Origin of the sequence: Mesorhizobium sp. ES1-1 (assembly GCF_020164785.1) — a bacterium.
GTDB lineage: Bacteria > Pseudomonadota > Alphaproteobacteria > Rhizobiales > Rhizobiaceae > Mesorhizobium.
Map to the genome: position 1 here is coordinate 286,777 of NZ_JAIUGX010000006.1, position 43,820 is coordinate 330,596.

Annotated in this window: 45 protein-coding genes and 1 pseudogene (1 of these 46 running past the window's edge); 29 read left to right on the forward strand and 17 right to left on the reverse strand. The window is 62.9% G+C overall.

What is annotated here, in order from left to right:
• On the forward strand, positions 1-1,177 hold the 3' portion of the coding sequence (locus tag LB513_RS13055; protein WP_224663913.1) for a phosphatase PAP2 family protein. 164 nt of this gene lie to the left of the window's left edge; 1,177 of the gene's 1,341 nt are visible here — the last part of the coding sequence; its start codon lies off the left edge, out of view; its stop codon occupies positions 1,175-1,177.
• Between the two features lies 1 nt (position 1,178).
• A complete protein-coding gene (locus tag LB513_RS25245) occupies positions 1,179-2,405 on the forward strand; it encodes a phosphatase PAP2 family protein (RefSeq protein WP_224663914.1) in 1,227 nt (408 codons plus the stop codon).
• Here LB513_RS25245 and coaA read toward each other — a convergent pair.
• From coaA to hisB, 9 genes are read right to left on the reverse strand one after another with little or no spacing between them, the layout of a single operon-like run.
• Positions 2,369-3,328 carry a type I pantothenate kinase gene (gene coaA / locus LB513_RS13065; protein ID WP_224663915.1) on the reverse strand — a complete coding sequence of 320 codons (960 nt, stop codon included), beginning with the start codon at positions 3,326-3,328 and terminating at the stop codon, positions 2,369-2,371. The genes LB513_RS25245 and coaA overlap by 37 nt on opposite strands.
• Before the next feature lie 23 nt (positions 3,329-3,351).
• Positions 3,352-3,675: a phosphoribosyl-ATP diphosphatase gene (locus LB513_RS13070; RefSeq protein WP_224663916.1), complete on the reverse strand. Its 324-nt coding sequence runs from the start codon at positions 3,673-3,675 to the stop codon at positions 3,352-3,354.
• Positions 3,676-3,725: 50 nt separating this feature from the next.
• Positions 3,726-4,520 (reverse strand): imidazole glycerol phosphate synthase subunit HisF, encoded by a 795-nt coding sequence (gene hisF, locus LB513_RS13075; RefSeq protein ID WP_224663969.1) that lies wholly within the window; start codon positions 4,518-4,520, stop codon positions 3,726-3,728.
• Positions 4,517-5,353 (reverse strand): arginase family protein, encoded by an 837-nt coding sequence (locus tag LB513_RS13080; RefSeq protein WP_224663917.1) that lies wholly within the window; start codon positions 5,351-5,353, stop codon positions 4,517-4,519. Before LB513_RS13080 ends, hisF begins: the two co-directional genes overlap by 4 nt.
• A complete protein-coding gene (hisA, locus tag LB513_RS13085) occupies positions 5,350-6,099 on the reverse strand; it encodes a 1-(5-phosphoribosyl)-5-[(5-phosphoribosylamino)methylideneamino]imidazole-4-carboxamide isomerase (RefSeq protein ID WP_224663918.1) in 750 nt (249 codons plus the stop codon). The genes LB513_RS13080 and hisA overlap by 4 nt, the downstream gene beginning before the upstream one ends.
• Before the next feature lie 4 nt (positions 6,100-6,103).
• Entirely contained in the window at positions 6,104-6,394 is a 291-nt protein-coding gene (locus LB513_RS13090) for a DUF1330 domain-containing protein (protein ID WP_224663919.1), read from the reverse strand.
• A gap of 2 nt (positions 6,395-6,396) precedes the next feature.
• Positions 6,397-7,047, reverse strand: coding sequence for an imidazole glycerol phosphate synthase subunit HisH (hisH, locus tag LB513_RS13095; RefSeq protein ID WP_224663920.1), 651 nt, complete (start codon positions 7,045-7,047; stop codon positions 6,397-6,399).
• Position 7,048: 1 nt separating this feature from the next.
• Positions 7,049-7,525: a DUF2628 domain-containing protein gene (locus tag LB513_RS13100; RefSeq protein ID WP_224663921.1), complete on the reverse strand. Its 477-nt coding sequence runs from the start codon at positions 7,523-7,525 to the stop codon at positions 7,049-7,051.
• Between the two features lie 4 nt (positions 7,526-7,529).
• A complete protein-coding gene (gene hisB, locus LB513_RS13105) occupies positions 7,530-8,129 on the reverse strand; it encodes an imidazoleglycerol-phosphate dehydratase HisB (protein WP_224663922.1) in 600 nt (199 codons plus the stop codon).
• Positions 8,130-8,348: 219 nt separating this feature from the next.
• Between hisB and hslV the strand changes: the two genes are divergently transcribed.
• The 5 genes from hslV (at position 8,349) to LB513_RS13130 (ending at position 12,466) form a co-directional block, all read left to right on the forward strand.
• Positions 8,349-8,900, forward strand: coding sequence for an ATP-dependent protease subunit HslV (gene hslV, locus LB513_RS13110; RefSeq protein ID WP_224663923.1), 552 nt, complete (start codon positions 8,349-8,351; stop codon positions 8,898-8,900).
• Positions 8,890-9,414, forward strand: coding sequence for a GNAT family N-acetyltransferase (locus tag LB513_RS13115; protein ID WP_224663924.1), 525 nt, complete (start codon positions 8,890-8,892; stop codon positions 9,412-9,414). The genes hslV and LB513_RS13115 overlap by 11 nt, the downstream gene beginning before the upstream one ends.
• 6 nt (positions 9,415-9,420) lie before the next feature.
• Positions 9,421-10,020 (forward strand): DUF2585 domain-containing protein, encoded by a 600-nt coding sequence (locus LB513_RS13120; RefSeq protein WP_224663925.1) that lies wholly within the window; start codon positions 9,421-9,423, stop codon positions 10,018-10,020.
• Positions 10,021-10,024: 4 nt separating this feature from the next.
• A complete protein-coding gene (hslU, locus tag LB513_RS13125) occupies positions 10,025-11,335 on the forward strand; it encodes an ATP-dependent protease ATPase subunit HslU (RefSeq protein ID WP_224663926.1) in 1,311 nt (436 codons plus the stop codon).
• Positions 11,336-11,506: 171 nt separating this feature from the next.
• Positions 11,507-12,466, forward strand: a complete 960-nt coding sequence (locus tag LB513_RS13130; protein WP_224663927.1) for a DUF1402 family protein — start codon at positions 11,507-11,509, stop codon at positions 12,464-12,466.
• Between the two features lie 350 nt (positions 12,467-12,816).
• Here the strand turns inward: LB513_RS13130 and LB513_RS13135 are convergent, their stop codons facing one another.
• The 3 genes from LB513_RS13135 to LB513_RS13145 all read right to left on the reverse strand — a co-directional run bounded on the left by LB513_RS13135 (position 12,817) and on the right by LB513_RS13145 (position 15,570).
• Positions 12,817-14,052, reverse strand: a complete 1,236-nt coding sequence (locus LB513_RS13135; protein WP_224663928.1) for an NAD(P)/FAD-dependent oxidoreductase — start codon at positions 14,050-14,052, stop codon at positions 12,817-12,819.
• Positions 14,052-14,366: a MocE family 2Fe-2S type ferredoxin gene (locus LB513_RS13140; RefSeq protein WP_224663929.1), complete on the reverse strand. Its 315-nt coding sequence runs from the start codon at positions 14,364-14,366 to the stop codon at positions 14,052-14,054. Before LB513_RS13140 ends, LB513_RS13135 begins: the two co-directional genes overlap by 1 nt.
• 112 nt (positions 14,367-14,478) lie before the next feature.
• Positions 14,479-15,570 carry a fatty acid desaturase family protein gene (locus LB513_RS13145; RefSeq protein WP_224663930.1) on the reverse strand — a complete coding sequence of 364 codons (1,092 nt, stop codon included), beginning with the start codon at positions 15,568-15,570 and terminating at the stop codon, positions 14,479-14,481.
• Between the two features lie 165 nt (positions 15,571-15,735).
• Between LB513_RS13145 and LB513_RS13150 the strand changes: the two genes are divergently transcribed.
• From LB513_RS13150 to LB513_RS13190, 9 genes and pseudogenes are all read left to right on the forward strand, one after another.
• Positions 15,736-16,767 carry a LacI family DNA-binding transcriptional regulator gene (locus LB513_RS13150; RefSeq protein ID WP_224663931.1) on the forward strand — a complete coding sequence of 344 codons (1,032 nt, stop codon included), beginning with the start codon at positions 15,736-15,738 and terminating at the stop codon, positions 16,765-16,767.
• Between the two features lie 265 nt (positions 16,768-17,032).
• Entirely contained in the window at positions 17,033-17,974 is a 942-nt protein-coding gene (locus LB513_RS13155) for a sugar ABC transporter substrate-binding protein (protein ID WP_224663932.1), read from the forward strand.
• 101 nt (positions 17,975-18,075) lie between these two features.
• Positions 18,076-19,152 (forward strand): ABC transporter permease, encoded by a 1,077-nt coding sequence (locus tag LB513_RS13160; protein WP_224663933.1) that lies wholly within the window; start codon positions 18,076-18,078, stop codon positions 19,150-19,152.
• A gap of 2 nt (positions 19,153-19,154) precedes the next feature.
• Positions 19,155-19,922 (forward strand): ATP-binding cassette domain-containing protein, encoded by a 768-nt coding sequence (locus LB513_RS13165; protein WP_224663934.1) that lies wholly within the window; start codon positions 19,155-19,157, stop codon positions 19,920-19,922.
• Positions 19,923-20,023: 101 nt separating this feature from the next.
• The gene (iolG, locus tag LB513_RS13170; RefSeq protein WP_224663935.1) at positions 20,024-21,019 is read left to right on the forward strand and encodes an inositol 2-dehydrogenase; all 996 of its coding nucleotides are present in this window, start codon (positions 20,024-20,026) and stop codon (positions 21,017-21,019) included.
• 31 nt (positions 21,020-21,050) lie between these two features.
• Complete coding sequence (locus tag LB513_RS13175; RefSeq protein ID WP_224663936.1) at positions 21,051-21,845, forward strand: SDR family oxidoreductase; 795 nt, start codon at positions 21,051-21,053, stop codon at positions 21,843-21,845.
• A 65-nt stretch (positions 21,846-21,910) separates the two neighbouring features.
• A pseudogene (locus tag LB513_RS13180) lies at positions 21,911-22,208 on the forward strand (type II toxin-antitoxin system prevent-host-death family antitoxin).
• On the forward strand, positions 22,175-22,594 hold the full coding sequence (locus tag LB513_RS13185) for a type II toxin-antitoxin system VapC family toxin (RefSeq protein WP_224663970.1): 420 nt from the start codon (positions 22,175-22,177) through the stop codon (positions 22,592-22,594). Before LB513_RS13180 ends, LB513_RS13185 begins: the two are co-directional and overlap by 34 nt.
• Before the next feature lie 480 nt (positions 22,595-23,074).
• Entirely contained in the window at positions 23,075-24,166 is a 1,092-nt protein-coding gene (locus LB513_RS13190) for a 3-deoxy-7-phosphoheptulonate synthase (protein ID WP_224663937.1), read from the forward strand.
• Positions 24,167-24,201: 35 nt separating this feature from the next.
• Here the strand turns inward: LB513_RS13190 and LB513_RS13195 are convergent, their stop codons facing one another.
• A complete protein-coding gene (locus LB513_RS13195; protein ID WP_224663938.1) occupies positions 24,202-24,837 on the reverse strand; it encodes a LysE family translocator in 636 nt (211 codons plus the stop codon).
• A 127-nt stretch (positions 24,838-24,964) separates the two neighbouring features.
• On the opposite strand from LB513_RS13195, the gene LB513_RS13200 reads away from it, so the two are divergent.
• Complete coding sequence (locus tag LB513_RS13200) at positions 24,965-25,666, forward strand: helix-turn-helix transcriptional regulator (RefSeq protein ID WP_224663939.1); 702 nt, start codon at positions 24,965-24,967, stop codon at positions 25,664-25,666.
• Positions 25,667-25,702: 36 nt separating this feature from the next.
• Here the strand turns inward: LB513_RS13200 and LB513_RS13205 are convergent, their stop codons facing one another.
• A complete protein-coding gene (locus LB513_RS13205) occupies positions 25,703-26,812 on the reverse strand; it encodes a Gfo/Idh/MocA family protein (protein WP_224663940.1) in 1,110 nt (369 codons plus the stop codon).
• Positions 26,813-26,963: 151 nt separating this feature from the next.
• Between LB513_RS13205 and LB513_RS13210 the strand changes: the two genes are divergently transcribed.
• From LB513_RS13210 to phnN, 10 genes are all read left to right on the forward strand, one after another.
• Positions 26,964-27,809, forward strand: a complete 846-nt coding sequence (locus LB513_RS13210; RefSeq protein WP_224663971.1) for a MurR/RpiR family transcriptional regulator — start codon at positions 26,964-26,966, stop codon at positions 27,807-27,809.
• 176 nt (positions 27,810-27,985) lie between these two features.
• Complete coding sequence (locus tag LB513_RS13215) at positions 27,986-28,213, forward strand: DUF378 domain-containing protein (RefSeq protein ID WP_224663941.1); 228 nt, start codon at positions 27,986-27,988, stop codon at positions 28,211-28,213.
• A 557-nt stretch (positions 28,214-28,770) separates the two neighbouring features.
• Positions 28,771-30,705, forward strand: coding sequence for a bifunctional 5-dehydro-2-deoxygluconokinase/5-dehydro-2-deoxyphosphogluconate aldolase (locus tag LB513_RS13220; RefSeq protein ID WP_224663942.1), 1,935 nt, complete (start codon positions 28,771-28,773; stop codon positions 30,703-30,705).
• A 32-nt stretch (positions 30,706-30,737) separates the two neighbouring features.
• Positions 30,738-32,588, forward strand: coding sequence for a 3D-(3,5/4)-trihydroxycyclohexane-1,2-dione acylhydrolase (decyclizing) (gene iolD / locus LB513_RS13225; RefSeq protein WP_224663943.1), 1,851 nt, complete (start codon positions 30,738-30,740; stop codon positions 32,586-32,588).
• 48 nt (positions 32,589-32,636) lie between these two features.
• Entirely contained in the window at positions 32,637-33,554 is a 918-nt protein-coding gene (gene iolE / locus LB513_RS13230) for a myo-inosose-2 dehydratase (protein ID WP_224663944.1), read from the forward strand.
• Positions 33,555-33,597: 43 nt separating this feature from the next.
• Positions 33,598-33,810, forward strand: a complete 213-nt coding sequence (locus tag LB513_RS13235; protein WP_224663945.1) for a DUF3329 domain-containing protein — start codon at positions 33,598-33,600, stop codon at positions 33,808-33,810.
• Positions 33,811-34,042: 232 nt separating this feature from the next.
• Positions 34,043-34,855 (forward strand): 5-deoxy-glucuronate isomerase, encoded by an 813-nt coding sequence (iolB, locus tag LB513_RS13240; protein WP_224663946.1) that lies wholly within the window; start codon positions 34,043-34,045, stop codon positions 34,853-34,855.
• A 153-nt stretch (positions 34,856-35,008) separates the two neighbouring features.
• Positions 35,009-35,716, forward strand: a complete 708-nt coding sequence (locus LB513_RS13245; RefSeq protein WP_224663947.1) for a DUF1045 domain-containing protein — start codon at positions 35,009-35,011, stop codon at positions 35,714-35,716.
• A 42-nt stretch (positions 35,717-35,758) separates the two neighbouring features.
• A complete protein-coding gene (locus LB513_RS13250; protein WP_224663948.1) occupies positions 35,759-36,898 on the forward strand; it encodes an alpha-D-ribose 1-methylphosphonate 5-triphosphate diphosphatase in 1,140 nt (379 codons plus the stop codon).
• Positions 36,895-37,524 (forward strand): phosphonate metabolism protein/1,5-bisphosphokinase (PRPP-forming) PhnN, encoded by a 630-nt coding sequence (gene phnN / locus LB513_RS13255; RefSeq protein WP_224663949.1) that lies wholly within the window; start codon positions 36,895-36,897, stop codon positions 37,522-37,524. Before LB513_RS13250 ends, phnN begins: the two co-directional genes overlap by 4 nt.
• Before the next feature lie 96 nt (positions 37,525-37,620).
• Here phnN and LB513_RS13260 read toward each other — a convergent pair whose 3' ends face one another.
• The 3 genes from LB513_RS13260 to LB513_RS13270 all read right to left on the reverse strand — a co-directional run bounded on the left by LB513_RS13260 (position 37,621) and on the right by LB513_RS13270 (position 41,302).
• Entirely contained in the window at positions 37,621-38,616 is a 996-nt protein-coding gene (locus LB513_RS13260; RefSeq protein ID WP_224663950.1) for an ABC transporter permease, read from the reverse strand.
• Between the two features lie 69 nt (positions 38,617-38,685).
• Positions 38,686-40,224, reverse strand: coding sequence for a sugar ABC transporter ATP-binding protein (locus tag LB513_RS13265; protein ID WP_224663951.1), 1,539 nt, complete (start codon positions 40,222-40,224; stop codon positions 38,686-38,688).
• Positions 40,225-40,339: 115 nt separating this feature from the next.
• Positions 40,340-41,302, reverse strand: a complete 963-nt coding sequence (locus LB513_RS13270; RefSeq protein ID WP_224663952.1) for a sugar-binding protein — start codon at positions 41,300-41,302, stop codon at positions 40,340-40,342.
• A gap of 511 nt (positions 41,303-41,813) precedes the next feature.
• On the opposite strand from LB513_RS13270, the gene LB513_RS13275 reads away from it, so the two are divergent.
• Together LB513_RS13275 and LB513_RS13280 are read left to right on the forward strand one after the other, a co-directional pair.
• Positions 41,814-42,917 carry a LacI family DNA-binding transcriptional regulator gene (locus tag LB513_RS13275; RefSeq protein ID WP_224663953.1) on the forward strand — a complete coding sequence of 368 codons (1,104 nt, stop codon included), beginning with the start codon at positions 41,814-41,816 and terminating at the stop codon, positions 42,915-42,917.
• 128 nt (positions 42,918-43,045) lie between these two features.
• A complete protein-coding gene (locus LB513_RS13280) occupies positions 43,046-43,747 on the forward strand; it encodes a haloacid dehalogenase type II (RefSeq protein WP_224663954.1) in 702 nt (233 codons plus the stop codon).
• The last annotated feature ends 73 nt before the right edge of the window (positions 43,748-43,820 follow it).

Sequence of the window (43,820 nt, forward strand, 5' to 3'; positions counted from 1 at the left end):
TCTTCCCTCTGGGCCTATCTCCATGTCTTTCTCTGAAACCGCGCAGATCCTGTCGCATGCAGATCGGTTGTCGATATGGTTTGCAAACGAGCGGCGTTGCAATGGAAAGACCTATGCAGCGATCATCACATTTGTGCTGCTCACGTGGTTCGTTGCGACGATCAGAGGCGACACACTCCTGCCCTACCTCGCTGAATACGCCCAACGCATCCTTCGCAGTCTCCAGGTGTTCGGCTCCGCCCTTGTCATCGGGGCCTGCTCACTCGCCCTTGTCAAGGGACGTCGTGGATCCCCCGTCGGCATCGCGATGGCGTCGCTGGGACGCCTGGCTATGTCGACCCTGATTTGGCGCTATCTCTTCGCCTGCGCCGTCCTAGCCCTGTTTCTGGCGTGCTTCCTCTATAACAAGACGATGATACCGATCATCGCGCCTTTCCAGTGGGACGAAACCTTTTCGCGCTGGGATTCAATTCTCCTGGGCGGACATCAGCCCTGGCAGGTCATCCAGCCCATCGTGGGGACGCCTTGGATGACCGTGCTGTTTGACATCATGTATTCGGCCTGGGTGCCGATAGTCTTCCTGTTCTGGGCGGGGCTGCTCGTCAGTCCGCGCGTCCCGGAGCCGATCCGTGTTCGCTACTGGCGAGCCACGGTCATGTCCTGGATCCTGATCGGCCTGGTGATGGCCACACTCTTCTCGTCGGCGGGCCCCTGCTACTTCGCCGATGTGGTGCCGGGTGCGCCCTCGCCGTACAAGGACCTCGTAGAGTATCTCGATGAGGTCGCTGCGACCTACCCGCTGTCCTCGTCATTGGCAAAGGACATGCTTTGGCAAATCTATGCCGGCCAGGTCGACCTGCCCGGCGGCATTTCGGCCATGCCCAGCATGCACAACGCCCAGGCCACGTTGTTTGCAGCAGTCGCATATCTCATCGATCGCCGGTTTGGTCACATCATGCTGGCCTATGCCGTGCTGATCTTCCTGGGCTCGATCCACCTCGGATGGCACTACGCCCTCGACGGCATCGTCGGTGTGGGCGCGGCGCTCGTCATCTGGTGGATTTGCGGACTGCCTGGCCCAAGACGCCATCCCGATCAACCGCATCTTGCCGATCATTTCGCGACAGATGCAGGCCGCGAAAGTGGAACTGCGTCGAATTTGATGCCGAAGGCGTGACGTGGCCGAACCCCTGACCAATACAACGGATTTCCCCGTCAAAGGCGCTCATGACTTCGAACCGTCCGGGATGATGACAGGGCGCTGCGTGGTCTTCGCTCAAGCCTGGGCGATCATCAATCGTGCACTCCCGCTAGTCCGGCGGGACTCAGGCCTCTACCTCCTGATTGCCGTCTACACATTCCTCGGACTGGGCTTTCTGCACGTGGTCGGCGCGGCCGACCGAAGCGCATACGCCGTATATTTTGGGCGCTGGACATTGCTGAACGGCGTGACCCTGCCGGCCGTTGCCGGCCTCGTGGAGTTCGGGCTGCTTATCCATCGCTTCGATCGCAGGCGCGGTCTGGCGGCAAGATACGTGTTTTCGACCTCGCGGCTGGCCTACTCGCTCTCGGGTCTGTGCCTTGTCATGGCGCTGATGATTTTTCAGGGCACATTCACGTCCGTCAAGAACGGCATGGCTGTCTGGCAGGGCGGTTTTCCGTTCGACGTGGCACATGCCGATATAGATGCCTTCCTGCATTTCGGCGTCGACCCGTGGCGGTGGCTCTACATGGTGGCCAAAAACGATTTCGTGCGAACTGTTGTCGAATGGAATTACAACGTTTTGTGGTTCGTCTTCAATTTCGGCGCCCTGTTCTTCGTCATGACATCGCCGCGGGCGGCGTCGGTCAGAACGCGCTACGCGGTCTGCTTCATGCTGGTCTGGATCGTCATTGGCAATATACTTGCCGGGCTGTTCCTGTCGGCCGGCCCGGCCTTCTACGGTGCCGTCACAGGCGACACGGCACGGTTTGGCGAACAGCTGGCGTTTCTGGCGCATGGCGCCGAGTCCGCGAACTCGGCTGTTTCCTATCAACACTATCTATGGACGCTGCATGAGGCCGGGCAGACAGGCTTCGGGTCGGGCATTTCCGCCTTTCCCAGCGTGCATGTCGGATTGGCGACGCTCAACGCCCTTTTCGTCAGGGAGTACAATCGCCGTCTCGGCGCGGTCGCGTTCGTCTACGTCGCCTTTGTCGCCGCCAGTTCGGTGTATCTGGCCTGGCACTATGCGATCGACGGCTATGCCGCCGCCGCGGTCGCTGTCCTCGTTTATGTTCTGGCGCGTAAGCTCGTCCCCGCCGATCAGCCTGTTTCCCGGCTGGCGACTCCGTCGACCGGAACTATGGAGCGTGCCCGCCGGCAGGCTCACAGCTTGCGCAGCGCCACTTCCTCGATGCGATGATCGGCGCCCTTGCGCAGGATGAGGTCGGCGCGGGCGCGGGTCGGCAGGATGTTCTCGCGCAGGTTCTTCAGGTTGATGTTGGTCCACAGGCTTTCGGCGATAGCCAGGGCCGAATCTTCCGACAGCCGCGAATAGCGATGGAAGAAGGAGTCCGGATCGCGGAAGGCTGTTTCGCGCAGGCGCATGAAGCGAGAGATGTACCAGTTGTGGATCAGCTTCTCGTCGGCGTCGATGTAGATCGCGAAGTCGAAGAAGTCTGACAGGAAGGGGACGATCTTGCCGTCCTGCGGCAGCTTGCCGGGCTGCAGCACGTTGATGCCTTCGAAGATCAGGATGTCGGGCCGGTCGACCGTGACGAACTCGCCGGGAATGACGTCATAGGTCAGATGCGAATAGACCGGCGCGCGGACATTGGGAAGCGCCGACTTGATGCCCGACAGGAAGCGCAGTAGCGCGCCGACATCGTAGCTGTCGGGGAAGCCCTTGCGCTCCATCAGGTTCTCGCGGCGCAGGACTTCATTGGGCAGCAGGAAGCCGTCGGTGGTGATGAGATCCACCTTGGGGCTGGATGGCCAGCGCGCCAAAAGCTCCTTCAGCACGCGCGCCGTGGTCGACTTGCCGACCGCAACGGAGCCCGCGATGCCGATGATGAACGGCGTCTTGACTACGTCCACGGCGTTGAAGAAAGCCTGCCGCTGCCTGAACAGCAACTGGCTGGCCTCGACATGCGCGGACAAAAGCCGCGATAGCGACAGATAGATGCGCTTGACCTCTTCGAGGTCGATCGGGTCGTTGAGCGAACGCAGGCGCCGGAACTCATCCTCGGTCAGCGTCAGCGGCGTGTCGGCGCGGAAGTGCGACCACTCCTCGGCGGAGAAGAAGCGGAAAGGGGAATATTTCTCGGTCGGCGCGAGCTGATCCATAGCGAAACCTGCCCTCCCCGCGATCAGCCCTTGGGCCGCGACGCCTTCTCGGCGATGCCTGAACGCCTGGTGCGGCTTTCAAGCTCCTTGAGCACATCGTCCAGCGCAACCCCGGAAACGCCGAGAACGACGAGCCAATGATATATAAGATCGGCGCTTTCCGAAACGAGACCCTGCCGGTCGCCCTTGATGGCGGCGATCACGGTCTCGACCGCCTCTTCGCCAAGCTTCTGCGCCGCCTTGTCTATGCCGCGCGCGAGGAGTTTCGCCGTCCACGAGTCCGGGTCGCCGGAACGCGCGCGTTCCGCGATCAGTGCCTCCAGGTCGGAGAGCGAAAATTCAGCCATGGCGACAAAAGCCTTTTTCTTGGCCGGAAGCCTGTTCCAAGCCGAAGCCTCTAGGGCTGATCCGCCGATGAGTCCAGCCGCATCGGCAGACCGGCCCGGGCCATATGCGCCTTGGCCTGCGCTATGGTGTAGGTGCCGAAATGGAAGATGGAGGCGGCCAGCACCGCCCCGGCATGGCCGTCGCGTACACCCTCGACCAGGTGGTCGAGCGTCCCGACACCGCCGGACGCGATGACCGGCGCGCGCACGGCATCCGATATGGCGCGGGTGAGCGCTATGTCGTAGCCGGCCTTGGTGCCGTCGCGGTCCATCGAGGTCAGCAGGATCTCGCCGGCACCGCGATCGACCATCGCGCGTGCGAATTCGACTGCGTCGATGCCGGTCTTCTCACGCCCGCCATGGGTGAAAATCTCCCAGCGGTCGGCTTCACCGGTGCCAGACACCTTCTTGGCATCGATGGCGACGACGATGCACTGGTTGCCGAACTTGTCGGCCGCCTCGGCGACGAAATCCGGGTTCTTCACCGCCGCCGTGTTGATCGACACCTTGTCGGCGCCGGCCAGTAGCAGCTTCCTGATGTCGGCGACCTGGCGCACGCCGCCGCCGACGGTCAACGGCATGAAGCACTGTTCGGCGGTGCGCGAAACGACGTCGAAGATCGTCTCGCGATTGTCGGACGACGCGGTGATGTCGAGAAAGCAGAGTTCGTCCGCACCCGCCGCGTCATAGGCCTTGGCCGCCTCGACCGGGTCGCCGGCGTCGATGAGGTCGACGAAGTTGACGCCCTTGACGACGCGGCCGTTCTTGACGTCGAGGCATGGGATGACGCGGACTTTCAGCATCAGCGCCCCTCTATCGTGGCGATCAGGTCGTTGAGCAGTTGACCGACCAGCGGCGGCACATCGGCTTTAGCATCGAAGGCCGGATCGTAGGCAGAAACGGTGATGCCCACGACCGGCACCGCAAGCGCCATCGCACAGGCCGCGTCGCGCAATTGTTCCGGGCTCGGCCCGCCGGAACTGGCGTAGCGGTTGGCCTGCAGCTCCTCCGGATCGTGCACATCCAGATCGATATGCATGTGCACGCGCCCCGCCCCGGCGGCTTTCAGCATCTCGGTTGCTTGTCCCACTCCGGGGCATTCCGTGCGGATGACCGGCAATGTCTGCAACAACTGCCTTTCAGCCGGGTCGAGATCGCGCGCGTTGACGAGCAGGCAGCGCGACGGATCGATCGGCCTGAAGCCGGGAACAGCCGATGCCATCGGACGCCAGCACAAGCCCAGGACCGTCGCCAGGGCCATGCCGTCTAGGAAGCCATGGGTCGATGTCTCGGGCGTGTTGAGGTCGCCGTGCTGGTCGGCCCAGATGATCGCGTCGGCGCTTTCGCCGGCTACCGCGCCGACGCTGGTCAGGCAATTGCCGGCGAGCACGATGGGAAACCGATTTTCATCGCCGGCAAGGCGAACTTGGGAGGAAACCGCCTCGCAGACGGCAAAGCCGGTGGCGATCTCTCGCTCCTGGTTGTCGCCGACCCTGCCGATGTCCTCGACCGTAACGTCGTGACCGGCCATGGTCAGGGCATCGACGAGACCGCCCGCTATCAGCGCATCGGGACCCTGGCCCATACCGCCATGAAAGTGTCCGCTGTCGTACGAGGCCAGGATGACGGTGATTTTCACGATCTGGTCTCCGCCACTGGTCCGTCCTTGAGGATTGCCAGGGCCTTGGCCGGATCGATGCGGCCATCATACAGCGCGCGGCCGGAGATCGCGCCTTCGAGCTTGCGCGCATCCGGCATGGTCATGCGCACGATGTCGGCCAGCGAGGCGAGGCCGCCGGAGGCTATGACTGGGATCGAGACCGCTTCGGCGAGGCCGATCGTGGCGTCCCAGTTGATGCCGGTCAGCACGCCGTCGCGGTCGATGTCGGTGTAGATGATGGCGGCAACGCCGGCGCCCTCGAATTTCTTCGCCAGTTCGATAACACCCAGGCTGGACGCCTCGGCCCAACCTTCGACAGCGACCTTGCCGCCCTTGGCGTCGATGCCGACCGCCACCTTGCCGGGGAAAGCTTTGCAGGCCTGCTTGACCAGGTCGGGATCGCGCACCGCCACAGTGCCAAGGATGACACGGGCAAGCCCACGATCGAGCCAGTCCTCCACCTGCGCCAGCGTGCGGATGCCGCCGCCAAGCTGCACCGGGTTCTTCGTCGCTTTGAGAATGGCGCCGACCGCGGCGCTGTTGACGCTCTGGCCTTCGAAGGCACCGTTGAGGTCGACGACATGCAGCCACTCGAAGCCCTGGTCCTCGAAGGATCGTGCCTGGGCGGCTGGATCATCATTGTAGATGGTGGCGGTCGACATATCGCCGTGCTTCAGGCGCACGCATTGGCCGTCCTTGAGGTCGATGGCCGGGAAAAGGATCATCCGTTCAAGCGCCTTCAACGATGACAAAATGGCCGGTCGACGCCGCAAGCCGAAACTTCAAAGCCTGCCGATACTCGGGCGAATTATAACATTGGAGCGCCTTCTCATAGGATTCGAACTCGACCAGCACATGGCGATTGCCGGTCGGTCCCTCTGGACTCTCGTGGCGGCCGGCCCGCACTGCGAAGCGTGCGCCGTACTTGGCGAAAGCCACGGCGTTGGCCTCGATATACTGCTTGTAAATCTCGGGGTCGCGGACATCGACCATCGCCATCCAGTAGCCCTTCTTGGCCATGGCTAGGGCCTCCAGCGCAGGAAGTTGGTGATCAGGGCGAGGCCAAGCGCCTGGCTCTTTTCGGGGTGGAATTGCGTGCCGGCCAGATTGTCGCGGGCCACGGCCGCCGTCACCGGGCCACCGTAGTCTGTAACCGCCAGGACCTCGTCGGGCTTCCCTGCATCAAGGTGGTAGGAATGGACGAAATAGGCATGCAGCCCCGCAGGCCCCGTCGGGATTCCGGCAAACAGCGGATGCTCGCGCTTCAGCTCGATCGTGTTCCAGCCGATCTGCGGGATCTTCAGCGCCGGATCGCTGGGCATGATCTCCTTGACGTCGCCTGCTATCCAGCCAAGGCCGAAGGTGGTCGTCTTTTCTAGGCCGCGCTGCGACATCAGCTGCATGCCAACGCAGATTCCCAGGAAGGGCCGGCCCTTGCGAATGGCAACCTCGTCGACAGCTTCCCACATGCCGTCAACGGCGCGCAAGCCGGCTGCGCAGTCGGCATAGGCGCCGACCCCTGGCAGCACGATGCGGTCGGCCGTGCGCACGCGCTGCGCATCGGCGGTCAGGTCGATCTCGGCCGATATGCCTGCTTCGCGCGCGGCCCGCTCGAAAGCCTTGGTGGCCGAGCGCAGATTGCCCGAGCCGTAGTCGATGATCGCAACCCGCATGTCAGGACCTTCCCGGAACATGGGTTAGCCCCAGTGCAATGCCCGGCTGCGAGGCTCGGGCCAGTGCTGCATCGGGAATCATGCGCGGAGCGGGCACGATTTCATCGGCAGGCTGCTCGGACTCCAGCGCCTGGCGCATGTCGGCATCATCGAGCGTGGCGGCTTCGACAACGCCCCACTCATGCCACCCGCGGCGGCGAAGGGCCGCGATGCGCAAGCCCTGTCCTTCCAGGCCGACATAGAGCGAAACCAACAGCGACAGCAGCGAACCAGGCAATCCAAGGCCGAAATATTGGCCAAGCATCGACAGCGCGCCCATGACGACGAAGGCGATACCCGCTTCAATCCACAAACGGTGCCAGGCGAACCACAGCGGCGGAACCAGCAGGGCGACCCAGTTGAACCCATCGCGGACCAGTGTCGTTGCGTCGGCCTTAACGCCGCGGCCGGGCGGCTCCATCACGACATAGGCAGCCATGGCGTTACCCCTTCAACGAACCCTTGGTGGAGGGAACCGCGTCAGGCTGGCGCGGATCGTGCTCGAGTGCGCTGCGCAGCGCGCGCGCCACCGCCTTGAAGCAGGTCTCGGCAATGTGGTGGTTGTTGGCGCCGTAGTGGTTGGTGACATGCAATGTGATGCCGGCATTCTGCGCCAGTGCCTGGAAGAATTCGCGCACCAGTTCGGTATCGAACGTGCCGATCTTCGGCGACGAGAACGAGACGTTCCAGACCAGGAACGGACGGCCGGAGACGTCGATCGCGGCGCGCGTCAGCGTCTCGTCCATGGCAAGGTCGATCGAGGCGTAGCGCATGATGCCACGCCGCTCGCCAAGCGCCCGGCTCAGCGCCTGGCCGAGCGCGATGCCGGTATCCTCGACCGTGTGGTGGTCGTCTATATGCAGGTCGCCCTTCGCCCTGACCGTCATGTCGATCAGAGAATGGCGCGATAGCTGGTCAAGCATATGGTCGAAGAAACCGACGCCCGTGGCGATATCCGACTTGCCCGAGCCGTCGACATGGACCGACACGGAGATGTCGGTTTCCCTGGTCTTGCGGCTTGCTTCGGCGGAACGGGGCGCCATCACTCTATCCTTGTGCAGGAGGTCACAGGTCACGGAGTCCAGGCGCTCGCGGCCTGAAAACGAAAGCCTTCTAGCAGCATGATCCGGTGATTGCCAGTTGCCCTCGCCGACAGGTACCGAACCGTTTGCAATCATCGGTCCTGTGCATACATATGGCCGATCAAAGTTACTCGTACCGCGCCAATCGCCTTTTGGGGATCGCGCGAATCGGAGCCACGGATGTCGAATGAACTCTCCATGCACGCCACGACCATCGTGACGGTACGCAAGGGCAATAAGGTGGTGATCGCCGGCGACGGCCAGGTCAGCCTTGGCCAGACCATCATGAAAGGCAATGCGCGAAAAGTGCGTCGCATCGGCAAGGCCGGCAACGTGATCGCCGGTTTCGCCGGCGCCACAGCGGACGCCTTTACGCTGCTGGAACGGCTGGAGGCCAAGCTCGAACAATATCCCGACCAGCTGACGCGCGCCTGCGTCGAATTGGCCAAGGACTGGCGCACCGACCGCTATCTGCGCCGCCTGGAGGCGATGATGCTGGTGGCGGACAAGTCGGTTTCGCTGGCGCTGACCGGCAATGGCGACGTGCTCGAACCCGAATTCGGCGTCATGGCCATCGGTTCGGGCGGCAATTACGCGCTGGCCGCGGCGCGCGCCTTGATGGACAGCGACAAGGATGCCGAGGAAATCGCGCGCAAGGCGATGCAGATCGCGTCCGACATCTGCGTCTACACCAACAACAATTTTGTTGTCGAAACTCTCGATGCCGCCTGAAGAGGTGGCGCTCTACGATTTTCGACCGGTGACCGCGAGAGACCTGCCGATGATCGCGGGCTGGCTCGCCGAGCCGCATGTCGCGCAATGGTGGGGTGCTGCCGAAACGGAGCTCGCCGAAATACGCGATCATATCGAGTCGATTTCCGTCGAGCCGCTGATCGTCGAACTCGACGGAAAGCCGATCGCCTACCTGCAGAGCTATGATCCGCATTTGGAAGACGACCATCCCTATGCCGACCAGCCATTTGGCACGCTTGGCATGGATATCACGATCGGCCGGCCGGAGCTGATCGGCATCGGCCATGGCACGGCAATCGTGCGCCAATTTGTCGAAGAGCTGTTCGCGGAAGGCGTGCCCAGAATCGTCATCGATCCGGACCCCGCCAACATCAGAGCCATTCGCGCCTATGAAAAAGCCGGATTCAGGCCTATCGACCGCAGGCAATCGCAATATGGCGACGTCCTGTTGATGGCAATTGATGCCGAAGACAGCGATGCGGAAGAGGGGTAACAGGGCATGAACGCATCCGTCGACGAGAAGGATCTCTCGGCCTACGAAAACAGCTGGCGGCTGGGTCTGCTGATCGTATTGGGCCTGATCATCGTCCAGGCCGTCACGCTCTATCTGATGGGCCACCCGCCGATCTGCACCTGCGGCTACGTCAAATTCTGGCATGGCGTGGCGAAAAGTTCGGAAAATTCCCAGCATATTTCAGACTGGTACACGTTCTCGCACATCATCCACGGCTTCCTGTTCTACGCGCTGGCAAGGTTCCTGTTCCCGCGTTCGCCGATCGGCCTCAGGCTGGCATTCGCCGTCCTCGTCGAAGGCGGTTGGGAAATCCTGGAAAACAGCCCGTTCATCATCGAGCGCTACCGCGCCGGCACCATCTCGCTCGATTATTTCGGCGACAGCATCCTCAATTCGGTGTCCGACACACTGGCCATGATGTTGGGATTTGTGATGGCGAGAAGGCTACCTATATGGGTGATCGTCAGCCTCGCCATCCTCTTCGAATTGGGCACCGGCTATCTCATCCGGGACAATCTGACGCTCAACGTGATCATGCTGCTGCATCCGTTCGAGGCCATCAAGCAGTGGCAAAGTGGAATTTAGTGACATGAGCTTCTCTCCTCGCGAAATCGTTTCGGAACTCGACCGCTTCATCATCGGCCAGAAGGACGCCAAGCGCGCCGTGGCCATCGCCTTGCGCAACCGGTGGCGTCGCCAGCAGCTGGAAGGCCAGATGCGCGAAGAGGTGATGCCGAAGAACATCCTGATGATCGGGCCGACCGGCGTCGGCAAGACCGAGATCTCGCGGCGCCTGGCGCGACTGGCCGGCGCGCCCTTCGTCAAGGTCGAGGCGACCAAGTTCACCGAAGTGGGCTATGTCGGCCGTGACGTCGAACAGATCATCCGCGACCTGGTCGAGATCGCCATCGGCCTGGTGCGCGAGAAAATGCGCGAGGACGTCAAGGCGCGCGCGCATATCAATGCCGAGGAACGCGTGCTGGAAGCGCTGGTCGGGAAGACCGCAAGTCCTGCCACACGCGACAGTTTCCGCAAGAAACTGCGCGACGGCGATCTGGACGACAAGGAGATCGAGATCGAGGTGGCGGACACCGGCAATGGCGGAATGCCCGGCTTCGAGGTTCCCGGCATGCCGGGCGCCAATATCGGCGTGCTCAACATCAACGACATGCTGTCGAAGGCGATGGGCGGTAAAAAAACCAAGGCGCGCAAGACGACGGTGAAGGCCTCCTACGCGCTGCTGGTCAATGACGAGTCCGACAAGCTTCTCGACCAGGACGAGGTCGTGCGCCGGGCCATCGACGCGACCGAAAATGACGGCATCGTCTTCCTCGACGAAATCGACAAGATCGCGTCACGCGAAGGCGGCATGGGGGCCGGCGTGTCTCGCGAAGGCGTGCAGCGCGACCTGCTGCCGCTGATCGAGGGCACCACGGTGGCGACAAAATATGGGCCGTTGAAGACGGACCATATTTTGTTCATCGCGTCCGGCGCTTTCCATGTCTCGAAGCCGTCCGACCTGCTGCCGGAATTGCAAGGTCGCTTGCCGATCCGGGTCGAGCTGCGGGCGCTGGAGAAGGACGATTTCGTGCGCATCCTGACCGAGACCGAAGCGAGCCTGATCAAGCAGTATATCGCCCTGATGAAGACCGAGGGCGTCGACCTGACCTTTACAGACGACGCCATCGACTCGCTGGCCGGCATTGCGGTCGACCTCAATTCCAGCGTCGAGAACATCGGCGCAAGGCGGCTGCAGACAGTGATGGAGCGGGTGCTGGACGATATCTCCTACGACGCGCCCGACCGCAACGGAACGACGGTCACCATTGATGCCGCCTATGTGGAAAAACATGTCGGCGATCTGTCGCGAAACACGGATTTATCGCGGTTCATCCTTTGAACGAGGCGCGGGGATCAAACCCGCGCCGGATCAAGGCGGATTTCCGGCAAACAGCCCATGTGTGGCCAGACGGTACCATCCGCCAGCTTTCGTAGCGTGGGCAGGAGGGTTGTTCTCGACTCGACCGGGAGCACTGCCTAGGTTGCGCGGCATTATCGCGGGCGGCGGCACATGAAGAAACTGATCCTGGTCATTCTCGGCTTGACGCTGGCGGCGACGCTGTTTGCCGCCGAGGCAGCCACATTGGTGCCGGCGGGCAATCGCAATGTCGAGCAACCTGACATTCCAGGGGCCTCGAGCCGGCGCACGCAGGCCACCAACACGACTTTCCAGGCGAAATACCGCAAGGTCTATGCCTTGCTGCGCAAGGACTCGGATCTACGCGCCAAGATCAAGAAGGCGGCGGCCGCCTATGGCATAGATCCTCTGCACATAGTCGGCGCCATCGTCGGCGAGCACACCTACAATGTAGACGCCTACGACCGGCTGCAGACCTATTACGTCAAGGCGATCTCCTATCTCTCCAGCAAGCTCTCCTTCGCCTATGAGGGCGAGGACATCAGCGACTTCGTGCAGCGGCCGGAGTTCAAGAAATGCGCGGGCATGTCCGACAGCTACGATCTGTGGGCATGCCGGGAACAGGTGTGGAACCATGCATTCCGCGGCCAGACCGTTGGCGGAGAGAACTTTCCCGACGACCGTTTCGGCGCCACCTTCTTCCAGCCTTACTATGCCGGCCAGACCTTTGGCCTCGGTCAGCTCAATCCTCTGACGGCGCTGCAGATGAGCGATCTCGTGCACAGGGTTTCAGGCCTGCCGAAGCTCGATGTCGGCGATCCTAACTCGGTCTACAAAACCATCATGGATCCCGACCTGACATTGCCCTATGTCGCGGCAACGATCAGGACATCTATCGATGCCTACAAGAGCATCGCCGGCTTCGACATTTCGAGCAATCCGGGCCTGACCGCGACGCTCTACAATGTCGGCAATCCGGAGCAGCGCGCCTATGCTCTGAAGGCGGAGAACGACAAGCGCCGCGCCGCGGGGCAGCCGGAAAAGCTGCCGGAGGAGAACTATTACGGCTGGCTGGTCAACGACAAGCTGGATGAGTTGAAGGCGCTGTTTTAGGCGCTCGACGCGTTGACATTAATTTGCCGACGCCTGCGCCGCCCCTCATTGTCCTGCTGGGCACTGGCGTGACTGATCGGCGCGAGGCCTGATTGCCACGTGGTTCCCCCAATCCGTCGCTGCTCCGCAGCGCCACCTTTCCCCCCTCCGGAGGGAAAGGAAGGGAGCTTTGCTTGACTAGCGTTGAAGGCTAAGAGCATGGCGGCTTTCCTCTACCCCGTCGATCGGGGGGTCCGAAGGACGGGCGAGACCCGTGGCTCGCCCCGGCAAGGTGGCTCGGCGAAGCCGAGACGGAGTGGGGGTCGACCAGCGCGGCATAAGACTATGCATGCCGTAGCGACGCGAAGGCCTCAAGCCGCCAGCAGCGACTTCAGCTTGACGGCCGGCGATCCAAGCGCTTCCGGCGCCGGCCTCGCTTGCTTGGCGATCAGCATTTCGGCCAGCCTGATGTCGCGGGCGACCGCGTTGCCGGGGCCGATGCCGCTGGCGGCCACCAGCCTGCCGTCCTCGGCGAGGTGAAAAAGGATGAAGGCGCCGTCGCCGAGGTCGCGGCGCACCGTGCTGCGGCCCTCATCGGAAAGGCCGGCAATCTGCAGGGACAGACCATACTGATCCGACCAGAACCACGGCACCGCCACATGTGCCGCGCCGGCGCCCAGCATATTCTTCGCCGCCAGAGCGCCCTGCTCCTGCGCGTTGCGCCAGGCTTCCAGCCGCACCCGGCGGTCGCCATAGATAGCAAGTGGGAACGAGCAGCAATCGCCGGCGGCGAAGATGTCGGGGTCGCTGCTTTGAAGCCGTTCATCGACGGCAATGCCATTGTCGATCTCCAGACCCGCCTCGGCGGCAAGCCCGGTCTCCGGCACGGCGCCGATGCCGATGACGACGAGGTCGGCCGTGATTTTTCCTCCGCCGGCAAGCGTCACGCGGACCGCCTTGCCGTCGTCTGCGATGGAAGCGATGCCTTCGCCGCACAGGATCTCCACGCCCCGGCCAATGTGCGTGTCTTGGATGATCTCGGCGATCTCGGCCGGCACGCCGCGCATCAGGATGCGAGGCTGGGCCTCGATGACAGTGACGGCCGCGCTGAGCTTGCGCGCTGCGGCAGCGAGTTCGAGGCCGATGAAGCCGCCGCCGACGATGGCGATATGGCTGCCGGCGCGGAGATGGGGGCGGATGGCAAGCGCGTCGGCGAAACTGCGCAGGGTGACGCAGCGAGGACCCAATCCCGGAATCGGCAATCGGCGCGGCGTCGACCCTGTGGCGAGCAACAGCTTGTCGTAGGCAAGCACCGAACCATCCGACAGGCGAACCTCATGCGCCATCCGATCGACCGCCACGGCCTGGACCGAATGGATATGCCGGATCGATTTTTCCGCCAGCGTCGCCTCACTGACAATCGTCTTGATCAGGGGCGCATCGCCGGTCATGGCGTCCTTGGAGAGCGGCGGGCGTTCGTAGGGCAGATGCGGCTCGTTGCCGACCAACGTCACCGGCCCATCATAGCCGAGATCGCGCAGCGTGAGAGCTGCCCGCCCACCGCATTCGCCGGCCCCGATGATGACCATGCCCCGACCCATCGTCATTATCCGATTTGGACCAGCACTTTGCCGGCCTCGACCCTCACCGGATAGGTCTTGAGGTCGACGCAGACCGGCGCGCCCTTGGCGGCCCCTGTCTTGTAGTTGAAGCGGCCATTGTGCTTGGGGCATTCGATGATGTCGTCCATCACCAGCCCGTCGGCCAGATGGACCTTCTCATGCGTGCACAGACCGTCGGTTGCGAAGAACTCGTCATCGGGGCTGCGATAGATGGCGAAGGTGCGGCCGCCATGGTCGAAGCGCAGCACATCCTCTTCGTCGATGTCGCCGGCCGCGCATGCCTCGACCCAGTCCGTCATTCATTCCTCCCAACAGGCACTCAGAATAAGTCCATACGGTCTTGCCGAAACAGCGAGTGGCGCCTCCCGGCGGCTTTGCCTCGAAACGAGGGCGCCGGGCGGGGTCCCAGGATTACTCCGCCGCCGCGGCGACGGCATCGATGTGAAATTCCTCGCGATAGGGCCGCGCTGTCGGCGGCAGTTCGCGCTTGAGGAAATAATCCTCGTTGCGCAGCTGCCGCAGGAAGGCCGGAATCATCTCGCGGTAACCGGCCAGGATCGACGGCGTCGGCGCCGGCAGATCATGTTTGATCAATTCGTGCAGCCTCGGCAATGCATGATAAGGCACCATCGGGAACATGTGGTGCTCCACATGATAATTCATGTTCCAGTAGATGAAGCGGCTGATCGGGTTCATGTAGACGGTGCGGCTGTTGAGCCGATGGTCGGTGACGTTGTCGGCCAGGCCACCATGCTGCAGCAGCCCGACCATGACGTGATGCCAGGCGCCGTAAAGCCTGGGCAAGCCTACCAGCATCAGAGGCAGCCAGGAGCCGAAATACAGCGCCAGGGTGATGGTCGCGGCATAGATCGCGGTCCAGATGCGGGCGATGCGGATCGCCTTCTTCTGTTCCTGTTCCGGAATGAACGTCTTTTCCGCCGCGCTAATGTTGCCGGTGGCGTTGCGCAGCATGTCGCTCATCGCGTGCCAGGCATCAAGCACGCCGATGAAGCCGAGCGCGGCGCGCAACAAGTCCGGCGGCCGCATCACGGAAATTTCCGGGTCGCGGCCGACGATGATGGTGTCGGTGTGGTGGCGCGTGTGGCTCCAGCGCCAGGTGACCGGGTTGCGCATGATCATGAAGCAGGCGATCTGATAGACCGCGTCATTCATCCACTGCGTGCGGAAGGCTGTGCCATGGCCGCATTCGTGCCAGCGCGAATCCGTCGATGAGCCATAGAGTACGCCATAAACGAAGAAGAACGGCACGCACCACCATGTTCCCCACAATAAGGCCCCGCCGCCACCGCTGACGATCAAGGCGGCGAGCCAGATCGCGGTGTCGCGTATCGCTGGCCCGTCGGAGCGCTGCATCAGTTCCTTCATCTGCTTGCGCGGGATGTCGGTGTGATACCACTCGGCTGCCGACAAGCCATTTTCGACGGCGAGCTTGGCGTCGCGGCCGATCAGGCTGTAGTCACGCCGGGACGGCGCTGCGGACATGATTGCCTCCATAGCCGGGCAAACGCCCAGCGAACACGGCTTGGTTGCTCGGCTTCGGCCTGAAAATAACGCTCACCCATGATAGACTCAATATCACAAAGATAGTTTCTATCATTTCCTATCAGTTTGCTCTAGGAAAGGAGCACACGGCAAGTGGAGGGCGGCATGGCGAAGCGACCGACAATCACCGACCTGGCTCGCATCTCCGGCGTCAGCGTCGCCACGGTGGACCGGGTGCTCAACAGCCGCCTGCCGGTGCGCGAGGAAACGGCCCGCCGTGTCTACGAAGCGGCGACCGAGATCGGCTATCACGCGGCAGGCCTGATCAAGCAGCGGATGCGGCATGAATTGCCGGAGTATCGGCTGGGCTTCCTGCTGCTCAGGGGCAATGATGTCTTCTACAGCGAATTCGCCCGCGAGCTTGAACTGGCGGTCTCGCGTTCGCCGCGCTTTCGTGGCGTCGCCGTCATCGATTTCACGGATTCGCTGGCGCCCGACGAGATCGTCGAGCGTGCGCGCAGGCTCGCGGCAAAGTGCCGGTCGATCGCGCTGGTCGGGCCGGACCACCCGGCTTTGACGGTCGCCGTGGAGGAGATGAAGGCGAAAGGTCTGCCGGTGTTTTCGCTTCTATCGGAGTTCGCCGCGGGGATACGCGAAGGCTATGTCGGCCTCGACAACCGCAAGGTTGGCCGCACTGCCGCCTGGATGATCTCGAAGGCAGCCAAGCGGCCCGGCAAGGTCGCGCTTTTCGTCGGCAGCCACCGCTTCCACGGCCACGAACTGCGCGAGATCGGTTTCCGCTCCTTCTTCCGCGGACAGGCGCCGGAGTTCACCTTGCTCGAGACGCTGGTCAATCTGGAGGCCAACAGGATCACGCAGGACACGCTGCTGGAGCTTTTGGGCAACCATTCAGATCTCGTCGGCTGCTATGTCGCCGGCGGCGGCATGGAAGGGGCGGTCGCGGCGCTGCGGCAGGCGAAACCGGACCCAATGCCGGCGGTCGTCTGCAACGAGATCACGGCGGTATCCCGATCGGCTTTGGCCGACAATATCCTGACCATGGTAATCTCGACGCCGCTGGCGGCGCTCTGTCGCGAGTTGGTGGCTCTGATGGCGCACGCCATCGAAAGCGGCGCGGCAAACGCGCCGGGCCAGACGTTTCTGCCCTTCGACATCTATCTGCCCGAGAATATCTAGCTCGCGTCGCAAAGAGGGGAGCTCCGGAAATCGCCGGTCCGCTTTTGGAATCGGGCCTTGACGCCCTACAGAGGAAATGGAATAAATATTTCACTGATGTGGTATTTTGGTTCTTTCGTTCCGGAACATCTGTTTCAGCAGGAGTGATGCGCGCTCCAGCAAAACGGCATCCGGACGGGCCTGGCAATTGGGAGTGTTTCCCCGGGGAGATCGGGGATTCCGGATAGATCGGTGCAACCGGACACCAATGTGGAGGAGAGACACAATGAAGAAACTGCTTCTGGGCGTCGCTTTCGCGGCGCTGATGAGTTCGTCGGCTCTTGCCGCCAAGGTCGGCGTGTCGATGGCCAAGTTCGACGACAACTTCCTCACCGTGCTGCGCAACGGCATGATCGAGCAGGCGAAGGGTATGGACGGCGTCGAACTGCAGGTGGAGGACGCGCAGAACGACGTTGCCAAACAACTCGACCAGATCAAGAATTTCGCCGCCTCCGGTGTCGACGCCATCATCGTCAACCCGGTCGACACGTCGGCGACGCAGGCGATGTCGGACGCCGCGGCTGCAGCCAAGATCCCGCTGGTCTACGTGAACCGGCAACCGGTCAATGTCGACACGCTGCCGGAAAACCAGGCGTTCGTCGCTTCGAACGAAGCCGATTCCGGTACGCTTGAGACCAAGGAAGTCTGCCGCCTGTTTACCGAAGCCGGCAAGAAGGAAGCCAATGTCTATGTCATCATGGGCGAGCTTTCCAATCAGGCCGCGGTGCAGCGCACCAAGGACATCGAGGACGTCATCGCCACGCCCGAATGCAACTTCATCAAGATCATCGACAAGCAGACGTCGAACTGGAACCGTGACGAAGCCCAGAACCTGATGACCAACTGGCTGTCGACCGGAAAGCCGTTCGACGGCGTCATCGCCAACAATGACGAAAGCGCCATCGGCGCTATTCAGGCGATGAAGGCCGCCAACATCGACATGAAGACCGTTGTCGTCGGCGGCGTCGATGCCACGCAGGACGCACTGGCCGCAATGCAGGCCGGCGACCTCGACGCCACCGTGTTCCAGGACGCCGCCGGCCAGGGCAAGGGCGCGCTTGATGCCGCGCTCAAGCTGGCCAAGGGCGAGAAGGTCGAACACAAGGTCTACGTCCCCTTCCAGCTGGTCACGCCGGCCAACATCGACAAGTTCCTGAAGAAGAACTGAACCAGGGCAAAGGAGCGGCGCTGTCGCAGCGATGGCGCCGCTCCTCCATCCTCCGGCGCCTCCGGGCGTCAGGATCGACCGCGGCTGAGGGAGGTAGACGATTGGCACAGACATCCCATGGCGTCGGCGGGGTCGGCTATGACGCCAGGAAGCGGACATGGCCGGCTGAGTTCAACGTCTTCCTGGCGCTGGTCATCCTCGTCGTCATTTTCGAATTGATCGGCCGGATCTTTCTCGGCGACAGCTTTCTGTTCAACACCCGCGCCGACGTCCCGGCGATCTTCAACGAGGCGCGCCTGCAGATCATCATCCTGCAGGTGTCGATCGTCGGCATCATCGCCATCGGCGTGACGCAGGTGATCATCACCGGCGGCATCGACCTGTCCTCCGGTTCGATCGTCGGCGCCACCGCGATGATCGCCATGAGTTTCGCCCAGGTGGCGACGGTCAATGGTAACCCCAACCCCAAGGCGATGTTCTTGGCGCAGGGCTGGACCGACCTGCCCGTCATCGTGCCCGTGGTGGTGGCGATCGGCTGCGGCCTGCTGGCCGGCCTCGTCAACGGCGCCCTGATCGCCTACACGCGCATTCCGCCCTTCATTGCAACGTTGGGCATGATGGTGACCGCACGCGGCATCGCCAAATGGTGGTCTAAGGGGCAGCCGATCTCGTTTCCGACCGAAGGTTTCGCGGCGATCGGCAAGGGCCTGATGCCCGTCATCATCTTCCTGTCGCTGGCCGTGCTATTCCAGTTGATCATGACCTACACAAAGTATGGGAAGCACAGTTACGCTATCGGGTCCAATGAAGACGCCGCGCGCATGTCGGGCATCAACATCGCCAACCACAAGATCCTGGTCTACGCCATCGCAGGCATACTCGCCGCGCTCGCCGCCGTGGTTCTGAGCTCCAAGAATCTAACCGCCCAGTCCGGCATGGGCGTGATGTACGAGCTCGATGCCATCGCGATGGCGGTCATCGGCGGCGTCTCGTTGTCGGGGGGCCGCGGTTCGATCATCGGCACGGTTATCGGCTCGCTGATCTTCGGCGTCATCATCTCCGGCTTCACCTTCCTGCGCCTCGACGCCTATTACCAGGAGATGGTCAAGGGCGTGATCATCGTCGGCGCGGTGGTTCTCGATCAGTGGCGGCAACGCCTGCGGGCAATGAGGGCTTGATCATGTCTGACATCGTCCTGAAGACCGAGAACATGACCAAGCGCTATGGCGGGGTGCATGCGCTCGAAGGCGCGAATTTCGAGCTGCGCAAGGGCGAGCATGTCGCCATCATGGGTGACAACGGCGCCGGCAAATCGACCTTCGTGCGGCAGATCACCGGCGTCGAGCAGCGCACCAGCGGCAAGATGTGGTTCGACGGCAAGGAGGTGAATTTCACCGGGCCGATCGAGGCGCGCGAGGCGGGCATCGAGACCGTGTTCCAGAACCTGGCGCTGGCCGACGATCTCGACGTGCCATCCAACCTGTTCCTCGGCCGCGAGAAGGTGCTGTTCAACCTCGGGCCGTTCTCGATCCTGGACCGCAAATACATGCGCAAGGCGACCGAGGCGGCGCTGATCCGCACGGCGGTGAAGATCCCCAATCTGTCGAACACGATCCGCCACATGTCGGGCGGCCAGCGCCAATGCGTGGCGATCGCCCGGACCGCCACCTTCGCCTCCAAGCTGATCATCATGGATGAACCGACGGCGGCGCTGGGCGTGCAGGAAACGGCTCAGGTCCAGAACATCATCCGCACGCTGAAGGACAATGGCGAGCCGCTGATCCTGATCAGCCACAATATGCGCCAGGTGTTCGACCTGTGCGACCGCATCGTCGTTTTCCGGCGCGGCCGCATCGTTGCCAATCTGCACAAGCAGGACACAGACGGAAACGATATCGTCTCCTACATCATAGGCGCCAAGACCGGGGAGGCCGAACTCGTCGCTTGACGGGAGATGCGATAAACGCCCCTGTCCTGTCTCGACCGAATTTCACCCACGCCGATCGTCGGCGCGATCACCTGCTTTGAACCACCCCCAGAGGAAATCCCATGACACTCCGTTTTGCTCTCCTGGGCGCCGGCCGCATCGGCAAGGTCCACGCCCGCGCCGTCGGCTCCAATCCGCAGGCCAGACTAGTGGCCGTCGCCGATGCCTTCGAAAAGGCGGCAACCGAACTGGCGGGGGCCTATGGCGCAGAGGTGCGCAGCATCGACGCCATCGAGACATCCAATGACATCGACGCCGTCGTCATCTGCACGCCGACCGATACCCATGCCGATCTGATCGAGCGCTTCGCCAAGGCTGGCAAGGCGATCTTCTGCGAAAAGCCCATCGACCTGAACGTCAAGCGCGTCGAGAAGTGCCTGGCCGTGGTCGAGAAGACCAAGGCGACGCTGATGGTCGGCTTCAACAGGCGCTTCGACCCGCATTTCGCCGCCGTGCGCAAGGCAATCGACGATGGCGCCATCGGCACGGTCGAAATGGTCACCATCACCTCGCGCGATCCGGGAGCGCCGCCGATCGACTACATCAAGCGCTCGGGTGGCATCTTTCGCGACATGACCATCCATGATTTCGACATGGCGCGCTTCCTGCTCGGCGAAGAGCCGGTGGCGGTCAGCGCCCATGCCTCGGTACTGGTCGACAAGGATATCGGCGCTGCCAGCGATTTCGATTCAGTCAGCGTCATCCTCGAGACGGCGTCCGGCAAGCAGGCCGTCATCTCCAACTCGCGCCGCGCCACCTACGGTTACGACCAGCGCATCGAAGTGCATGGCTCGAAAGGCATGGTCGCCGCCGAGAACCAGCGGCCGGTGTCGATCGAACTCGCCAACGAGAAGGGCTACACGCGCCCGCCGCTGCACGACTTCTTCATGACCCGCTATCTCGACGCTTATGCGCTGGAGATCGCCGCGTTCATCACGGCGGCGACCTCGGGCAAGAAGGCGTCACCGAGCGGGGCCGATGGCCTCGTCGCGTTGAAGCTGGCGGATGCGGCGCTGAAATCGGCAACGACCGGCAAGACCGTACGTCTCGACAAGTGAGAAACCGGACCTAACACACAGGAGCAAAGCGATGAGCGCATCCGCCGATCGCAATTCACAGACACGCGCCATCGTCACCGGCGGTGCGCAAGGCATCGGCTTCGCCGCCGCCGAGGCGCTGGCCGACGAGGGCTGCCGGGCGCTTGCGCTGATCGGCCGCTCGCAGGAGAAGGGCGACAAGGCCGTCGCCCATTTCAAAAAGACCGGCGTCGACGCCATCTTCATTAGCGCCGACGTCTCGAAAGTCGCCGAGTGCAAGCGCGCCGTCGCGACTGCGATTTCGCATTTCGGTACCATCAACGCGCTGGTCAATGCCGCCGCGACCTCGGCTCGCGGCTCGCTGGTCGAGACATCCGAGGAGGTCTTCGACCAGATTTTCGCCACCAATGTGCGTGGCCCGTTCTTCCTGATGCAGGGCGTGGTGGCGCATCTCCTGGAGACGAAGGCGCCGGGCTCCATCGTCAACGTCCTCTCGATGTCGGCGCATTGCGGCCAGTCCTTCCTGGCGCCCTATTCGTCGAGCAAGGGCGCCTTGGCGACCCTGACCAAGAATGTCGCCAATGCCTATCGCTTCAACCGCATCCGCTGCAACGCCGTGCTGCCGGGCTGGATGGATACGGAGGGCGAGGACATCGTGCAGAAGAAATGGCACGCGGCGGCGGAGGACTGGCTGGCAAAGGCGGAAGCCGGTCAGCCGATGGGGCAATTGGTCAAGCCGGACCAACTGGCGCGCCTGATCAGCTACATGGTCAGCCCGCAATCCGGCGTCATGACCGGATCGCTGGTCGACTACGACCAGAATGTCGCGGGCACGTCGCCGGAATAACCTCTGTTACTGCGACGTCGCCCTTCTTTAATGGTCATGACAGTCAGACTAGTCATGAGGTTGAGATGCTGCATGCAACCGAGGATACGAACTGGACGGTCGCAGGGCAAAGGCGCGGCTCTCTGAAGTCATCGAGCGCGCGCAGTCATCTCCGCAGACGATAACCAAGAACGGCAGGCCACAGTCGTCGCAGTCTCGGCCGAGGAATGGCAGCGCAAGACCGCTCGCAAAGGTACACTTGCGGAATTCTTGCTGGACTCGCCGCTTCGGGGAGCCGATCTCGATCTCGAGCGTCAACGCGATGAACCGCATGATCTGCCACTGCGAGGCTGCTGCTCGACACGAACGTCCTATCGGAGGTGACAAGGCCGGCGCCGGACAAACGCGTTCTCGACTGGCTGGACGAGCTTGATGAGGACCGCTCCTTCATCAGCGTCGTGTCGATCGCCGAGATCAGGCCCGGCGTTGCCCTCATGGATGAAGACCGGAAACGAGTGGCACTGGGCGAATGGCTCACCCGAGACCTCCCACACCGCTTCGAGCAGAGGGGGCTGCCCGTGGATGAAAAGGTTGCGTTGGCCTGGGGGGACCTTATAGGCCTTGCCAAGCGCCACGGCCGCGGCTTGTCGTCGATGGACGGCCTGATCGCTGCCACCGCGATTGCGCGTGAGCTCACTTTGGCGACACGGAATACGAGGGATTTCGAAGGTCTTGGTATTGAACTATTCGACCCGTGGACTGCACCTTGAGCTCCGTCATGGGGGTAGTCTAGACCAAGGGAGTTTAACGAAGACGCCTACGATGTCGTCATCCACCGGCGCAGCAAGGAGCGAAGCGACGTGGCGCAGACCCGAGGATCCATGCCGGGACTCGGAAGCGCCGCTGCGGTCCAGAATTCTGCTCCGCTGCGTTCCCTGGCGGATGTCACGGAATGGATCCTATGGTCTGCGCCGCGTCGCTTCGCTCCTTGCTACGCCATAGGATGACGAAATCGCGAAGGTTCCGCCCATCCCGAATTGACGTTAGGTCCCACGTGACAAGCGCCTTCTCATCGACTATATGAGCCTCATGATCAACCTGACCGCCACCTATTGGTACTTTAGGAGCTCGCTGGCGGCGGGAGGATTGCGCTCGATCTGAAGATTGCAGCAAAAGTATCCGAACAGCCGCCAGACCTGGCGGCTTTTTTGTTTCAGCCGGCAGGTCTCCCCAATCAGGAGCAGAAAGCCGTGTTGACCACTACAGACGATCTTCGCGTCAAGGAAATCCGAGAACTGAGCACGCCGGACCAGGTGATGCGGGAGATTCCGCGCACTCTGACGGCGACGCGCACCGTTGCCGCGTCACGCAACGCCATCCATTCCATCCTAACCGGGGCCGACGATCGGCTTATCGTGATCGTCGGCCCTTGCTCCATCCACGATCCGGTCGCCGCGGTGGATTACGCCAGCCGTCTGGCGGCGCTACGCGAAGCCCTGTCCGACCGGCTCGAGATCGTGATGCGGGTCTATTTCGAGAAGCCGCGCACGACCGTCGGCTGGAAGGGCCTTATCAACGATCCCGACCTCGACGGCTCCTTCAACATCGAGAGAGGGCTCAGGATGGCGCGCAACGTGCTGTCGGCCGTCAACAATCTCGGCCTGCCGGCCGCAACCGAATTCCTCGACATGACGATCCCGCAATACATCGCCGACCTCGTCGCCTGGGGCGCCATCGGCGCGCGCACCACCGAGAGCCAGATCCATCGCGAATTGGCTTCGGGTCTGTCCTGCCCGGTCGGCTTCAAGAACGGCACCGACGGCAATCTCAGGATCGCCGGCGAGGCGGTAAAGTCGGCGGCCCAGCCGCACCATTTCATGGCGGTGACCAAGGGCGGACGCAGCGCTATCGCGGCAACGACCGGCAATGAGGACTGCCACGTCATCCTGCGCGGCGGCGTCCAGCCTAATTATGACGCGACGAGTGTCGAGGCGGCGGCGGTGGAACTCGCACGCATCGGAGTGGCGCCGCGGCTGATGATCGATGTCAGCCATGCCAACTCCGCCAAGAAGCCGGAGAACCAGCCCAAGGTGGCGGCCGATGTGGCTGGCCAGATAACGGCGGGCGACGAGCGCATCATCGGCGTCATGATCGAGAGCAATCTCGTCGCCGGACGGCAGGATGTGGTGCCCGGCAAGCCGCTCGTCTATGGCCAGAGCATCACCGATGGCTGTATCGACTGGGCGACCACAGAGACCGTGCTGCACGGCCTTGCCGGAGCCGTCGAGTGGCGCCGCTCGGCACGCCGAGCCATGTTGGAAAGCCGGCAGGGCGCGGCTTGATAAGAAGGCGGTATGGGGGGCGATGTTAATGGAACTTACGCCCCCCTCAGCCCCTCCCACGCGGTGAACACCGACACCGCGAAGAGCAGCAATCCGGCCGCCCGGCCAGCAAGAATGGTGGCTCGCGGGTTGGCGATCAGGAGGTTGCGGCTGCGGCCGGCGGTGACCGCGAGTCCGCCATAGATCGCCGCCTGTGTCAGGACGGTAAGCAGGCCCATGACCGTCGCCTGCATCCAGATGGGACCATAATCCGGCTTCAGGAATTGCGGGTAGACGGCAAGCACGAACAAATATGCCTTCGGGTTGATCAGGCAGGTCGCCAGCCCCTGTCGAAACGCCTTCCAGGCGGAGCGGCTGCCGGCAGGACCGTCCTGTCCGACGGTGATGGAACTGCGCATCAGTGTGATGCCGATAAAGGCCATGTAGGCGGCGCCGGCAAGCAGCAGTGGCTTGAACAGGATCGGCACGAAGTGAATCAGCAGGCCGACGCCGATGGCGCCGTTCAGCGTATGCACCAAGCCGCCGACCATGATGCCGCCGGTCGCGGCAAGGCCCCGGTCACGGCCGCCGGTCAATGCATTGGCCAGCACGAACAGCATATCCATGCCCGGGACGGCGATGATGCCGAACAGCAGGATGAAGAAGAGCCAGAGATTTTCCGCGTAACCCATGTCAGTTGCCTACCGCCTTGCCCCACCTGCGTGCGGCGGAAGCTGTTGATTTTCATATCGAGAGGCAGTCCTATATGTTGGCCCAACTGACGAGGGTGTGTCAGTTGGGATGGCATCGGGTGAAAAAATGCGCAAGGCGTCGCGGCTGTTCGAGATCATCCAGATCCTGCGGCTGGCGCGGCAGCCTGTGACGGCGGCGATGATTGCCGAGCAGCTGGAAGTGACTGTCCGTTCGATCTATCGCGACATCGCCGCGTTGCAGGCGATGCGGGTGCCGATCGAGGGCGGGCGCGGCATCGGCTATATATTGCGTCCCGGTTTCGACCTGCCGCCGCTGATGTTCTCGATCGAGGAGATGGAGGCGATCGTGCTGTCGCTGGCGCTGCTGGAGCGCACCGGAGACGATGAGTTGAAGCGCGCGGCCAAGCGCGTCAGCGCCAAGATCGCCGGCGCAGTGCCGCCGCCGCTGCGCCAGGCCTTCGAGGCCAATGCGCTCCACGCCTGGGGCTTCGCCGCGCCTTCAGCCGGCGCGATCGACCTGGCGCTCGTGCGCCGCGCCATTCGCGACGAGGAGAAGCTCGACCTTTCCTATCGCGATGAGATGGGCCGCGCCTCCGAGCGCCTCATCCGCCCAATCGCTCTGATCTATTATGCCGAGACCGCCAACATCGTCGCCTGGTGCGAGTTGCGGCAGGCGATCCGCAATTTCCGTAGCGACCGCATCGGGGATTGCCGACCGACCGGGCTACGCTTCAAGGGCGAAGGCGACCGGTTGCGCCAAGTGTGGGTCAGTGGGTGGGAAATCAATGCCCCGACCGCCGGCGCCTGAGACGACCGTCGCGAAACCGGCGCCCTGGGGTGGGTGTTACCTCACATCCACCCAGCGCTTTTCCTCGAACGAACGCGCCATCGCGTGCACGGTGCGCTCGATCTCCAGTCCTTCGGCGAATTCGACGAGCCGGGCCGGCTTGCCTCCCAGGCGCGTCAGCAATTCGTGGCACTCGATGATCTTGAGATCGTTGAAGCCGAGGCCATGGCCGGGCGCAGGCAGGAAAGCATCGTAAGGCTTGTGGTGCGGCGCCACCAGGATCGTGCGGTAACCCTGCTCTGTCGGGCGGTCCGACGTGACATAAAGCTGGACTTCATTCATCCGTTCCTGGTCGAACAGGATCGATCCCTTGGAGCCGAAGATCTGGATCGCGATGCGGCCCTTGCGGCCCCAGGCCGAGCGGTTCACAAGCAGCGTGCCGGCAACGCCGTTTTCCAGATGCATCAACACGCTGGCGATGTCGTAGGTCTCGACGGCGCGACGGCCTCCGGTGGGGACCTCGCGATCGGCATAGGGCTTGGCCATGTCGCAGATGACGCTGGCGACGCGGCCGAACAGCGCCGAGACCAGCGACAGCGGATGCACGGCGAAATCGTCGAGGGCGCCATAGCCGGAAGCCGCCTCATGCTTCCAGAAGAACAGCGCCTCGGGATCGGCCATGAAATCCTCGTCCATCTCGATGCGCAGATGGTTGACCTCGCCGATGATCTTCTCGTCCAGCAGCGCGCCGATATGGCGGATGGCCGGGCTCTGAATGTAGTTGTAGCCGAGGGCGGCGACCTTGCCGGACCTTTTCGCCGCGGCGGCCATGGCTTCGGCTTCGACGAAGCTTGGCGCCATCGGCTTTTCGCACCAGAGATGTTTGCCGGCTTCCAGGACCGCAATGGCCATTTCCGGATGAAACTGGTTTGGCGTGGTCAGCGAGACGATATCGACCTCCGGATCGTTGACAACGGCGCGCCAGTCACCTGACGCCCTGGCGAAGCCGAACTCGCCCGCCTTGCGCCTGGCAAGTTCATCATTGACCTCGCCGAGATGGACAAGCCTTGGCTTGGCAACATCGGGAAAGACCGCGCCGACGGCACTCCACGCTATGGCATGGCACTTGCCCATGAAACCCGTGCCGATGAGACCGACGCCAACCATTACGTTTCTCCACCGCCTGAAGCGCTGATGGATGAATTAGTCCATTTTTCCAGCGAATGGAATGTCTGCCTCATTTTTTGTGGTGTTCTTGCGTAGGCCCGCTATGATGAGGCACAGAGGTCGTTCCTAGATGAGCCTGGACAGAGTGACGATGGACGAACGGGTACCTCGCGACTTCGAGACGCTGCGCGCCACGATCCTCGACCGACGCGAAAGCCTGCCGAAGCGTATCGCCCAGATCGCCGCCCATGCGCTGGACAATCCTGACGATATCGCCTTCGGCACCGCCGCCAGCATCGCCGCTTCTGCAGGGGTGCAGCCGTCGACCTTGATACGCTTTGCCCAGCAACTGGGCTTCGACGGTTTCACCAGCCTCCAGCAGGTGTTTCGCGAGCGCCTGCGAGAGCGCAACTCCTCCTATGACGAACGGCTTCTGGCGTTGCGCGCCAAGGCCGAGGGCGGCGCGGGCCACCGGGCGATCTTCGATGGCTTCGTGGCCGCAGCCAGCACCTCGCTCAACGACATCTCCCGCACGCTGGACGAAGCCCATCTGGAAAAGGCGGTTTCGCTGCTAGCCAAGGCGGAGACCATCTTTGTCCTGGCCAAGCGCCGCTCTTACCCCGTTGCAAGCTATATCGCCTACGCGCTGGGCAAGCTGAAAATCCGCAACCAGTTGATCGAGTCTGCGGCCGGCCTGAACGCCGAGATGATCGGTTTTGCCACGCCAGCCGACGCCGTCATCGCCATCAGCTTCTCGCCCTATGCGCCGGCCACAATCGAGGAAGCGCGAACGATTTCGGAGCAGGGCGTGCCGATCGTCGCCATCACCGACAGTTCCTTCTCCCCCCTCGCCCAGTTCGCCACGGTCTGGTTCGAGGTCGCGGAGGCGGATTTTGCCGGCTTCCGGTCGCTGTCCGCGACGATGGCGCTGGCCATGGCGCTGACAGTCGGTGTCGGCGAAAAGCGGCGCGGCACGGGGCGCAAGCGCAAGGCTTGATTGCCGGCATTCGCTTGAACGCTTGCGGGTGCTTTAGCGCCTCCAAGAAGTTCAGAGCTGAGTCAGACAAGCGATTTGAAGGGATCAATATCTACAGTTCGGCTCGCCAACCCCGATCCCGGTTGGAACATCTATCAGTTTGCCAAGTTGGGTGCGGCAAAATAGGAGTGAACCGGATGCGCGCACTGAACATTATTACGCTTTTACTGATTATCGTCGGTGGCCTTAATTGGCTCCTCGTCGGACTTTTCCAATTCGACCTTGTAGCCGCGATTTTCGGCGGCCAGACGGCTGCTCTTGCCCGTGCCGTCTATATCCTGGTGGGACTTTCGGCCCTCTGGCAGCTTGTCCCGCTGTTCCGCAGCTTTGACAGCGGCGAAACCGCAGCACAACGCCGGACCTGAATGTGAAGTGCCACGCTACGCCGACATAGTCGTTCGCGCGCTTCTGGCGATGCACATCGCGTCTCGATTCGTACTGATCATCTCGGGGCTGTTCTGGCTGCCCGTTGCTTTCGGCGGGGAGCCAGGGCTGCTTTGGCCCACGCCTGTCATGCTGATCCTGGCAGCTTCCATTCTCTGGCAGCTCGCCACTGTGTCCGTGCAAATAATGTCCGGCACATCGCACGCCAGAATAGCTACACCAGAGTAGAGCGACGCAATCGATGGCAACGCAGCCGTCGGGTGCCACGGCCGCGTGCCAAAAGTAGCCTCGCGAGGCAGACCATGCCGTTGGCTTCACACATTGCCAACTACGTCGATTTTGCATCGCGGTCCTATCAAAGCACCTCCCGGATACAGCGGCGATCTTACGATGCGCAGTTGCAAACCAGATAAGGAACACTCATTCCATATTGACTGTGTATTGGAATTATTATTTCATGTCGCCGGCACCACGCTGCCCCTCGCGCGTGATATCCAGACAATGTCGTTCGTGACAGCAAGGCCGACGGGAGGTTCCAATGAGCGAAGCCGTGGACGCAAAACAGGCGCCGCTCGACGTCATCACCATCGGCCGTGCCTCCGTCGACCTTTACGGCCAGCAGATCGGCTCAAGGCTGGAGGATATCACCTCCTTCGCCAAATCGGTCGGCGGCTGCCCCGCCAACATTTCGGTCGGCACGGCGAGGCTTGGCCTGCGCTCGGCTTTGCTGACCCGCGTGGGCGACGAGCAGATGGGCCGCTTCATCCGCGAACAGCTCCGGCGCGAGGGCGTCAACACCGACGGGTTGAAGACCGACAAGGAGCGGCTGACGGCGCTGGTGCTACTTTCGGTAGAAAGCGAAGGCGTCTCGCCGATGATCTTCTATCGCACCGATTGCGCCGACATGGCGCTTTCGGAAGAGGATATCGACGAGACCTTCATCGCCTCTGCCCGCTCGATCGTCGTCACCGGCACGCATTTTTCGCGCCCCAACAGCGACGCCGCCCAGCGCAAGGCAATCCGCATCATGAAAGCCAAGGGCGGCAAGGTGGTGTTCGACATAGACTATCGACCCAATCTGTGGGGCCTCGCCGGTCACGCGGAGGGGTTCGAGCGCTATGTGAAATCCGACCGGGTTTCGGCCCAGTTGAAGACGGTGCTGCCCGACTGCGACCTCATCGTCGGCACCGAGGAAGAGATCATGATCGCGTCGGGCGCCGATGATTGCCTGAGCGCGCTAAAGGCCATTCGCGCGCTGTCTTCCGCGACCATCGTCTTGAAGCGCGGCGCCATGGGTTGCATCGTCTATGACGGGCCGGTCAGCGACGATCTCGAAGACGGCATCGTCGGCAAGGGTTTTCCGATCGAGATCTACAATGTGCTGGGCGCAGGCGACGCCTTCATGTCCGGCTTCCTGCGCGGCTGGCTTGGCGGGGAGAGCCTTGCGACCGCGGCGACCTGGGCCAATGCCTGCGGCGCCTTCGCCGTGTCGCGGCTGCTGTGCGCGCCGGAATATCCAACCTTCGAAGAATTGCAGTTCTTCCTCGATAACGGCAGCAAGCATTTGGCCTTGCGCAAGGACGAGGCGATCAACCACATCCATTGGGCCACGACACGCCGGCGCGACGTCCCCTCCTTGATGGCGCTCGCCTGCGACCACAGGGTGCAACTGGAGGACGTCGCGGCCAGGGCCGGGGCGGATCCGGCACGCATTCGCGACTTCAAGGTCCTGGCGGTCAAGGCGGCGTCCAGGGTCGCCGACGGCCGGCCCGGCTACGGCATGCTGATCGACGAGAAATACGGCCGCGAGGCGATGTTCGAATTCGCGAGGCATTCCTTTGCCTGGCTCGGGCGACCTGTGGAATTGCCGGGCTCGCGGCCCCTGCGCTTCGAATTCTCGCAGGACATCGGCTCGCAGCTCACCGAATGGCCGGTCGACCACTGCATCAAATGCCTGTGCTTCTATCATCCGGACGATCCCGCCGCGCTCAAGGATGAGCAGCAGCAGAAGCTGCGCGCCCTGTTCGAGGCGGCGCGGAAGGTCGGCCGCGAACTTCTCATCGAGATCATAGCCGGCAAGCACGGCAAGCTCGACGACACCACGATTGCGCGCGCGCTGGAGGAACTCTATGCGCTTGGCATCAAGCCGGACTGGTGGAAGCTTGAACCGCAGGCCTCGAGCGGTGCATGGGCCAAGATCGAGGCGGTGATCCGGAAACATGATCCCTGGTGCCGCGGCATCGTGCTGCTTGGCCTGGAAGCGCCGCGTGACGAGCTCGAAGCCGCCTTCGCCGCCACCGCCAACGCACCCATCGTCAAGGGGTTTGCCGTCGGCCGCACCATCTTCGTCCATGCCGCCGAAGAATGGCTGGCCGGGAGAATGTCCGATGAGGAGGCGGTTGCCGACATGGCCTCGCGCTTCGAACAGTTGACCAAGGCGTGGCTTGCCGCGCGTGGCCGTAAAGCAGCATAAAGGCGCGGCGGAGGACCGCGGAGGAAACCATCATGAGCAAGACAACACGCCTGACAATGGCGCAGGCGCTGACCCGCTTTCTCAGCAAGCAGGTGACCGAGATCGACGGCAGGAAAGTGCCGATATTCGGCGGCGTCTGGGCGATCTTCGGCCACGGCAATGTTGCCGGCATCGGTGAGGCTCTCTACCCCCTGCGTGACGAATTGCCCACCTACCGCGCCCACAACGAGCAGGCGATGGCGCATGCGGCGATCGCCTATGCAAAGGCCAATTTCCGCCGCCGCTTCATGGCCGCGACCTCCTCGATCGGACCGGGCGCCCTCAACATGGTGACGGCGGCCGCACTCGCGCATGTCAACCGGCTGCCGGTGCTTCTCCTGCCCGGCGATGTCTTCGCCAACCGGATTCCCGATCCGGTGCTGCAGCAGGCCGAGGATTTCTCCGACGGCACGGCGACGGTAAATGACTGCTTCCGTCCGGTATCGCGCTATTTCGATCGCATCACCCGGCCCGAGCAGATCATCCCGGCTCTCGCCCGTGCCATGCAGGTGCTGACCGATCCAGCCGAATGCGGGCCGGTGACGCTGTCGCTCTGCCAGGATGTGCAAGCCGAGGCCTATGATTATCCCGATAGCTTCTTTGCCGAACGGATTTGGCGCCAGCGCCGGCCGCGCCCGGACCGCGATGAGCTTACGGCCGCTGTCGCAGCTCTGAAGGGCGCCAAAAAGCCGCTGGTGATCGCCGGTGGCGGGGTGCTTTATTCGCGCGCCTCTAACGAACTGGGCAAATTCGTCGAGGACGCTGGCATTCCCGCCTGCGAGACGCAAGGCGGCAAATCCTCTCTTCCGGACGTCCATCCGCTCAACATGGGGGCGGTCGGCGTCACCGGCACTTCGGCTGCAAACCGGCTGGCCGAAGAGGCGGACGTCGTGCTCGCCATCGGCACAAGGCTGCAGGATTTCACCACCGGCTCCTGGGCGCTGTTCAAGAATTCCGGCAAGACCATTATCGGGCTCAACACGCAGCCCTTCGACGCCGGCAAGCATCGCGCGTTGCCGCTCGTCGCGGACGCGGCCGAGGGACTGGCCGAACTCGGCGCGGCGCTGAAGGACTGGAAGGCGCCTACCGCCTGGACCGAAAGTTCGGCCGCCGGCAAGACGGCTTGGCAGGCCGACGCTGCCAAGGTAACGGCATCGACCAATGCCGCCTTCCCGTCCGATGCCCAAGTGATCGGCGCCGTGCAACGCGCAATGGGGTCCGGCGTGATCCTTTTGAATGCTTCGGGCGGCCTGCCGGGCGAGTTGCATAAGCTCTGGCAGGCGGGAGCTCCCGGTTCGTACCATGGCGAATACGGCTTCTCGACCATGGGCTATGAGATCGCCGGCGGGCTCGGCGCCAAGATGGCGAAGCCCGATCAGGAGGTCGTCGTCATGATCGGCGACGGCTCCTATCTGATGATGAATTCCGAAATCGCCACATCGGTGATGCTTGGCCTCAAGCTCACCATCGTGGTGCTCGACAACAGGGGCTATGGTTGCATCAACCGGCTGCAGATGGCGACCGGCGGAGCCAACTTCAACAATCTGCTAAAGGACGCGCGCCACGAAACCCTGCCCGACATCGACTTCGCGGCGCATGCCGCCAGCATGGGCGCTATCGCCGAGAAAGTGCCCTCGATCGCCGGGCTGGAAACAGCGCTGCAAAGATCAAAGGCGAACGACCGTACCACCGTTCTGGTCATCGACACGGACCCGCTGGTGTCGACCGAGGCCGGCGGCCATTGGTGGGACGTGGCGGTGCCTGAAGTGTCTACCCGGCCAACGGTGAATGCCGCGCGCAAGGCCTATGAAGAGAAGCGGCAGATGCAGAACGTCGGCGAGTGATGGGGCGCTAGCCACTTTTAATGCACTGTTTTGAACCGGAGTGACGACTTGAAAGCCAAACTGGGCATGTCCCCAATCGCATGGTGGAACGACGATCTTGCGGAACTCAGCGATGATGTGTCGCTGGAGGAGTGCCTGCGCCAGTCTCGTTCTGCGGGCTTCACCGGCATGGAAATGGGACGGCGCTTTCCCAAGGACCCGGACATCATGCTGCCGATTCTTAAGGCCGCCGACGTTACCCTGTGCGGCGGCTGGTTTTCGGGCACGCTGGTCGATGAGGGGATGAGCGAGAACAAGGATCGCATCCAGCCGATGATCGATCTGTTCAAGGCGGTCGACGCGCCCTGTATCGTCTATGGCGAGGTCGGCCGCTCTATCCAGGGCGACCGCTCGAAGCCGCTGGCCACGAAGCCGAAGCTATCGGACGATGAGATGAAGTCCTATGCCAGGCGCCTCACCGAATTTGGCGAGTGGTGCGCCGGACAGGGCATGCCATTGGCCTATCATCATCACATGGCGGCGGTCGTGGAGACCGAGCCGGAGCTCGATGCCTTCATGGGCTATTCGGGAGCCGGCATCCCGCTGCTGCTCGATGCGGGTCACCTGGCCTTTGCCGGCGGCGACGTGCTGCGCGCCATCGACAACCATCATGAGCGCATCAGTCATGTGCACGTGAAGGATGTGCGCATGGAGGTGATCGACAGGCTCGACCGCACCAGGCAATCCTTCCTTGACGCCGTGGCGCTCGGCGCCTTTACCGTGCCGGGCGACGGCTCGCTCGATTTCGGCGCCATCGTGCAGCGGTTCGCCGACCATGGCTATGAGGGCTGGTTCGTGGTCGAGGCGGAGCAGGACCCGAAGAAGAATCCGCCGCTCAGGATGGCGCAGGTCGGCCACAAGGAATTGATGCGCGTGATGACCGACGCGGGCTACACGGTGGAGACGCAAGGTTTTCCCAATGTTTGAGGCGATGGGTTCCCGGCGGACTGCGTTGCTGTAGACTGGTCCTATGAAAGATTACCAGCATCCCTTCTTCCGGCCTCTGTGGCGTCGGGTCGCCGTCGTCGCGGTGTGCGTCGTCTGGTCGATTGTCGAGTTCGCCACCGGCACGCCGTTCTGGGGCGTCATCGCGCTTGGCTTTGCGGGCTACGGTCTGTGGCAGTTCTTTTATCTGTATCAGCCGGTCGACGAGGCGAAGCCGCCAATAGAGCCGGAGGAGTGAGGCGGCGCATGGCGCGGAAGCTTTTCCTGGACGGGATACTGCGAACGAGACATATCGTATCTGGTTGGCGATTGGCCGAAACGCCCTGAGATTCGTCATCCTAGGGCGAAGCAAGGCGAGCAGCGACGCAGCGCAGACCCTAGGATGACGAAGGTGGAGCGCGAGCAAGCTAATCTCCGGAGTTGTTCATCGGGGTGACCGCGCCCGAAAATCGAAGCGTAGGGAGACACCAATGTCGAAGCTGCTCGTCAAAGCCGACAAGACCTATGGCCGCGTTGCCCATGTGACACCGCGTAGTGCCGGCTGGACCTATGTCGGCTTTGACCTGCACCGGCTAAAGCCGGGCGAAGGCGTCTCGGGAAAGACCGACGATCGGGAAGTCTGCTTGGTGTTCGTGACCGGCAAGGGCATTGCGACGGCCGGCGGCAAGGATCTCGGCCTGCTCGGCGAACGCGTGTCGCCCTTCGAGGGCAAGCCGTGGTCGATCTATGTGCCGCAAGGTTCAGACTGGTCGGTGACCGCGGATACGGAACTGGAGCTGGCGGTCTGCTCGGCACCGGGTCTCAGCGGCGGTCTGCCGGTTCGCGTCATCGCGCCGGAGGATCTCGGCCAAGAGGTGCGTGGCAAAGGGACAAACACGCGCTATGTCACCAACATCCTGCCGGAGAGTGACCCGGCCGATTCGCTGCTGGTGGTCGAGGTCATCACGCCCGGCGGCCACACATCGAGCTATCCCCCGCACAAGCATGACCAGGACAATGTGCCTGCCGAGTCGTACCTCGAGGAGACCTACTACCACCGTCTCAACCCACCGCAGGGTTTTGCCTTCCAGCGCGTCTATACGGACGCCGGCAGCGATGGCGTCCGCGAACTGGACGAGGCCATGGCGATCGAGGATGGCGATGTCGTCCTGGTCCCGAAGGGTTATCACCCCTGCGCGGCCTGCCACGGCTATGATCTCTACTATCTCAATGTGATGGCCGGGCCGAAGCGGACCTGGAAATTTCACAATGCGCCCGAGCACGCGTGGTTGATGAAGGCCTGAGCAGGCGGTCCCCGAGAGGCATGAATGTTGGGCCAGTGGCGAAAAATCGCCGGCTAAGGACCTGAAGGGTCGATTTGCCCTCGAAAACCCGTCAAAGCTTCGTCAATCCGTCATGGAAATCACCTATGGCAACGAGACTGACGAGGACTCTCCATGCGTTATGCCATCTATTACACCCCCCAACCTGACGAAATGCTGGCGCGCATTGCTGCCAAGTGGTTGGGCCGCGACCCGTTCGGCGCCGCGACGAAGCCGGTCGAGGCCGTGTCGGACCTGTCGGCGGCCGAAGTCGCCTTCCACACCGCTTCTGCGCGGCGTTACGGCTTTCACGCGACCCTGAAAGCGCCCTTCCGCCTGGCGGCCAACGAGACGGAAGGATCGCTGCGCGCCGCACTTGACGCTTTTGCCGGAGCAACGCCGGCGGTGGCGATCCCGCGCCTCGTTGTCAGCCAGATCGACGGATTCTTCGCGCTGGTGCCGCAGGAGCCAGTGCCTTCGCTCAATAGCTTCGCTGATGATGTCGTGCGCCATTTCGACCGCTTTCGCGCCCCGCTGACGGATGCCGAAATCGAGCGGCGCAGCCCCGATTCCCTGAAGCCGGCGGAGTTCCGTAATCTCTGCCAGTGGGGCTATCCCTATGTCTTCGAGGCCTTTCGCTTTCACATGACGCTTTCCGGGCGCGCGGGACCCCAGGAGAGCCCTCGTCTGCGCGCGGCAATCCAGGGCCTGTTCGCAGACGTCCTGCAACAGCCGGTGCTTGTCGATGGGCTGACGCTGTTTGTCGAGGCGGAACCCGGCGCACCGTTCATGGTGCTTTCCCATCACGCTCTCGGTCGCCGCACCGCCAGAAGAACCGCCTGACGCATCTGCGATATCCACACCGCAAACCAAGGACTGCCCGAAATGATTGCCGAGACCGTTCTGACCAATGCCCGCATCGTGCTTGAGGACGAGATCGTCGAAGGTTCGCTGGTGCTGCGTGACGGCCTCATCGCCGGCATCGACGCGGGTGCTGCCAGGGCTGGCGAGGACATGGGCGGCGACTATGTCATCCCCGGCCTTGTGGAACTCCATACCGACCATCTCGAGGGTCACTACGCGCCACGGCCCAAGGTGCGCTGGAATCCGATCGCGGCGGTGCTTGCCCATGACGCGCAGGTGGCCACGGCCGGCATCACCACCGTGCTCGACGCGCTGCGTGTCGGCATGGACGAGGATGCCGACCTGAATTTGCACGATATCCGCAAGCTGGCCGATGCGATCGAGGACAGCGTAAAGCAGGATCGGCTGCGCGCCGACCATTTCATCCATTTGCGCTGCGAAGTATCGGCCCCGGACTGCCTCAACGCATTCGCCAGTTTCGACGGCGACGAGCGGGTCAGGCTGGCATCGCTGATGGACCACGCACCCGGGCAGCGGCAGTTCGTCAATCTCGAGACCTATGCTTCTTATTATCAGCGCAAGCTCAAGCTGACCGATCGTGACTTCAAGCTTTTCTGCGACAAGCGGATGGCCGAGTCGGCGCTCAATTCGGCCCCGAACCGCGCGGCGATCGCGGCGGCCTGCCATGAGCGCGGCATCGTGCTGGCAAGCCACGACGATGCAACGATCGGCCATGTCGACGAGGCGATCGAGCAAGGTGTGCGTGTGGCCGAGTTTCCGACCACGAAAGAAGCGGCCAGGGCCTCGAAAGCGGCAGGGCTCGGCGTGCTGATGGGGGCCCCCAATGTCATGCGCGGCGCTTCGCATTCGGGCAATGTGTCTGCCCGCACTCTGGCGAGCGACGGCTTGCTCGACATCCTCTCGTCCGACTACATCCCGTTCAGCCTGATCCAGTCGACATTCTTCCTCGGCGACGTTGTCGAGGGCATCAGCCTGCCCCAGGCTGTCGCCATGGTGTCGAAGAACCCGGCGGAAGCGGTTGGCCTGAGCGACCGCGGCGTCATCGAGCAGGGCCGGCGCGCCGATCTGGTGCGGGTGCGCGTGGACGATCATGTTCCTGTCGTGCGGACCGTCTGGCGGCAGGGGCGCAGGGTCGCGTGATGGCCTCGGCATCGATCGAGCGGGAAATGTCGGCCGCGACGTTCCCGATCCGCGACGGCGTCTTCGTCGCCGTGGTCGGGCCGAGCGGCGCCGGCAAGGACACCGTGATCGCCTACGCTCGCTCCCGCTTCGGCGGGGAGGCTCGCCTTGATTTCGTGCGCCGCATCATCACAAGGCCGAGCGATGCCGCGAGCGAGGACCATGACACGCTGGCAGACGCCGCGTTTGTCGAGGCCGAGGCCGGCGGCGCCTTCGCCATTTCCTGGGAGGCGCATGGCCTGCGCTATGGCATTCCGGCCGATGTCGACCGGTCCGTTTCCAGCGGCCGCGTCGCCATCGCCAATGTGTCGCGCGCGATCATCCCGGTGCTGCGCGACCGTTACGCCAATCTGGCCATCGTCGAGATCACGGCTTCGCCAGAGGTGCTGGCCGAACGGCTGGCGATGCGTGGTCGCGAATCTCGCGGCGAGGTGCTGGCGCGTCTGGCGCGCGGCGCCAATGTCACCTTGTCGGGACCGGGTGTTACCTCGATCGACAATAGCGGCCCGCGGGAGGTGGCCGGCGAGCGCTTCGCCCAAATCCTGCGCAAGGCCATGGCCTTCTCGGACATTTCAGGGCTGATCTGAGCTTCCCAGATCACCAGACTTTGCAGGCTGACAACAGCGCCATAGTCGTACAGTCGCCTAGCGATTGAGCTGCCTTGCAGCCCGCAACTCTCGCGCCTATTCGGCCGCAGCGCCCGCGACGCTTTTTCGGGTCGCGTCGGCCATCAGCCGCCGGGCGCGGAAGACGCCCCATTGCTGGTCGACCAGCACGCCGATGAGGATGACGCCGCCCATCACCGCGAAGTTGAGCGAGGACGGGATGCCGAGCAGGTTGACGAGGTTCTGCAATTCCTGCAGCAGGACGGTGCCCAGCACGACGCCGACCAGCGAGCCTTCGCCGCCGCGCAGCGAAAACCCGCCGAGCACGGCGGCGGCGATGGCGTAAAGCTCATAGAACTGGCCGTGGCTGGCAGGCGAGATCGAGCGCGTGTACATGGCGAAATAGATGGCCGATAGCGCGGTCAGCACTCCGCAGATGACATAGGCCGCGATGACGACGCGGCCGGTGCGAATGCCGGAATATTTCGCCGCCTCCTCGTTCTTGCCTATGGCGTAGAGATAGCGACCAAACACCGAACGGTGCAGCACGACCCACATGATGATGGCGATGACGATCAGCGCGATGAAGCTGTTGGGCACGCCCCAGGATCTGCCGGCCGTCAGGAATTCGAGTTCGGGAAAATTCTGGCCGAAGGCGAAGCCCGCGGTGCCGTCGGCGGTATAAAAGCGAGCGACGCCGCGATAGATCAGCAGGCCGCAGAGGGTGACGACGAAGGGCTGCAGCTTGAGCCGCGTGATCAGCCAGCCATGTGCCAGGCCGATGACAGCCCCGAGCATCAGGATGATGACGAAGGCGACCGGCCAGCCCATTCCGCGCGTGGCGATGAAGTCGATGAACAGCGTTCCAAGCAAGGCCACCAGCGATCCGACCGACAGTTCGATGCCGCCTGTGATGATGACGAAGGCCTGGCCGATCGACAGGATGCCGAACAGGCCGATCAGGTTCGAGGTGTTGGCAAGGTTGATCGGCAGCAGGAAGCGCGGATTGATGATGGCGACGATGGCGCCGACCACCAGGATCAGGATCAGCAGGCCGAGATCTTTCTTGCTCATCGTCTTCTCCCAAACGCCTGCCCCAGCAGGTTCTGCAAATCGTTCGCCGGCGTGCGCGACATGACAAAGCTATTTCGGCGGCTTGCCCACCGCCAGCAGCAGCACGTTTTCCTGGCTGAAACGGTCCTTGTCGAGAATGCCCGAGATCTGGCCTTCATGCATGACGGCGATGCGATCGGAGACGCCGATCACCTCTTCCATGTCGCTGGAGATCATCAGCACGGCGACACCGGCGTCGGCCAGCGCACGCATCAGCCCATAGATTTCCGCCTTGGCGCCAATGTCGATGCCGCGCGTCGGCTCGTCCAGGATCATCACCTTGGGGTTCATGGCCAGCCATTTGCCGAGCACGACCTTCTGCTGGTTGCCGCCCGACAGCGTGCCGGTTCGCGTCTGGACCGAAGGGGCCCTGATGCCGAGATCCTTTTTCTGTTTCTCGGCGGTCGTCGTTTCGGCACTGGCCGATACCAGCAGGCGCCTTGCATGCGCCGGCAGGTTTGGCAGGGAGATGTTCTGGGCGATCGACAGGTCGAGCAGGATGCCGGTCAGCTTGCGGTCCTCGGGCACCAGGAAGATGCCACGCGCCACGGCGTCGGCCGCGGAACCCAGGGCAAGCGGCTTGCCGTCGAGTTCCATCGTGCCGCCGAGCGCATTGTCGATGCCGAACAACACCCGCGCCAGTTCGGTGCGGCCCGAGCCGACAAGGCCGGCAAGGCCGAGGATTTCGCCGCGCCGGACGTCGAGATCGACAGGGCGGCCGGGATAGGCGCTGGTGCGGATGGCCTTGGCCGAAAGGGCGACGGCGCCAGGCGCCCGCGCCGCTTCCGAAGCTTTTTCGCGCTCCTTGAGCATGCGGCCGATCATCAGCTTGACCATCTGGTCATGGCCTATGTCGGCCTTGGGCAGCGTGCCGGCCAATGTGCCGTCTCGCAGCACGACGACGCGGTCGGCGACGCGCTCGACCTCGTGCAGGCGATGCGAGATGAAGATGACGCTGATGCCATCGGCTTTCAGTGCCTTGATGACGTCGAGCAGTTTGTCAGTCTCGGCGATCGGCAGGCTCGATGTCGGCTCGTCGAGGATGACCAGCCTGGCCTTGATCGACAGCGCCTTGGCGATCTCGACCATCTGCTGCTGGGCGAGCGACAGGGAAGCCACGGGCGTGTCGGCGGTGAAGTTGGCGCCGACGCGCTTCAACAAAGGCGCCACCATCTCGCGCAGTTTCGCGCGGTCAACCAGCTTCAGCGGTCCGGCGCGCAAAGGCTCGCGGCCGAAGAAGATGTTGGCGGCAACGTCAAGGTTTTCAAACAGGTTGAGTTCCTGGTGGACGAAAGCGATGCCCGAACCAAGGCTGCCTTCGACGGTCAGCCCCTGACGCGCGGTGCCGTCGACAATAATGGTGCCGGTGTCAGGCGTTGTCACGCCGCCGAGGATTTTCATCAGGGTCGATTTGCCGGCGCCGTTTTCGCCGACGAGGCCGATGACCTCGCCCGGCCTGACCTCCATTGAAAAGCCATCGAGCGCCACCACGCCGGGATAGGTCTTGCGCACGTTCTCGAGAGTGAGAAACGGCGCCGATGCGGCAATGGAGGTGTCGGAATAATTCATGATGCCTGACAGCGATTGGCGGGCGGCCTTTCGGCAGACTGACGGTCCTTATAAGGTCCGTCAATGCGAGACGCCGGCCCCGAGGCGAACCCCGGGCCGGCGCAGTTGTATTCGCTCAGTTTCCAGACATCGCCTTCAGGTTGGCCGCGTATGCGTCGACGTCATCCTTGCCGACGATCTTGGTCGGGATGATGATCAGCGCGTTGGCCGGGATGCCCGACTTGTCGCCCTTGAGATAGGCGGCCATCAGCTTCATGCCCTGATAAGCCCATTCGAAGGGCTGCTGCACGACGGTGGCTGCGATGGTGCCCTCCTTGACGCCGCCCAGCGTGATCGGATCGTCATCGAAGCCGACAACCGTGATCGCGCCGAGCTTGCCGGCATCGCGCAGCGCTTCATAGATGCGCGGCGTGTTGTAGGAATAGAAGCCGACCATGCAGGTCACGTCGGGGCTGGCGACCAGCGCGTCCTCGACGTTCTTCTTGGCGCGCGCCTGGTCGATGTCATCGCCGCGCACGTCCTCGAGCGTGATCTTGGTACCGGCAAGGCCGTCCTTGAAGCCCTGGATGCGCTCCTTGGCATTGTCGGCGCCGAGGAGCCCGACGAAGCCGAGGCACTTGCCGCCGTTGGGCATCGCCTTCTTGGCGATATCGGCGGCCTGCTTGCCGGCGTCGACATTGGACGAGCCGATATAGGCGACGCGCTTGGTCTGCGGGGCATCGCTGTCTGTGGTGAACAGAGCCGTCTGCGAGGCGATCTTGTTCAGGCCCTCGGTCGAGGTCTTGGGATCGACAGCCGAGACCATGATGCCCTTGACGCCGGCCGTCACCAGATCGTCCATCAGCCGTTGCTGGATGGCGACCGAGGACTGCTCGGGATATTTGAGCTCGAGATTGTAGTCCGGCAGCTCGGCCTGCGCCTTCTTGACGCCGGCTTCGGCGGCCTTCCAGAAATCGGAAGCGCCGTTGACGACGAAGGCCAGCGTCGGCTTGTCGTCGGCGCGCGCGATTGCCGTTGCCGACAGACCGAGCAGCATTGCCGCTGCAGCAACCGACGCATTTCTAATGACAGATTTCATGTTGAACCTCCCGTTTGGCATTTTCGCCCGTTTGATGACTTCGTCTGTTCACATTTCGCTTGAGCATAAGTCCGGCGATGTGGCTTCGACCTCCTCCCCGGAAGCTCCCGTCACGATCTCAACCTTACAGACTCATGTGGCGCTCGTAAATAATCGGATTTGTCTGACATTTGATTTTTACGACCATCCTCTCAGGCCTGCGATTTGACGTTATAGGGCTTCCGGATGGTAGTAAATAGTTATTAGTTTTCCTTGTTCTGGAGGAGCATGATAGGCTGACGGGCGAGCGTCCTCGACATCGGCAGCCCTATCGGTCCAAAGCAAAAGCTGAGAGAATTGTACGGGATTTGCGGCAGCGCCCGCAGTTTGCGCCAATGCGCGCCGCCGAAGTCGGCATGGACCGTTGCTGATAATTATTATCAACTCCGGCGTATTATAAATGAACGGTCGCGAGTGGGGTTGCGACGAGAGAGGCCGCTGTCTAGACATCGGGGGGGGGATGGGAAGCGACATGAGCGATACGGCGGATCCGCGCGATCCCGGGACATTGAGGCACCGCAGGGCGACGGGTAAGACCGCCAAGGGCAAGGTCACCATGACCGATATCGCGCGCGCGGCCGGCTGCTCGCAGGCGACGGTGTCGTTCGTGCTCAACAACACGCCGGGCATCCGGCTGTCGCGGCAGACGCGTGACCGGGTGATCGAGGCCGCGCGCGATCTCGGCTACACCGCGCCGGCCTTCGCCGCGCTGCACAAGCCCGCTCCCGCTTTCGACGGACTGGACGGGGTGATCGGTTTTGCCGTCGACCAGCTTGCGACCAGCCCGGAGGCGGTCGTTGCCATCGAGGGCGCGCGACAGGCCTCGTGGAATGCCGGCAATGTGCTTCTGGTGGCGCAGACCCTGGGCGATGCCGCCATGGAGCCGCGCGCCATCGCGGCGCTGACCAGGCGTGGCATTTCGGCCCTGATCTACATGACCATCTTCACCCGCGAGATCACCGCCCCCGACTATCTCTACGGCCTCGGCATCCCGGTGATCCTGCTCAACTGCTACACGGCTGACTATGCCTTCCCCTCCGTGGTGCCCAGCGAGATCGCCGGCGGCCAGAACTCCACCCGCCATCTGATCAGCCGCGGCCACCGGCGCATCGCCACCATCACCGGAGAGCCGTGGATGCAAGCCGCGCAGGACCGGCTGAAAGGCTACCGCCGCGCGCTCGCCACCGCCGACATCCCGTTCGATCCCGAACTTGTCGTGGAGGGGGACTGGTCGGCCAGCGCGGGCTACGCGGCGACGGTCAAGCTCCTGGCGCTGAAGGACAGGCCGACCGCCATTTTCTGCCAGAACGACCGCACCGCGATCGGCTGCTACGAGGCGCTCAAGGAAGCCGGCCTGCACATTCCGCAAGACATTTCCGTGGTCGGTTATGACGACGAGGAAATCGCACGGCATCTGTTCCCGCCGCTGACCACTTCGATCCTGCCGCATATGGCGATGGGGCAATGGGCGATCGAACAGTTCGAAGTGGCAACGCACGGACGGGGACGGTATCCCATTACCAAGCTCGAGTGCCCGCTGGTGGAACGCGAGAGTGTGCGCAAGGTGGCTGGCTGACCGTCGGTCGCTGGCCAGCACGTCCTGCCCGAAGCCGTGGACTGGGGGAATGGCGAGATGGAATATTCCATTGACCGTCGCACTGCCCGCAGGTGACAAAGCAGCCGGTTTTTTGAAAGGTTCGCGACATGGCACTGCACGGCCCGCGCCCCACATGGCTGACCTTCGACTGCTACGGGACACTGATCCAGTGGGACGAAGGATTGATGGCGGCGATGGAGACGATCCTGGCGCGCAAGGGCCGCAAGATCGAGGCGGAGGATTTCATTCCGGTCTACGATCGGCACGAACACCATCTCGAGCACTCGAGGCCGCACCTCTCCTTCGCCGAAGTCACGGCAAAGGCGCTGCAACTCGCGATGCATGATTTTTCGCTGGACGCCGATGCCGACGACGCAGAGTTGCTGACGTCATCGATCGGTCGGATGCCGCCCTTTCCAGAGGTGGTGCCGACGCTGCGCAGGCTCAAGGATGACGGTTTCAAGCTGGCGATCATTTCGAATACCGACGACGCGATCATTTCAGGCAATGTCGCGCAGCTTGGCGGTTGCATCGACCGCGTCATCACCGCTCAACAGGCGCAGGCCTACAAGCCGTCGCGGCAGATTTTCGAACATGCCTGGCAGACACTGGGCGTGACGAGGGACGAACTGGTGCATATTTGCGCCAGCCCGCATCTGGACCTGACCGCAGCCCGCGACCTTGACTTCCGCGCTGTGTGGGTCGATCGCGGCACAGGTCGCAAAGCGCCGGCGGGATACAAGCCCGATGCCGTAGCGCACGGTCTGGACGACGTTCCAGGCTTTTTCGAAGCGGCTGGTTGGATTTAGAGCGTTTCACGTTTTGACGGAAGCGTATCCTGCGTTTTCAAAGTAGTTCCTGCATTCGGTTGCCTCGATGGTT

Excerpts from the sequence above, each read along its gene's own strand:
- coaA (WP_224663915.1), bottom strand. The coding sequence starts at position 3,328 with ATGGATCAGCTCGCGCCGACCGAGAAATATTCCCCTTTCCGCTTCTTC.
- LB513_RS13070 (WP_224663916.1), bottom strand. The coding sequence starts at position 3,675 with ATGGCTGAATTTTCGCTCTCCGACCTGGAGGCACTGATCGCGGAACGC.
- hisA (WP_224663918.1), bottom strand. The coding sequence starts at position 6,099 with ATGATCCTTTTCCCGGCCATCGACCTCAAGGACGGCCAATGCGTGCGC.
- LB513_RS13090 (WP_224663919.1), bottom strand. The coding sequence starts at position 6,394 with ATGGCCAAGAAGGGCTACTGGATGGCGATGGTCGATGTCCGCGACCCC.
- hisH (WP_224663920.1), bottom strand. The coding sequence starts at position 7,047 with ATGCGGGTTGCGATCATCGACTACGGCTCGGGCAATCTGCGCTCGGCC.
- LB513_RS13100 (WP_224663921.1), bottom strand. The coding sequence starts at position 7,525 with ATGGCTGCCTATGTCGTGATGGAGCCGCCCGGCCGCGGCGTTAAGGCC.
- hisB (WP_224663922.1), bottom strand. The coding sequence starts at position 8,129 with ATGGCGCCCCGTTCCGCCGAAGCAAGCCGCAAGACCAGGGAAACCGAC.
- hslV (WP_224663923.1), top strand. The coding sequence starts at position 8,349 with ATGTCGAATGAACTCTCCATGCACGCCACGACCATCGTGACGGTACGC.
- LB513_RS13115 (WP_224663924.1), top strand. The coding sequence starts at position 8,890 with ATGCCGCCTGAAGAGGTGGCGCTCTACGATTTTCGACCGGTGACCGCG.
- LB513_RS13120 (WP_224663925.1), top strand. The coding sequence starts at position 9,421 with ATGAACGCATCCGTCGACGAGAAGGATCTCTCGGCCTACGAAAACAGC.
- hslU (WP_224663926.1), top strand. The coding sequence starts at position 10,025 with ATGAGCTTCTCTCCTCGCGAAATCGTTTCGGAACTCGACCGCTTCATC.
- LB513_RS13130 (WP_224663927.1), top strand. The coding sequence starts at position 11,507 with ATGAAGAAACTGATCCTGGTCATTCTCGGCTTGACGCTGGCGGCGACG.
- LB513_RS13135 (WP_224663928.1), bottom strand. The coding sequence starts at position 14,052 with ATGACGATGGGTCGGGGCATGGTCATCATCGGGGCCGGCGAATGCGGT.
- LB513_RS13140 (WP_224663929.1), bottom strand. The coding sequence starts at position 14,366 with ATGACGGACTGGGTCGAGGCATGCGCGGCCGGCGACATCGACGAAGAG.
- LB513_RS13145 (WP_224663930.1), bottom strand. The coding sequence starts at position 15,570 with ATGTCCGCAGCGCCGTCCCGGCGTGACTACAGCCTGATCGGCCGCGAC.
- LB513_RS13150 (WP_224663931.1), top strand. The coding sequence starts at position 15,736 with ATGGCGAAGCGACCGACAATCACCGACCTGGCTCGCATCTCCGGCGTC.
- LB513_RS13155 (WP_224663932.1), top strand. The coding sequence starts at position 17,033 with ATGAAGAAACTGCTTCTGGGCGTCGCTTTCGCGGCGCTGATGAGTTCG.
- LB513_RS13165 (WP_224663934.1), top strand. The coding sequence starts at position 19,155 with ATGTCTGACATCGTCCTGAAGACCGAGAACATGACCAAGCGCTATGGC.
- iolG (WP_224663935.1), top strand. The coding sequence starts at position 20,024 with ATGACACTCCGTTTTGCTCTCCTGGGCGCCGGCCGCATCGGCAAGGTC.
- LB513_RS13175 (WP_224663936.1), top strand. The coding sequence starts at position 21,051 with ATGAGCGCATCCGCCGATCGCAATTCACAGACACGCGCCATCGTCACC.
- LB513_RS13195 (WP_224663938.1), bottom strand. The coding sequence starts at position 24,837 with ATGGGTTACGCGGAAAATCTCTGGCTCTTCTTCATCCTGCTGTTCGGC.
- LB513_RS13200 (WP_224663939.1), top strand. The coding sequence starts at position 24,965 with ATGCGCAAGGCGTCGCGGCTGTTCGAGATCATCCAGATCCTGCGGCTG.
- LB513_RS13205 (WP_224663940.1), bottom strand. The coding sequence starts at position 26,812 with ATGGTTGGCGTCGGTCTCATCGGCACGGGTTTCATGGGCAAGTGCCAT.
- LB513_RS13210 (WP_224663971.1), top strand. The coding sequence starts at position 26,964 with ATGGACGAACGGGTACCTCGCGACTTCGAGACGCTGCGCGCCACGATC.
- LB513_RS13215 (WP_224663941.1), top strand. The coding sequence starts at position 27,986 with ATGCGCGCACTGAACATTATTACGCTTTTACTGATTATCGTCGGTGGC.
- LB513_RS13220 (WP_224663942.1), top strand. The coding sequence starts at position 28,771 with ATGAGCGAAGCCGTGGACGCAAAACAGGCGCCGCTCGACGTCATCACC.
- iolD (WP_224663943.1), top strand. The coding sequence starts at position 30,738 with ATGAGCAAGACAACACGCCTGACAATGGCGCAGGCGCTGACCCGCTTT.
- LB513_RS13235 (WP_224663945.1), top strand. The coding sequence starts at position 33,598 with ATGAAAGATTACCAGCATCCCTTCTTCCGGCCTCTGTGGCGTCGGGTC.
- iolB (WP_224663946.1), top strand. The coding sequence starts at position 34,043 with ATGTCGAAGCTGCTCGTCAAAGCCGACAAGACCTATGGCCGCGTTGCC.
- LB513_RS13245 (WP_224663947.1), top strand. The coding sequence starts at position 35,009 with ATGCGTTATGCCATCTATTACACCCCCCAACCTGACGAAATGCTGGCG.
- LB513_RS13250 (WP_224663948.1), top strand. The coding sequence starts at position 35,759 with ATGATTGCCGAGACCGTTCTGACCAATGCCCGCATCGTGCTTGAGGAC.
- LB513_RS13260 (WP_224663950.1), bottom strand. The coding sequence starts at position 38,616 with ATGAGCAAGAAAGATCTCGGCCTGCTGATCCTGATCCTGGTGGTCGGC.
- LB513_RS13265 (WP_224663951.1), bottom strand. The coding sequence starts at position 40,224 with ATGAATTATTCCGACACCTCCATTGCCGCATCGGCGCCGTTTCTCACT.
- LB513_RS13270 (WP_224663952.1), bottom strand. The coding sequence starts at position 41,302 with ATGAAATCTGTCATTAGAAATGCGTCGGTTGCTGCAGCGGCAATGCTG.
- LB513_RS13275 (WP_224663953.1), top strand. The coding sequence starts at position 41,814 with ATGAGCGATACGGCGGATCCGCGCGATCCCGGGACATTGAGGCACCGC.
- LB513_RS13280 (WP_224663954.1), top strand. The coding sequence starts at position 43,046 with ATGGCACTGCACGGCCCGCGCCCCACATGGCTGACCTTCGACTGCTAC.